General features: G+C 54.2%; 51 protein-coding genes, 1 tRNA gene, 1 other RNA gene and 1 riboswitch (2 of these 54 only partly in view). Of the genes, 29 read left to right on the top strand and 24 right to left on the bottom strand.

Features of this window, described 5'->3' with window-relative positions; all coding sequences use genetic code 11:
• Nucleotides 1-222 carry the 5' portion of a metal/formaldehyde-sensitive transcriptional repressor gene (locus tag U2949_RS02295; RefSeq protein ID WP_321285923.1) on the bottom strand. It extends 51 nt beyond the left edge of the window, so only the first 222 of its 273 coding nucleotides appear in the window; it begins with the start codon at nucleotides 220-222; its stop codon lies beyond the left edge, outside the window.
• A gap of 263 nt (nucleotides 223-485) precedes the next feature.
• Here U2949_RS02295 and U2949_RS18715 point away from each other — a divergent pair, with 263 nt between their 5' ends.
• Nucleotides 486-713, top strand: a complete 228-nt coding sequence (locus tag U2949_RS18715; protein WP_407654150.1) for a DUF2798 domain-containing protein — start codon at nucleotides 486-488, stop codon at nucleotides 711-713.
• Between the two features lie 44 nt (nucleotides 714-757).
• Here the strand turns inward: U2949_RS18715 and U2949_RS02290 are convergent, their stop codons facing one another.
• Nucleotides 758-1,870 carry a glycosyltransferase family 4 protein gene (locus U2949_RS02290; protein WP_321285921.1) on the bottom strand — a complete coding sequence of 371 codons (1,113 nt, stop codon included), beginning with the start codon at nucleotides 1,868-1,870 and terminating at the stop codon, nucleotides 758-760.
• Between the two features lie 816 nt (nucleotides 1,871-2,686).
• Between U2949_RS02290 and U2949_RS02285 the strand changes: the two genes are divergently transcribed.
• The 4 genes from U2949_RS02285 (at nucleotide 2,687) to U2949_RS02270 (ending at nucleotide 6,200) form a co-directional block, all read left to right on the top strand.
• Nucleotides 2,687-4,009, top strand: a complete 1,323-nt coding sequence (locus tag U2949_RS02285; RefSeq protein WP_321285919.1) for an MFS transporter — start codon at nucleotides 2,687-2,689, stop codon at nucleotides 4,007-4,009.
• 64 nt (nucleotides 4,010-4,073) lie between these two features.
• On the top strand, nucleotides 4,074-4,313 hold the full coding sequence (locus U2949_RS02280; RefSeq protein ID WP_321285917.1) for a metal-sensing transcriptional repressor: 240 nt from the start codon (nucleotides 4,074-4,076) through the stop codon (nucleotides 4,311-4,313).
• A gap of 429 nt (nucleotides 4,314-4,742) precedes the next feature.
• On the top strand, nucleotides 4,743-5,480 hold the full coding sequence (locus tag U2949_RS02275) for a HupE/UreJ family protein (RefSeq protein WP_321285915.1): 738 nt from the start codon (nucleotides 4,743-4,745) through the stop codon (nucleotides 5,478-5,480).
• 12 nt (nucleotides 5,481-5,492) lie between these two features.
• Nucleotides 5,493-6,200 (top strand): transmembrane anchor protein, encoded by a 708-nt coding sequence (locus tag U2949_RS02270; protein WP_321285913.1) that lies wholly within the window; start codon nucleotides 5,493-5,495, stop codon nucleotides 6,198-6,200.
• A gap of 46 nt (nucleotides 6,201-6,246) precedes the next feature.
• Here U2949_RS02270 and U2949_RS02265 read toward each other — a convergent pair whose 3' ends face one another.
• On the bottom strand, nucleotides 6,247-6,480 hold the full coding sequence (locus U2949_RS02265) for a transcriptional regulator (RefSeq protein WP_321285911.1): 234 nt from the start codon (nucleotides 6,478-6,480) through the stop codon (nucleotides 6,247-6,249).
• A gap of 471 nt (nucleotides 6,481-6,951) precedes the next feature.
• Here U2949_RS02265 and U2949_RS02260 point away from each other — a divergent pair, with 471 nt between their 5' ends.
• On the top strand, nucleotides 6,952-8,124 hold the full coding sequence (locus U2949_RS02260; protein ID WP_321285909.1) for an Arm DNA-binding domain-containing protein: 1,173 nt from the start codon (nucleotides 6,952-6,954) through the stop codon (nucleotides 8,122-8,124).
• Nucleotides 8,125-8,200: 76 nt separating this feature from the next.
• On the opposite strand, the gene ssrA is transcribed toward U2949_RS02260, so the two are convergent.
• Nucleotides 8,201-8,562: a transfer-messenger RNA gene (gene ssrA / locus U2949_RS02255) on the bottom strand.
• 144 nt (nucleotides 8,563-8,706) lie between these two features.
• On the opposite strand from ssrA, the gene sstT reads away from it, so the two are divergent.
• From sstT to U2949_RS02220, 7 genes are all read left to right on the top strand, one after another.
• Nucleotides 8,707-9,933 (top strand): serine/threonine transporter SstT, encoded by a 1,227-nt coding sequence (gene sstT, locus U2949_RS02250; protein ID WP_321285906.1) that lies wholly within the window; start codon nucleotides 8,707-8,709, stop codon nucleotides 9,931-9,933.
• Between the two features lie 156 nt (nucleotides 9,934-10,089).
• On the top strand, nucleotides 10,090-10,722 hold the full coding sequence (locus U2949_RS02245) for a LysE family translocator (RefSeq protein ID WP_026482998.1): 633 nt from the start codon (nucleotides 10,090-10,092) through the stop codon (nucleotides 10,720-10,722).
• 334 nt (nucleotides 10,723-11,056) lie between these two features.
• Nucleotides 11,057-11,560: a nucleoside 2-deoxyribosyltransferase gene (locus tag U2949_RS02240; RefSeq protein ID WP_026482999.1), complete on the top strand. Its 504-nt coding sequence runs from the start codon at nucleotides 11,057-11,059 to the stop codon at nucleotides 11,558-11,560.
• Between the two features lie 194 nt (nucleotides 11,561-11,754).
• The gene (locus U2949_RS02235) at nucleotides 11,755-12,603 is read left to right on the top strand and encodes a MurR/RpiR family transcriptional regulator (RefSeq protein ID WP_026483000.1); all 849 of its coding nucleotides are present in this window, start codon (nucleotides 11,755-11,757) and stop codon (nucleotides 12,601-12,603) included.
• A 286-nt stretch (nucleotides 12,604-12,889) separates the two neighbouring features.
• On the top strand, nucleotides 12,890-13,201 hold the full coding sequence (locus tag U2949_RS02230; protein WP_026483001.1) for a DUF485 domain-containing protein: 312 nt from the start codon (nucleotides 12,890-12,892) through the stop codon (nucleotides 13,199-13,201).
• Entirely contained in the window at nucleotides 13,198-14,862 is a 1,665-nt protein-coding gene (locus U2949_RS02225) for a cation acetate symporter (protein ID WP_321285901.1), read from the top strand. Before U2949_RS02230 ends, U2949_RS02225 begins: the two co-directional genes overlap by 4 nt.
• Before the next feature lie 131 nt (nucleotides 14,863-14,993).
• On the top strand, nucleotides 14,994-15,656 hold the full coding sequence (locus U2949_RS02220; protein WP_026483003.1) for a response regulator transcription factor: 663 nt from the start codon (nucleotides 14,994-14,996) through the stop codon (nucleotides 15,654-15,656).
• On the opposite strand, the gene U2949_RS02215 is transcribed toward U2949_RS02220, so the two are convergent.
• Nucleotides 15,643-19,086, bottom strand: coding sequence for a hybrid sensor histidine kinase/response regulator (locus tag U2949_RS02215; protein ID WP_026483004.1), 3,444 nt, complete (start codon nucleotides 19,084-19,086; stop codon nucleotides 15,643-15,645). The two genes, U2949_RS02220 and U2949_RS02215, sit on opposite strands and share 14 nt — an antisense overlap.
• Before the next feature lie 30 nt (nucleotides 19,087-19,116).
• On the opposite strand from U2949_RS02215, the gene U2949_RS02210 reads away from it, so the two are divergent.
• Both U2949_RS02210 and U2949_RS02205 read left to right on the top strand, forming a co-directional pair.
• On the top strand, nucleotides 19,117-19,551 hold the full coding sequence (locus U2949_RS02210) for a hypothetical protein (protein WP_257722758.1): 435 nt from the start codon (nucleotides 19,117-19,119) through the stop codon (nucleotides 19,549-19,551).
• A complete protein-coding gene (locus U2949_RS02205; RefSeq protein WP_321285897.1) occupies nucleotides 19,548-21,257 on the top strand; it encodes a sulfate adenylyltransferase in 1,710 nt (569 codons plus the stop codon). The genes U2949_RS02210 and U2949_RS02205 overlap by 4 nt, the downstream gene beginning before the upstream one ends.
• Before the next feature lie 111 nt (nucleotides 21,258-21,368).
• Here the strand turns inward: U2949_RS02205 and speE are convergent, their stop codons facing one another.
• Together speE and U2949_RS02195 are read right to left on the bottom strand one after the other, a co-directional pair.
• On the bottom strand, nucleotides 21,369-22,646 hold the full coding sequence (speE, locus tag U2949_RS02200; protein ID WP_321285895.1) for a polyamine aminopropyltransferase: 1,278 nt from the start codon (nucleotides 22,644-22,646) through the stop codon (nucleotides 21,369-21,371).
• A 174-nt stretch (nucleotides 22,647-22,820) separates the two neighbouring features.
• Complete coding sequence (locus U2949_RS02195; protein ID WP_230940667.1) at nucleotides 22,821-23,906, bottom strand: sensor histidine kinase; 1,086 nt, start codon at nucleotides 23,904-23,906, stop codon at nucleotides 22,821-22,823.
• A gap of 852 nt (nucleotides 23,907-24,758) precedes the next feature.
• Here U2949_RS02195 and U2949_RS02190 point away from each other — a divergent pair.
• Both U2949_RS02190 and U2949_RS02185 read left to right on the top strand, forming a co-directional pair.
• Nucleotides 24,759-25,382 (top strand): helix-turn-helix domain-containing protein, encoded by a 624-nt coding sequence (locus U2949_RS02190; RefSeq protein WP_026483008.1) that lies wholly within the window; start codon nucleotides 24,759-24,761, stop codon nucleotides 25,380-25,382.
• Nucleotides 25,383-25,584: 202 nt separating this feature from the next.
• Nucleotides 25,585-27,291 (top strand): methyl-accepting chemotaxis protein, encoded by a 1,707-nt coding sequence (locus U2949_RS02185; protein WP_321285891.1) that lies wholly within the window; start codon nucleotides 25,585-25,587, stop codon nucleotides 27,289-27,291.
• 5 nt (nucleotides 27,292-27,296) lie between these two features.
• Here the strand turns inward: U2949_RS02185 and U2949_RS02180 are convergent, their stop codons facing one another.
• Nucleotides 27,297-27,872, bottom strand: coding sequence for a TMEM165/GDT1 family protein (locus tag U2949_RS02180; RefSeq protein ID WP_009456260.1), 576 nt, complete (start codon nucleotides 27,870-27,872; stop codon nucleotides 27,297-27,299).
• A riboswitch (yybP-ykoY riboswitch) is annotated at nucleotides 27,873-28,050 on the bottom strand. It abuts the gene before it with no gap.
• A gap of 90 nt (nucleotides 28,051-28,140) precedes the next feature.
• Here U2949_RS02180 and U2949_RS02175 point away from each other — a divergent pair.
• Entirely contained in the window at nucleotides 28,141-29,703 is a 1,563-nt protein-coding gene (locus tag U2949_RS02175; RefSeq protein ID WP_321285889.1) for a glycosyltransferase family 39 protein, read from the top strand.
• A gap of 5 nt (nucleotides 29,704-29,708) precedes the next feature.
• On the opposite strand, the gene U2949_RS02170 is transcribed toward U2949_RS02175, so the two are convergent.
• Nucleotides 29,709-30,617 carry a LysR substrate-binding domain-containing protein gene (locus U2949_RS02170; RefSeq protein ID WP_009456252.1) on the bottom strand — a complete coding sequence of 303 codons (909 nt, stop codon included), beginning with the start codon at nucleotides 30,615-30,617 and terminating at the stop codon, nucleotides 29,709-29,711.
• A 125-nt stretch (nucleotides 30,618-30,742) separates the two neighbouring features.
• Between U2949_RS02170 and U2949_RS02165 the strand changes: the two genes are divergently transcribed.
• A complete protein-coding gene (locus U2949_RS02165; protein WP_026483011.1) occupies nucleotides 30,743-31,369 on the top strand; it encodes an FMN-dependent NADH-azoreductase in 627 nt (208 codons plus the stop codon).
• Between the two features lie 295 nt (nucleotides 31,370-31,664).
• Here the strand turns inward: U2949_RS02165 and ribA are convergent, their stop codons facing one another.
• Nucleotides 31,665-32,336: a GTP cyclohydrolase II gene (ribA, locus tag U2949_RS02160; RefSeq protein ID WP_035274490.1), complete on the bottom strand. Its 672-nt coding sequence runs from the start codon at nucleotides 32,334-32,336 to the stop codon at nucleotides 31,665-31,667.
• Nucleotides 32,337-32,646: 310 nt separating this feature from the next.
• Here ribA and U2949_RS02155 point away from each other — a divergent pair, with 310 nt between their 5' ends.
• Complete coding sequence (locus U2949_RS02155; protein ID WP_039941590.1) at nucleotides 32,647-33,159, top strand: hypothetical protein; 513 nt, start codon at nucleotides 32,647-32,649, stop codon at nucleotides 33,157-33,159.
• An 81-nt stretch (nucleotides 33,160-33,240) separates the two neighbouring features.
• Complete coding sequence (locus tag U2949_RS02150) at nucleotides 33,241-33,939, top strand: cytochrome b/b6 domain-containing protein (protein WP_026483014.1); 699 nt, start codon at nucleotides 33,241-33,243, stop codon at nucleotides 33,937-33,939.
• Nucleotides 33,940-34,092: 153 nt separating this feature from the next.
• Here U2949_RS02150 and U2949_RS02145 read toward each other — a convergent pair whose 3' ends face one another.
• Nucleotides 34,093-35,739, bottom strand: coding sequence for an ABC1 kinase family protein (locus tag U2949_RS02145; RefSeq protein WP_321285881.1), 1,647 nt, complete (start codon nucleotides 35,737-35,739; stop codon nucleotides 34,093-34,095).
• A gap of 257 nt (nucleotides 35,740-35,996) precedes the next feature.
• On the opposite strand from U2949_RS02145, the gene ypfJ reads away from it, so the two are divergent.
• Both ypfJ and U2949_RS02135 read left to right on the top strand, forming a co-directional pair.
• Complete coding sequence (gene ypfJ / locus U2949_RS02140) at nucleotides 35,997-36,848, top strand: KPN_02809 family neutral zinc metallopeptidase (RefSeq protein ID WP_321285879.1); 852 nt, start codon at nucleotides 35,997-35,999, stop codon at nucleotides 36,846-36,848.
• Between the two features lie 75 nt (nucleotides 36,849-36,923).
• Nucleotides 36,924-36,999 (top strand) — tRNA-Lys (locus U2949_RS02135).
• A gap of 153 nt (nucleotides 37,000-37,152) precedes the next feature.
• On the opposite strand, the gene U2949_RS02130 is transcribed toward U2949_RS02135, so the two are convergent.
• The 4 genes from U2949_RS02130 to U2949_RS02115 all read right to left on the bottom strand — a co-directional run bounded on the left by U2949_RS02130 (nucleotide 37,153) and on the right by U2949_RS02115 (nucleotide 40,668).
• Nucleotides 37,153-37,812, bottom strand: a complete 660-nt coding sequence (locus U2949_RS02130; RefSeq protein ID WP_407654148.1) for a CatA-like O-acetyltransferase — start codon at nucleotides 37,810-37,812, stop codon at nucleotides 37,153-37,155.
• Nucleotides 37,813-37,883: 71 nt separating this feature from the next.
• Complete coding sequence (locus U2949_RS02125; RefSeq protein ID WP_257722765.1) at nucleotides 37,884-39,188, bottom strand: MFS transporter; 1,305 nt, start codon at nucleotides 39,186-39,188, stop codon at nucleotides 37,884-37,886.
• A 36-nt stretch (nucleotides 39,189-39,224) separates the two neighbouring features.
• On the bottom strand, nucleotides 39,225-40,103 hold the full coding sequence (locus U2949_RS02120) for a TauD/TfdA dioxygenase family protein (RefSeq protein ID WP_026483019.1): 879 nt from the start codon (nucleotides 40,101-40,103) through the stop codon (nucleotides 39,225-39,227).
• Nucleotides 40,104-40,191: 88 nt separating this feature from the next.
• Nucleotides 40,192-40,668 (bottom strand): MarR family winged helix-turn-helix transcriptional regulator, encoded by a 477-nt coding sequence (locus U2949_RS02115; protein ID WP_052362886.1) that lies wholly within the window; start codon nucleotides 40,666-40,668, stop codon nucleotides 40,192-40,194.
• A gap of 1,464 nt (nucleotides 40,669-42,132) precedes the next feature.
• Between U2949_RS02115 and glnK the strand changes: the two genes are divergently transcribed.
• Both glnK and U2949_RS02105 read left to right on the top strand, forming a co-directional pair.
• Nucleotides 42,133-42,471: a P-II family nitrogen regulator gene (gene glnK / locus U2949_RS02110; protein WP_009456229.1), complete on the top strand. Its 339-nt coding sequence runs from the start codon at nucleotides 42,133-42,135 to the stop codon at nucleotides 42,469-42,471.
• Nucleotides 42,472-42,485: 14 nt separating this feature from the next.
• Nucleotides 42,486-43,727: an ammonium transporter gene (locus U2949_RS02105; protein WP_026483020.1), complete on the top strand. Its 1,242-nt coding sequence runs from the start codon at nucleotides 42,486-42,488 to the stop codon at nucleotides 43,725-43,727.
• Nucleotides 43,728-43,846: 119 nt separating this feature from the next.
• On the opposite strand, the gene U2949_RS02100 is transcribed toward U2949_RS02105, so the two are convergent.
• On the bottom strand, nucleotides 43,847-44,299 hold the full coding sequence (locus tag U2949_RS02100) for a c-type cytochrome (RefSeq protein WP_009456228.1): 453 nt from the start codon (nucleotides 44,297-44,299) through the stop codon (nucleotides 43,847-43,849).
• A 98-nt stretch (nucleotides 44,300-44,397) separates the two neighbouring features.
• Nucleotides 44,398-45,774, bottom strand: a complete 1,377-nt coding sequence (gene purB, locus U2949_RS02095; RefSeq protein WP_009456227.1) for an adenylosuccinate lyase — start codon at nucleotides 45,772-45,774, stop codon at nucleotides 44,398-44,400.
• Between the two features lie 235 nt (nucleotides 45,775-46,009).
• Between purB and U2949_RS02090 the strand changes: the two genes are divergently transcribed.
• Complete coding sequence (locus U2949_RS02090; protein WP_009456225.1) at nucleotides 46,010-46,621, top strand: glutathione S-transferase family protein; 612 nt, start codon at nucleotides 46,010-46,012, stop codon at nucleotides 46,619-46,621.
• Between the two features lie 59 nt (nucleotides 46,622-46,680).
• On the opposite strand, the gene U2949_RS02085 is transcribed toward U2949_RS02090, so the two are convergent.
• Nucleotides 46,681-47,526 (bottom strand): helix-turn-helix domain-containing protein, encoded by an 846-nt coding sequence (locus tag U2949_RS02085; RefSeq protein ID WP_321285873.1) that lies wholly within the window; start codon nucleotides 47,524-47,526, stop codon nucleotides 46,681-46,683.
• 209 nt (nucleotides 47,527-47,735) lie between these two features.
• On the opposite strand from U2949_RS02085, the gene U2949_RS02080 reads away from it, so the two are divergent.
• Complete coding sequence (locus U2949_RS02080) at nucleotides 47,736-48,704, top strand: alpha/beta hydrolase (RefSeq protein ID WP_321285868.1); 969 nt, start codon at nucleotides 47,736-47,738, stop codon at nucleotides 48,702-48,704.
• On the opposite strand, the gene U2949_RS02075 is transcribed toward U2949_RS02080, so the two are convergent.
• From U2949_RS02075 to U2949_RS02050, 6 genes are all read right to left on the bottom strand, one after another.
• Nucleotides 48,691-49,503 carry a sulfite exporter TauE/SafE family protein gene (locus U2949_RS02075; RefSeq protein WP_026483024.1) on the bottom strand — a complete coding sequence of 271 codons (813 nt, stop codon included), beginning with the start codon at nucleotides 49,501-49,503 and terminating at the stop codon, nucleotides 48,691-48,693. The two genes, U2949_RS02080 and U2949_RS02075, sit on opposite strands and share 14 nt — an antisense overlap.
• Nucleotides 49,504-49,512: 9 nt before the next feature.
• Nucleotides 49,513-50,628, bottom strand: a complete 1,116-nt coding sequence (gene mnmA / locus U2949_RS02070) for a tRNA 2-thiouridine(34) synthase MnmA (protein WP_009456210.1) — start codon at nucleotides 50,626-50,628, stop codon at nucleotides 49,513-49,515.
• 201 nt (nucleotides 50,629-50,829) lie between these two features.
• A complete protein-coding gene (locus U2949_RS02065) occupies nucleotides 50,830-52,251 on the bottom strand; it encodes an FAD-binding oxidoreductase (RefSeq protein ID WP_026483026.1) in 1,422 nt (473 codons plus the stop codon).
• A 26-nt stretch (nucleotides 52,252-52,277) separates the two neighbouring features.
• A complete protein-coding gene (aroG, locus tag U2949_RS02060; RefSeq protein WP_279630670.1) occupies nucleotides 52,278-53,372 on the bottom strand; it encodes a 3-deoxy-7-phosphoheptulonate synthase AroG in 1,095 nt (364 codons plus the stop codon).
• A 485-nt stretch (nucleotides 53,373-53,857) separates the two neighbouring features.
• A complete protein-coding gene (locus U2949_RS02055; protein ID WP_009456207.1) occupies nucleotides 53,858-54,088 on the bottom strand; it encodes a YbdD/YjiX family protein in 231 nt (76 codons plus the stop codon).
• 1 nt (nucleotide 54,089) lies between these two features.
• Nucleotides 54,090-56,177 (bottom strand): carbon starvation CstA family protein, encoded by a 2,088-nt coding sequence (locus tag U2949_RS02050; protein WP_321285864.1) that lies wholly within the window; start codon nucleotides 56,175-56,177, stop codon nucleotides 54,090-54,092.
• Between the two features lie 520 nt (nucleotides 56,178-56,697).
• Here U2949_RS02050 and ehuB point away from each other — a divergent pair.
• On the top strand, nucleotides 56,698-57,564 hold the full coding sequence (gene ehuB, locus U2949_RS02045; protein ID WP_026483030.1) for an ectoine/hydroxyectoine ABC transporter substrate-binding protein EhuB: 867 nt from the start codon (nucleotides 56,698-56,700) through the stop codon (nucleotides 57,562-57,564).
• A 102-nt stretch (nucleotides 57,565-57,666) separates the two neighbouring features.
• On the top strand, nucleotides 57,667-57,671 hold the 5' end (the start) of the coding sequence (ehuC, locus tag U2949_RS02040; protein ID WP_257722769.1) for an ectoine/hydroxyectoine ABC transporter permease subunit EhuC. Its footprint extends 667 nt past the window's final position; only the first 5 of its 672 coding nucleotides appear in the window; it begins with the start codon at nucleotides 57,667-57,669; the stop codon falls past the right edge of the window.

The following is a 57,671-nucleotide window of genomic DNA, read 5'->3' as shown; positions in this document are numbered from 1 at the left end:
CCTCTCCTCATCAGTCGGTGCCAACAAGACGTGCTCTCTGAGATGGTCTTCAATAACTTCTGCCATCAGCCCCCCAACAGCGCCGCGAACTGAAGCAATCTGACGCAAGACCTCAATGCATGCTGCGTCGGAATCCAATGCTCGCTCAATACCCTCAAGTTGCCCCTTGAGGCGTCGGACGCGCGCAATCAACTTACTTTTCTCACGAGACAAATGGGACATATGGCACTCCTAATATAGTATAGGGGACTATATTATCACTAAATTTAGAACTCCTGGACTGCGCTTCCATCATGGATGGAGCTACGAGCTCCTCACCAGGCTCAAGCAGATCGAGCACATTACCCGACGCTAAGGCCACCTACCTATTCAGTGATTACTGATACACTCTCACATCCCCCCAGGGGGGATGTGAGAATACAAAGACAGATACTTACTACCTCACCCCAAAATCACCTACAAGATGCATCATGGGCTCCCTCTAAATGGCTATTCCAAAAAAATATTCCAATACCATATTTTCAATATCCATGTCTTTTACAATGTCATTTTTCATGACTTTTTCCATAACACTAATAAACACCGGGATTCAAAATGGATTCATCCTTAGATGGGCTACAGCCTGGTTCGTAGCCTGGCCAATCGCTTTAATTTGTAATTTATTATTTTCAAAAATCATCAGAACCCAGATTTCAAAAATAATTGAAACATAAAAACAACGCTAGTCATATACATTGACTAGCGATTCATTAAAAAATCACCCCTTTAAAACCCGTTTATAAAAACCCTCAGTTTCAAGTACAAAATTTTCCATACCAAACCCCTTTACTGCCTTTTCCCTTGCTTTTCCACCCATCTCATTCACATCAACTTCATTATTAGCAATGGATAGCAAGATTTTACTTATAGCCTCTACATCTCCAACCGGTACTATCCAGCCATTTTCATTTTCATTCACATTATCAGGAAGCCCTGCATAGTTAGTCACAATGACAGGTTTTCCACAAGACATCATTTCCCTGCACGCAAACGAGATAGTTTCAACCTCATAAGACAAGACAAACCCAATGTCAATTGAGCGAACAAAATCCCGCACATCACTCAGCATCCCAGCATAAGTAAATTGGGATTCCAATCCCAAGACTTTAATCTCTTCCATCTCTTCCAAGCCTATCTCGCCGCCTGCTACTGCGACGTGAAATCTTGCTCGTTCCTCAACCCCCAACGCGGCAAGGGCCCTCAGCATATTGATCCAGCCTTTATACCTACTCGTTCCTGCATTGCTACCTATCACTATTTTCCCGACCAGCCCCTGCTTTTCCCTCCACCCCTCAACAGACCATTTTTCTCCACTAGGGCTAAAAAAATCTGTGTCTACTCCATTTTCAATTTTCAAAATCTTCAAACTTTTATAGACACTTTCTCGCACCATCCTCTCTGAGGATGAGCACACGGCTATCACCCCATCCATACCTATAATTCTTTTAATTAGCCCAGAAATATATCTTATTGGCTTGCTATTATGTTTCGTCAATACCACTTTTGGCTTGTTTTTTAAAAACATAATTGCTATCGCTACAATTCTATGATCCGATGACCCATTAACATGAACAATATCAATTCCATTCTTAACTACCAATTTTCTAATTTTAATTAAGCTGGGGATCATCTTATAAACCCTAGCACTGTAATCAACATTAAAAATATTGACCCCATCAACAGATTCCACAGCTCTATTTAACGCACTCCCTCCCGGGGACGCTACGAAAAACCCACATCTATCAGACAATCCCTCAACCAACAACCTGACATACGTAACATGTCCATTTATATTTTCACTTTTATGAAAATTAGTGTACAAAACTTTCATTCAACAGCCTCACCGCCAATAAAGAACAAAACTCTTTACTGGCATTAATTCTTAAAATCGATTTATTTATCGAAAATAAAAGGCTGGCGTATCAAAGACTGCTCAAAACCACAAAAAAGAAAAACCATCATCAATCCAGGCACAGACGGCCATACCCCGGTTTCAACACAGGGACTTAATCTAGAAATTTTGAATTGAGATGTGGTTACGAGACAGGGACCACACCAGCAGCCTCACCAGTTACTAAGCTGTGAGACTGCGAGGGGGCCGCAAACGCGGTGTGTGAGAGGTTGTTCGTGGAAAGACTGAAATGGGACACGAACGAGAAAAAGACAGTAGAGCCAAACAAAACGGCGATGCAGCAGGAAGTGCTCCCGCCGAGAGATCATGAATCTCATGCAGGAGCCTGTGCTGAGAGTCGCTCATGTACCCACCTGCGCCAACTCCGTTGCCTCCATCCACCGAAAAATGCGTGTAGGAGGACCTGGTATTCCGAGAGTGCTCTTGATCATGAGCCATCCAAGCGTTACCCCACGCACTGGCCACCGAGCTCATAAGCACAGCAAGCAGCAACCAGAAGGCAATGACTTTCTTTAGAGATATGCGCATGAGACCAGGAAACGCAACCAGGTAGATCTATTCCCAAGTATCCTATCCCACTCCATAGGATAAACCCAAGAAAAAAAATGCAACATAAAATAGCTTGTTATAAGCACTAGCGATGGAATAATACTAATGCTACGATGCAAGCCCTATCCCCCCCCATAGGATAGAAATTCACCATACACCCTAGTTGCATGACGCCGAGGCATACCAATGCTAGAAGTGCTTAAAAACCGGACCTATAGGCATCTCTTCCTGGCACAAGTCGTAGCGCTGCTCGGAACGGGAATGGCCACAGTGGCCTTAGGGCTGCTAGCCTTTGATCTAGCCGGAGCCAGTGCAGGGGAGGTGCTGGGCATTGCTTTGTCATTAAAGATGGTGGCCTACATCTTTATTGCCCCTATGGCTGCAGCTCTAGCAGAGCGTGCTCCTCGACGCCATCTACTGGTGGCGTTAGATCTCGTACGAGCTGGCGTCGCTGTATTGCTTCCATTCGTCAACGCCAGTTGGCAAATCTACACACTCATCTTCGTTCTTCAAGCAGCCTCAGCTGCTTTTACACCCATCTTTCAGGCGACCATACCGGACGTTCTCCCAAAAGAAGAGGATTACACACGGGCACTATCGCTGTCTCGCCTAGCGTATGATCTGGAAAGTGTTATCAGCCCAGTATTGGCCGCTGTGCTACTGAGCTACATCACTTTTCATGGCTTGTTCTGGGGAACCTCTCTTGGGTTCATTGCTTCTGCTGCTTTGGTAGTCTCTGTCGTCTTGCCGATATACCAATCGCAACCGACGCAAACCTTCTACCAGCGAACAACGAAAGGGTTGCGAATCTACCTCAAAACTCCCAGGCTTCGTGGCTTGCTGGCACTGAATTTAGCCGTCGCTGCAGCGAGCGCCATGGTGATCATCAATACCGTCGTCATTGTCCAGGCAAACTTTGGACTCACCCAAAATGACACGGCCCTTGCCCTGGCATCATTTGGGCTAGGCTCGATGATTGTCGCCTTGGCGCTACCCAGACTGCTCGATAAAACATCAGATCGATCAGTTATGCTGACAGGCGCCATTCTTTTGGCAAGTGGACTAGCAGCAGGAATATTTATCCATAGCTACTCACAGCTGTTAATCCTGTGGTTCATTCTCGGTTTAGGCTACTCGCTCGCGCAAACTCCTTCAGGTCGACTGCTCCGACGTTCAGCTCACGCCAACGACCGGCCTGCATTGTTTGCAGCCCAGTTTTCCTTATCCCATTCCTGTTGGCTGATTAGCTACCCCTTGGCGGGATGGCTCAGCGCGAATGCAGGTACTAGCTATGCATTCGCCACGCTAGCAATCTTGGCATCCACAGCAATCGTATTTAGCTTTCTGGTCTGGCCCAAGCAAGACAACGAAAAGCTGTCCCATACTCATCAGGATTTACCGGCTGACCACCCCCACTGGAGCGAACACTCTGCGTCTGAGGGGGCTCATAGCCACGCTATAATCATTGATGAACTCCACGACCACTGGCCTGATAGATCAGCACGCTAGTAAAAGCCGTTTACCTAAGCCAATGACCACCAAGCCCAATCCCCACCACCATCATGACGCTGTCATGAAACGCCTCAAACGAGCGGAAGGCCACTTGCGCAGCATCCTGCAGATGATGGAGGATCAAAGGTCGTGCCTGGATATTGCTCAACAGCTCTACGCAGTAGAGAAAGCGATATCTCAAGCCAAGAAAGTCCTCATTCAGGACCATATTGACCATTGCCTGGAGGATGCCTTGGACAACTCCTCCAGTGAGCGCAAGCACACTATTAACGAGTTCAAAGAAATTACAAAGTATCTGTAGACCCGCCTCTCCAAGACGCACCCATGTTATCCAGGCATCAGGCTCGACTCATAAAGAAAATCATTGCATTTATTGCAATGCTGGCCGTCCTGTTGCCTGCGACACCCAAACCCCAACCCACTGCCCTGCCCCATCTTTCTACAATAGGACTGATCAGCTCTCATCATGAGGGCACCATGTCTCTTGCAGCAGGCGAAAACACAGACCTCAGCAAGCAAAGCGCATTAAGCCATCATCATGCGGATCACTCTCATGATATTCAGGTCCTTCTGCCTTCACTTCCTTCATTAGCGCTGGGACCTGACATCAGCTGGCTGGCACACTACTTCGCCAGCCCATTAATAGGCACCCCCTATCCTCCTGAAAAACCGCCTAGATTTATATAGATTATTTATTTAAAAAAATATTAATCTTTATTGAAATCTAATCATGACCGATATCATTTCACGATACCGGCGCGCTTCCGTGCGTCCGATCAGAAAAAAATTATCCGCAATTTTCCTGCTTCTACTCCTCACGCTTCTGCTTCAAATCGAACCTGCTCTTGGGCATGCAGTTGCTGAAGGAGACAAGGGTTACATCCAGGAAATCACCGGCGTAAATTTCATTTCCTTCATGTATCTCGGTGCCAAGCACATGGTCACTGGGTACGACCATATCCTATTCCTGCTTGGCGTCATCTTCTTCTTATATCGACTCAAGCACATTGGTCTTTACGTCAGCCTTTTTGCAATTGGTCATTCAACGACCATGCTGGCTGGGGTCTATTTCAATGTAGGCATCAACAGCTACATCATCGACGCCATCATTGGATTTTCTGTCGTATATAAAGCATTAGATAACATAGGTGCTTTTCAGCGATGGTTTGGGTTCCAGCCCAATACCAAAATAGCAACACTTATCTTTGGGTTTTTCCACGGATTTGGCCTATCCACAAAAATTATTGAATACAACATCTCTCCCGATGGCCTGGTTCCAAACCTCCTGGCATTCAATATTGGAGTCGAGCTTGGCCAGCTCTTAGCATTGGGTGCCATCTTGATTGCCATGAGCTATTGGCGAAGATCTCCAAGCTTTGTAAAGCATGCCTACACTGCAAATATTGCGATGATGTCCGCCGGATTCATCCTTATTGGCTACCAGCTCACTGGACTATCTGTTTCCTAGGAAGAACCAAACATGTACAACGTTGCCCCACCCGAAACACACGAACTCCCGACAACTGCGCAGTTGAGAAAATCAACTCTGCTTGCCCTTGGATCCGCACTCGTAATCCTAATTACCATAGTGCTGCCTGCCGAGTACGCAATAGATCCAACCAGAATTGGCCGTGTTCTAGGCCTGACTGAGATGGGAGAGATCAAAACACAGTTGGCACAAGAAGCTGCTGCAGACTCTCTTCAGCAATCAGGAGCTGGGTCTGTCGCCACAGAGCAAACCATCCTTGATCGTCTAGAGCGAATCGAATCCCTCCTGAGCGCTACCTCGCCACAAAGCAACCTTACGGCAGCCAAGCCCCAGAGCCCCATACAACCAGCCACTCCTTCTCCCAAACCAGCAAACACGGATACTGCTCGTGTAGACAAGGTCAGCTTTCAGCTGGCCCCTGGCCAAGGAATAGAAATCAAGCTCGTGATGAACGAAGGAGCATCTACCAAATACTCCTGGGTATCTGAAGGCGGGCCCGCAAACTTTGATACTCATGGCGATGCCCAAGGGAAATCTGTTAGCTACGAAAAAGGAAGAGGCGTCGAGAAAGACGAAGGTACTCTTACCGCCGCTTTCAAGGGAAACCATGGTTGGTTTTGGAGAAATAGAAATAGCACCCCAATTACTATCACATTGACAACAAATGGGGAATACTCTGAAATAAAACGAGTAAGTTAAAAAATACGCCCGCTAATTACAAAATTAGCGGGCGTATTAATTACTGCTATTTATCGTTAAGTTCAGGCCAAATCTTCATCCAGTCTATTGGCCTCAATTGTTTACGAGTAACCAGACCTTTGGTCAGCACCTCAATTTCCACACATCGAATAATAGGAACCTCCTGCTGCCCAGAGGCCCAGCGGTGTACGACTTGGGGAGCCACATCCAAATGACGGGCAAGAGCCGAAATCCCCCCGGCATAATCACATGCAGTGCGAACAGGTTCAAAATTAGACATAAATCATCTTCTTATTAAAAATAAAACAATCTTGAAAGATTTCACTTTATAGGTGATACTAACAACGCCCATTTCAAGGGGCCGCTCCTTAACAAACCGAACCGATAAACACCGCGCCCTACCTAAATGGTAAGCGACTGCGCGGCTGCCCGACACGACACGGAGGCAGAAGATAATTCCGTGAAAAACCAGCGCCCCTCGGGCTTTCAGAGTAAGCAATAAGAGAGGTCAGCGTTGACGACCCAGACATTCTGGGCGCCACACTGTCGTGAGACAGCCTTACGAGGATGGCGGGTAATCCTCGACATAAACTGGTTCGATTCTCATGGGCACGCTTTCAGATCACTCCCAAGCGTGCCCACAATCATCTTTGCTTGTGTTAGGCCGAAGCCGTCTAACACGGCCTTAGCTTCACATGGAGTTCTGATATTGCTACTACCCATTTAGGGTAGTGATGGATCTCAGCACCTTATGAGTAAAACTAGTCGCGGTGTAACACCCGCCTCAAAAACCAGCATTCAAATTTCTTTTCAGTATGAAGGAGTACGTCATCGGGAAATAATCTCGCTAACGCCAACTCCAAAAAACCTTGAGATTGCTCAACAGAAACGGGCTGTGATTCTTAAAGCCATTCAAAATGGCACTTTCGACTACACACACCATTTCCCTAACAGCCCAAAAGTAAAAAAAACACTGACCTCAAGTGGTCAAACAGAGAAAATATCTCATTACTTTACCCATTGGCTTCGCTCGCAAAAATCGGTTTTAAAAGCATCCAGTTATGAAGGGTATCGAAAAATTGTCGATAATCTAATCGTCCCTCAATTTGGTGACCTTCTACTTCCTCAATGGAAGCGCAGGGCAATCAAAGAATGGCTAGAGTCAATACCATGTGGGAACAAGCGTTTGGTCAACATCCAAAGCGTGATACGAAAAGCGCTGTCTGATGCTGTCGATGATGAACTCCTCGATAGCAATTGCATGGCCAACTACTGCTATCAACGCAAGGCCAAAGTGAAAGACAGCGATGACATCGACCCTTTCACACCCGCTGAACAGGCATCGATCCTGGCCATTGCCGATCCTCAGTTGCGCCACCAGATACAATTTTCATTTTGGACTGGCGTACGTACTAGTGAACTGGTCGCCTTGAATTGGGCTGATATCGACTTTGATCTCAACCTGATCAACATCCGTCGCGCAATAACCCAAGCATCCAGAGGTGTTGCTGAGACAACCAAGACCCTGGCTGGACGCAGGCAAATCAAAATTCTGGCTCCCGCAATGGAAGTTCTACTTTTGCAGCAGCAATATACGGCTAGCAAAGGCGAGGCAGTTTTCCTGAATCCTCGTACAGATCAACGGTGGGCAGGCGACAAGCCGATTAGAGACATCTGGACTCAGCTACTCAAGGCAGCTTGCGTTCGCTACAGGTGGCCCTACCAAACCAGGCACACCTATGCATCGATGATGCTCAGCGCCGGCGAAAACCCCATGTGGGTCGCAAAACAAATGGGTCACAGAGACTGGACGATGATTGCCAAGGTCTACGGAAAGTGGATGCCAGATGCCAACACTCAAGCTGGAGAAAAGGCAGAAGCTGCTTTTGGCAATAAAACAGCCCGAAAACGACTCATTCTCTAACACGCAGCACATAAAAAAATCGTGTCAGAAATTCTGACACGATTTTTTTCTAACATACTGATTTTTCAAGAAATTTTGGTGGAGTCGGGGGGAATTGAACCCCCGTCCGCAAGCCGTCCACAGACAGTTCTACATGTGTAGTCAATTAATTTTAAGTTTTAACCTTGGACTGTGCCAATTGACAGGCCTTTCCTTGGCGATCCACTAAGTTTTAGAACCGGACTTCGTGGCGCAGGCCGATTCGATTCTTTGTAAATAACACTGCTGTAGGTTGCCCTACCTAACCCAAAGACAAATTAGTGCAGTGGCCCAGCCTTAAGCGGCTAGAGCGAAACGCTCGTCGTTGGCGTTTGTAGTTTTCCAGTGGATTTACGAGCGTACTGGTGCTCGACACGCCCTGATCTGCTTCTTGACCCACGTCGAAGCCATGTCGACCCCATGTGGATTAGCAACCATATCACATCGGCTACAAAATGTATAGCACCTGGTGCTAGAATAACCCTCTTCCGCGCTCTGGCTGAGTCCTCGCCAGAGCGTTTTTCACGTACTTCACGCCTACCCATTTGTTTGGAGTCGCTTTTCATGGCCCATCCCGCCAACCAAGCCAGAGGCCCATTAGGCTTTATCCTGCACGGCAGTCTTGTTACTCAAATTGTGATCGGTTTGATCGCCGGTATTTTGCTGGGACGCTTTGCTCCTGATGCCGCGCACTCGATCGCCCTGCTGGGCCAATTATTTGTCTCTGCCTTGAAGTCGGTTGCGCCGATTCTGGTGTTTGTTCTGGTGATGTCTTCCATTGCCAACCAAAAAGCCCAGTCCTCCACCCGCATGGGCCCTATTTTGCTCTTGTACGTGCTGGGCACCTTCCTGGCCGCACTGATTGCCGTGATCGCCAGCTTCGCCTTCCCCGTCAAGCTCAAGCTGGATCTGGCCGATGCCACCTTGAACCCGCCCGGCAATATCGTCGAGGTATTGCTGGATCTGCTGACCAGCATTGTGGTGAACCCGGTTGATGCCTTGCTCAATGCCAACTACATGGGCATTTTGGCCTGGGCTATTGCTCTGGGTCTGGCGCTGAAACACGGCTCGCAAGGTTCTCGCGACCTGCTGACCGATATGGCCAATGCCGTGTCGTCCTTGGTGCGCCTGGTCATTCGCTTTGCGCCGCTGGGTATTTTTGGTCTGGTAGCAGTCACTATTGCTGAATCGGGCTTTGATGCGCTGCGCCAATACGGACTGCTGCTGATTGTGCTGGTAGGCTGCATGCTGGTGGTGGCTCTGATCGTCAACCCCTTGATCGTGTTTGCCAAGCTTCGTCGCAACCCCTACCCGCTGGTATTCACCTGCCTGCGTGAAAGCGGTATCACAGCCTTTTTCACCCGCAGTTCTGCGGCCAACATCCCTGTGAACATGGCTTTGTGCGAGCGACTGGGCCTGCATAAAGACACCTACTCGGTTTCAATTCCACTGGGTGCCACCATCAATATGGCCGGTGCTGCCGTCACCATTACCGTCCTGACGCTGGCTGCGGTGCACACACTGGAAATCCCGGCTGACCTGCCTACCGCCCTGCTGCTGAGCCTGGTGGCTACCATTGCCGCTTGCGGTGCATCGGGCGTTGCTGGTGGCTCTTTGCTGCTGATTCCACTAGCATGCAATATGTTCGGTATTTCCAATGATGTCGCCATGCAAGTGGTTGGCGTAGGCTTTGTAATTGGAGTGGTACAAGACTCGGTAGAAACGGCCTTGAACTCCTCGACCGACGTGCTGTTTACCGCTGCGGCAACACTCGAACCAGGCCGTGCCTGATTTGATATCTTGACGCCAAGGGGCCAGCCATTCAGGCTGGCCTTTTTTGTAGATAGTTCAAGCCAGGACCGACTGCCGCAGCCCAAACACCTGCCACCATACTTGGGTGTCAGTCTCCAGACGCTTCCGCAGTCAACCTCTTCCCAAGGAATCTTCGTGGATTTAGCCAGCCTTTCTCTGTATATCGTTGCTGTGTCGGCCGTCACTGTGATACCGGGCCCCACCATGCTGCTTGCCTTGAACAATGGTGCACATGGCGGCAAACGGATTGCAGCATGCGGTATTGCGGGCGCAGCGCTCTCGGACCTGATTCTGATTGCTGCCGTCGGCTGTGGACTGGGCGCGCTGCTGCTTGCCTCCGAGCAGCTTTTCACAGTGGTGAAATGGATAGGTGCGGCGTATCTGCTCTATCTGGCCTATGGTCTCTGGCACGCTCCGGTCCGCTCTATCCAGACAGACACTCCCACGGAAAAAGTTCGGACGGGTCGCGCGGCTTTTCTGCGATCTTTGCTGGTTGCCCTGTCCAACCCTAAAGCGCTGCTGTTCTTCTCTGCATTTTTGCCGCAATTCATTCGTCCTGAAGAAGCGATTGCCGTTCAGTACATCACACTGGCCTTGGTCACAGCCCTGATTGATATGGCTTTAATGACTGTCTACGCCGTGGGTGGCCATCACGCCATGCGGCTGCTTTCCGGCAAGGCTATGCGTTGGTTGAACCGGGGTTGTGCTGGCATGCTGGCAGGTCTGGGTATTGCGCTAAGTCTGTATCGACGCGGTAATTCCAACTGAAGATCGCAACCGCCAAGGAAAACAAGGGACCTGAATCGGTCCCTTTTTCTTATGTGCTACAAGCCAGTCTTGCCTACGACAAGACTGCACCTCACCATCCGTGACGCTAGAGCAACAGGCCAAACGACAAACCGCAAAACCGGACCAGATACCTACCCCCAGCGTCATGTTCAGGCTGATGGGATCGTATATCATCATTCAGATGGCCACCACGAATAGCCTGCTACGGGCTCAGAGCGGCCATGTCCTTACAAATTCCGGTTTGCCCCAGCTGCCAGCAGCCCAGCCTGAACCGGCACGATTTCCCTTCACCCCGAATCAACAAGGAGCCAAGATGAAGCGTATCTATTTAGCGGGTCCTGATGTGTTTTTCAGCGATGCCACCGAGCGTGCCAAGCTGCACAAGCAATTGGTACGAGACTTCGGCTTCAAGCCCTTGCATCCCGTTGATCAGGAGGAGATCGAGGCCTCGGCTATCTACCACCACAATATTCGTCTGCTGGACCAAGCCGATGCGGTTCTGGCCAACATCACGCCCTTTCGAGGTGCAGAGATTGATACGGGCACCGCTTTCGAAATCGGTTATGCCGTGGCCCAGGGCCTGCCGGTTTTCACCTACCGCTCTACCGCCGATACCGTTCTGGACACCGTACGCGAGCACTACAGCCCAGTTGTGCTGGACCCGGCCAGTCAGATCTGGCGTGATCGCAATGGTGCGCTGATCGAAGACTTTGGCCTGCCCTCGAACTTGATGGTGGCGATCAGCACGGAGTTTGTACACGGTTCCTTTAAGGATGCCCTGATCGCCGCACAAGATTATTTCAAAGCTATTGGCTAATTCATTTTCGGAAAAAACAGTGCTGATTAATCAATCACAAGCAGTCAAACAGAGTCAAAATTAAACGGTTTTCAGGGAAATTAAACGCATCTTTTACTCAGGTATGATGTGGACTTGAAATTCCCTGCCCGAACACAGGAACCACAATTGGTTCCCGGCAGCACCCGCTTTTCCTGAATCAAAAACACAGGGCTATGCCCAGCACCATGCCAGACACCAGCAACATCTCTTTTCTTGATCGTGTACGCGCCATTCTTAGTGATCTCCCCGCTTCCGAGCGACGTCTGGCCCAATTCACACTGGATTTCTCGGGTGATTTATCCAGCTACAACGCCTCGGAACTCGCCAGTCTGGCCCAAGTTTCCAATGCCACTGTCACACGTCTGATCCGTCGTCTGGAATACGCCAACTACGAAGCGGCACGCAAGCAGATTCGCACGGAAAGAACAGATGATTCTTTCACCTCGCTCAGCCAGCCGTTATCGCCGGGCGAAACCGCCTTGCACTCACACTTGCAGGAAAGCTATAGCAAGCTGGGCAATACCTATCGGCATCTGTCCCATTCAGTTCTGCAGGAAGCCAGTCAGGCCATCAGCCGTGCGCGGCAGGTTTGGCTGGTGGGTTTGCAGGCAAACTACTTTCTGGCCGGGCATTTTTACTGGCATTTGTCCAAATTCATGGCAGGCGTACGGCTTATCCCCGGAGCGGGCCAAACAGTCTCCGACTATTTGGCTGACATCCAGCACCAGGATGTCGTGATTGTTTTTGATTTGCATCCACGCCCCAGCCAAATGCCGGAGCTGATCGGACGCCTGGAAACACGCTGTGCGGACATCGTGCTGATAACCGACCAGGATTACAAAGAGAGGCCCAAGACCCGCTGGTCCCTGCCCTGCCAGCCTGGGCCTGAAGCGCTGCCTGATAATTCGGTGGCCGTTGCCAGCCTGTCTCATCTGCTGCTGTCCGAAATACTGAAAGTACGTGGCGCAGATCGCCGCGATGAATCAGAACAAGAACTGGCCACCGCTGACGCGCTGTTTTGAACTAACAAAAAACACCCTTTTCAAGCTCTGCAAGCCACTCAGAGCAGAAGAGACCAGCTCTTGTACCTGTGCGTCTCCTGCATCATTTGCCCCGCCCAGCTAAACCAAGGCTCCAAAATCAGAGCCGTCTCCTCCCTCATCTACGACCAAAGTCGCCTGTTGGGAAAAGTTGATTCGTTCTATACATGCTGTACACAGAGCGCCCTCAAGCGCCAACTCTCTGTACACGCCGTGTTTAGAGAGCCTCGATGCCAAGAATCATCAAACCCCATAAGGAGACATAAGAATGAGCTCAGCCAATACTGTCGTGACGGCAGTAACCCAGCACCCCGCCTATCAAGAGCTGCTTAGAAGACGCAACCGCATGAGCCTGGTTTTTTTCGGCTTGACCGTGATTGTGTACGCCGGTTTTATCTTGACCCTGGCCTTTGACCCCGAACTTTTCAGCCGCTCTGTCGGTTCCATGACCATGACCATTGGCGTGCTTAGCGCCGCCATTGTGCTCATTAGTGCCGTCGTCCTGGTGTCCACCTTCGTCTACATTTCCAACAAGGTGTATGACCCCTTGCTGGCTCAAATCATGAAGGACGTGACATGAAGAAACTACTTCTGAGCCTGGGCCTGTTTGGCATGGCAAGTGGCAATGCCATGGCGGCCCCGTCCGGCCAGGCCAATACCTCCGCCATTGTCATGTTCCTGATCTTTATCGCCGGGACCATGGTCATTACCTGGTGGGCGGCCCGCCGTACACGCACCACGTCCGACTTTTACACCGCCGGTGGCGGTTTGACCGGCTTTCAAAACGGCCTGGCAATTGCCGGGGACTATCTGTCCGCCGCTTCTTTCCTGGGGATTGCGGGCATGGTGTACGTCAGCGGTTTTGACGGCATGATTTACGCCATCGGCTTCATGTTCGGCTGGCCGGTTGTGATGTTCCTGATCGCAGAGCGCCTGCGCAATCTGGGGCGCTACAACTTTGCCGACGTGACCTCGTTTCGCCTGTCGCAAAACCCCATGCGGATTCTGGCGGCCAGTGCCTCGCTTCTGATCATTGCCCTGTACCTGATCGCGCAAATGGTCGGTGCTGGCAAGCTGATCGTGCTGTTGTTTGGTCTGGACTACAACGTGGCCGTGGTGATTGTGGGTTCGCTGATGATGATTTACGTCACCTTTGGCGGCATGACGGCCACCACTTGGGTACAAATCATCAAAGCCGTGCTGATGCTGGTCGGTGCTACCTTGATGACTGTTCTGGTTTTGGCCGCGTTCTATTGGGATGTCGATGCCATGCTGGCCGCCGCCGTGGAAACACACCCCACCGGACACGCCATTCTTGAGCCCGGCGCTGCCGTCAGCAGCAACCCGCTGAACGTGCTGTCGCTAGGTATCGCGCTGGCCTTCGGTACCGCAGGTCTGCCCCATATCCTGATGCGTTTCTTCACTGTGGCGGACGCCAAGGAAGCCCGCAAATCCGTGATCTACGCCAGCAGCTTTATTGGCTACTTCTACCTGCTGACCTTCATCATCGGTTTCGGTGCGATTGCCTTGCTGGTCAAGCATCCCGAGTACTTCCAGACCGGTCCGGACGGCTCCTTCAACATGCTGACCAATCTGATTGGCGGCACCAATATGGTAGCGGTGCACCTGGCCAATGCGGTAGGCGGCAACCTGTTGCTGGGCTTCCTGGCGGCAGTCACCTTTGCAACGATTGTGGCCGTGGTTGCTGGCCTGGCCTTGGCCGGTGCCGCAGCTATTTCGCATGACCTGTACGCCAACGTCATTGCCAAAGGCCGCGCCACCGAAAAAGACCAGATGCGCATTTCGCGTATCTCCACAGTGGTGTTGGGCGTGCTGGCGATTTTGCTGGGCATTATCTTTGAAAACCAGAACGTCGCCTTCATGGTGGGCCTTGCCTTTGCCATTGCTGCCAGTGCCAACTTCCCGGTCCTGGTGCTGTCGATTGCCTGGCGTGGCTGCACCACGCGTGGTGCCACCATTGGCGGTTTTCTGGGCCTGGTCACCGCCACGGTGTGGGTGGTCTTGAGTAGCACGGTGTGGGTGGATGTCTTCGGTTTTGCCGAGCCCATCACCCCTTTCCCTAACCCTGGCATCCTGTCCATTCCGCTGGCTTTCTTCTCGATCTGGCTGTTCTCAACCCTGGACAACAGTGCCCGCGCTGCCAAGGAACGCGAAGCCTTCGAGGCGCTGACCGTACGCAGTCAAACCGGCATTGGTGCTGCAAGCGCCAGCGCTCACTAAGCACACTTTTCATGCTGATGTAATCAGCACGCAGGAACAAGAACAGGGCATTTCGGTGCCCTGTTTTTACTGATAGGCGGCTCATCCTGGCAGGCACCATTACAGATACTTGAACATGGCATAATCCCCACATGAATGAACTGCTCATTGCTGACGATCACCCCCTGTTTCGTGAGGCGTTACGAGGCGTCGTCGCCAGCCTGTTTCCCGGCACGGCCATCTACGAAGCGGATCGCATCTCCAATTTATATCCACTGGTCGACGACCATCCGGACGCCGATCTGCTCTTGCTGGATCTGGATATTCCGGGAGCAATTGGTTTCAGTGCTCTGGTCCATTTGCGAGCGACCTACCCCTGCCTGCCCATCATTCTGGTCACCGCCCATGAAGAGGCCCGCTTCATGCGCCGCGCCATGGATCACGGAGCCATGGGCTTCATCCCAAAATCCATTGATGCACAAACGCTGGGCGTAGCCTTGCAAGTGGTGCTGGATGGTGGCACCTGGTTGCCGGAAATCGGCTCTTCCTCTCCGGGCATCAGCCTGGACGAACGGGAGGTCGCGGCGAAATTGCGCGAGCTGACACCGCAACAATTTCGCGTTCTGCAAATGCTCAGCACCGGGCAACTGAACAAACAGATTGCCTACGAACTGAATGTCTCGGAGGCCACCATCAAGGCGCACATGACGGCCATTCTGCGCAAGCTCGGTGCTTCCAATCGCACCCAGGCGGTCCTGATGGCCAGTCATCTTGGCCTGAACCAGGACGAATCTCAGGACGCTAATACGTTTTAATTTGCGCGGTCAGAAAAGCTCGCAGCGAAGCGGGCTTTACCGGCTTGGTCAGCACCAGATAGCCATACTGTCGAGCCGCTGCTTTCAGCTCATCACTACCATCTGCTGTCAACAAGGCACCTTGCGCATGGGGCAGATGCAGGCGCAACAGTTGCAGTGCCTGCAAGCCGTCCAGCCTATCATGCAAGTGGTAATCCACCAGCAAGACATCGGGATTCAAGGCAATTTTCTCCAAAGCGCTATCTACCGTGTTGGCAGTGATAATTTGTGCTCCCCAACGCCCCAGCAGCACTTCCATACCCGCAATAATATCCAGATCGTTATCCAGACACAGCACACGCAAGCCTGTTAAAGGCAAGCCATCGGCAGGCTTGCTGGGCTCCTTATTTTGATGACTGCTGGCCTGCGTAGCGTGACTCAAAGGAACGCGAATGGAGAACATGCTGCCACGCCCCACTTCGGATCGCACATCCAGCGTGTGCCCCAACAAGACCGCAATACGCTGGCAAATGGACAGACCCAAGCCCAGGCCACGGCCATCCCAATCGAAGGCCTGTTCATAGCGATGAAACTCCGCATAAATCTGCTGAATATGATGCGGTGGAATACCTTGACCTGAATCCCAGACCTGAAACTCCAGCTCCTCACCACGGACCCGCACGCCAAACACCACTCGTCCTTCCTGAGTGTAGCGCAAGGCATTGGCCAGGAAATTCTGCAGCACGCGCCGCAGCAGACGATGGTCGCTATACACCTGCAAAGGTCGAGCATGAATCCGCAACTGGATACCACGTCGTGCAGCCATAGGAGCGTATTGATCTGCCAAATGTTGCAGCAGATGCTGCACATTGATCACGCCCAGATCCGGCTTCAAGGCTCCGGCATCCAGACGGGAAATATCCAGCAGGCCTTCCAGCAATTCCTCCGCCGTACGCAAGGAGGTATCGACGCGTTCGGCCAGATTGGGCATTTCCGCAAGGTCATGCGTATCGCGCAGGGCCGAGGCAAACAAGCGTGCCGCATTAATCGGTTGCAGCACATCATGGCTGACGGCCGTCAGGAATCGGGTACGAGACTCCTGGGCTTTTTCCGCCTCCTGCGTGCGCACCGCAACACGCTGCTCCAGGCTGTCGTTCATCTCCCGCAGCTCGCGCTCCACGCGCTTGTAATGCGTGATATCGCTATAGCTGGTGACGTAGCCGCCGCCCGGCAAAGGCCGCCCCCGCAGCTCGACCACCTGCTTGTCATTCAACATACGCTGAGTCACATAGGAGGAGCCTTCACGCATGAACTGGATACGACGCTCGATCGCCTGCTCCACCCCTATGCTTTCCACGCCATCGACCTTGCCCCGCTCGGCATTAAAGCGGATCAGGTCCGCCACGGATCTTCCCACGTACAACATGCTGGGCGGGTAATCGAATAACTGCTGATAACGCTGGTTCCAGGCGACCAGCCGCATGTCCGCATCCACCACACTGACGCCCTGATCAATATTTTCCAGCGTGGCCAGCAAAATATCCCGATTAAAGCGCAGCTCCTGCCCCGCCTCATCCAGCACGGACATGATGGCAGCCACCTCCATGCCCGAACCACGCAAGGCGCTGGTCAGCACCAGGCGCGCGGACGCGGCCCCCACTGCGGCCGCCAGTAATAGCTCCGTAAAATGCACCCAGGCACTATCTGCCCGTAAACCTGGCTCCAGGGATTGCTTGAGTTGTCTGGCCTGCGTCTCAAAAGCCCGCCGTGCCATTTTTTTGCCGACGATACGCTCTGCCAAGAGCAGCAAATCCTGTACCGACAAATCCCCATAAGAATGACGGGCCGCCAAGGTCTGCCGCTCCGCATAAGGATTAAGAAACGGCTCGGCCCGCAAGCGTTCTCCCAAACCCGGACGTCTGCGCCAGGACACCCACAAAAAGGCGCTGATATTGCACAGCAGGGACCAGAAAGTGCCATGTGTCAGCGGGTCCCAGCCCTCTACGCCAAAAAGTTGATAAGGGCGCAGCCAGGACAGGCCAAATGGCCCGTGATACAACCAATCATCCGCCAACCAGCCAACCTCGGTCAAAGTCGGCAAGAGCAAGGTATAGACCCAGATGGCAAAGCCCAATAGCAGTCCGGCCTCTACGCCCTGTCGACTGGCACCGCGCCAATACAAACCACCAATCAGGCCCGGCCCAAACTGCGCAACCGCCACAAAGGCCATCAGCCCATACGCGGCCAGGGTCGTATCGCTGCCGCTGAGCATGTAATAGCCGTAAGCCACACCCGCCAGCGCCATGATGGCGACACGGCGTATCCATAGCACTGTGGAAGCCACCGTACTTTGCTGATATTGCGCCCAGCCACGGCGCAGCAACAAAGGCATCACCAAGTCATTACTGACCATGGTTGAGAGCGCCACGCTGGTCACAATGACCATGCCGGTTGCCGCCGAAAAGCCGCCTATGTAAACCATCAAGGCCAAGCCAACCTGGTTTTGCGACAGGGGCAAGGCCAGCACAAAACTGTCCGGTGCCACGCCCTCGCCCCCGACGCCAAACAAGCTGACTCCTGCCGCGGCAATCGGCAAGACCATGACGCTGACCACCAGCAGATACGCCCCAAACAACCAGCGCGCCCGCCGTATATCCACCACGTCCCCACATTCCACAATGGCCACATGGAACTGACGGGGCAAACAAATAATCGCGGCAAAGGCCAGCAAGGTTTGACCGACAAAACCCACCGGCGGACTGTTCTCGAACAGTGTGCTGACGGCCCCCACCATATTCAGTTCAGTCTTGCCAAACCAGCGAAAGGCGAACAGGCCAACCGCCACCAGGGCCACCAGTTTCACCACGGACTCGAAGGCCACGGCCAGCATCAAACCTGGTCTGTGCTCAGTGGCATCTACCTGGCGCGTTCCAAACAGAATGGAAAACAAGGCCATCAAAATCGCGACATACAAGGCCGGATCACCAAACAGCCCGGCGTGAAACTCCGTCCCGGCCAGCACACTCAAACTCAAGGCCACCGCCTTGTATTGCAGGGCCAGATACGGCACAGCCGCCACAACAGCAATCCCCGCCACCATGGCTGCCAAACGCTGCGAGCGCCCATAACGACTGGCCATGAAGTCCGCAATGGAAACCGTGTTCTGGGATTGAGCCACCAGCGCCAGACGTTCGATAATCCGCCAGCCAAACAGCAGCATCAGCATGGGGCCAAGATAAATAGGCAGAAAGCCAATGCCATAGCGCACGGCCGACCCGACCGCGCCGTAAAACGTCCACGACGAACAGTACACAGCCAAGGCCAGGCTGTAGACCGTAGGTCGCAACCAGGGGCGCTGGGTATACAAAGGATTCCTGTCCCCGAACCAGGCAATGGCGAACAAAATTGCGGCGTAAATCAACGAGGCCAACACCACCCAAGCTGGCGTCATCTGCACTGTCTCCTACTTTGGTATAACGCGATGATTTTTCTCGCGATTGTGAGTAATACTAAGACAGTTCCAGCAGGATCTGAGCTCGGAAAACTAAGGCTTATCACCTATACCCAATTTGATTTTCAGGACAGATCTCCTGGGGCAGGCAGCACCCGCAGCATCATGAGCCACGGTGAGGATCACCTCACGCACCGACAAACACGGAACGATGCCTGCATTCCTGTCCTCATGTCGCATTTAACAAGCGCAGCAAAACGATGCGCAGGCGGTATTCAAGCCAGCGCTGCATCACCTGTTTGGACGAAGAGCTTTCGTCTGGCACCACAAGAAGAAATAGAGCGTTTGAAACCTGGGAGTCACTGCCCTGGTCCAGAACTCATCTATCACTTGCAAACGAAAAACGCCCCGACAAAAAAACTATCTTTCATCGTCACGCGGGGCAAATTAAAGGAGGCAATATGAACCACTCAACATTGAACTTTGATCGCTATCCACAGCAACCGCACGGTGGAACGCTGGTCAACCAGGTTGTCCCGGAGGATCGCGTCAAGGCCGAGATCGAACGTGCGCGCACCCTGCCCAGCATCCGCGTGGATCTGGAAGCCGTCATCACCATCGAGATGATTGCTACGGGCGTACTCTCCCCCAACAAAGGCTTCATGAACGAGGCCGACTACAACTCCGTGCTCAAAGAGGGTCGTTTGAGTAATGGTGTGGTGTGGCCTGTGCCGCTGAGCTTCGCCCCGATTGGCGATCGCAACCGCGACATTATTAAAGGACTTTCGGTCGGCTCTGAAGTGGCGCTGACCAATAGCGACAACGAGCCGGTAGCCATCCTGAGCATCGAGGACATCTTCTCCTACAACAAGGAGCAACGCGCTCAGCAACTGTTTGGCACTACGGACAGAAATCACCCCGGTGTGGACTCCATTTACCGCCGCATGGGCGATGTATCCCTAGGCGGCACCTTGCACCTGCTGCAGCGTGTGGACTGGGGCCCGTTCGAAAAGCTGCGCCGCGAACCCAAAGACACCTGGCGCCTGTTCTACGAAGAAAAGAAATTCAACTCCGTGGCAGGCTTTATCACCGGCGCAAACCCGCTGCACCGTGGCCACGAGTACATTCACCGCAATGCGCTGGAAGGGATTGATGGCCTGTTCCTGCAGCCATTGGTGGAAATGGCCAAGCGTGAATACGTGCGCCACGAGTTCCGCATGATGGCCTATCGAAATGTGCTGGATACCTACTACCCCAAGGACCGTGCCATCCTCTCGCCGCTGCGCGTCACCTATATTTTTGCGGGTCCGCGCGAAACGATTTTGCATGCCCTGATCATGAAGAACTATGGGTGCACCCACGCCTTGATTGGTCGGGATCACGCCGGTATTGGCAGCTACTACGACAAGTACGCCAGCCACAGTATTTTCGATCAGTTCAGCCCCAAGGAAATGGGCATTGATGTGCGTCTGTTCCACGAAGTGTTTTACTGCACGCGTTGTGCCTGCCATGCCACTTCCGAGACCTGCCCGCACGATGATCGCTTCAGGCTGACCATCTCCGGCACCGGCATTCGCGAGATGCTGCGTCACGGCATCATGCCACCCAAAGAAATCTGCCGCCCTGAATCCATTCTGCCGGCCATGCAAGGCGTACAGCCCAAAGGACTGTGCGAGGAAGGCGAAGCAATCCAGCCCGTCAGCAAAGTTATCCAGAGCATGTTCCCCTACTACACCCAGTACACCCGTCTGGGCGGGGCCAAGCGTAGTGAACCACTGGACCCATCTCAACTGACGGTGCGCGATCTGGAAATTGCCAGCCACGACGCGCGACACCATGCGGGGGACATCTACAACGGGGTGTACACCGAGTACAGCGCCGTGGTGGACCACAACCGCAATATGCAAGCCGCCTGGATTGAGGATGCACGTGCTGCCCTGCGCTTCCAGCAAGAGCGTCTGATCAGCGATCTGGAAGAAAAGCAACAGCAAGCACCGGAAGAAGCCTCGGACGAGTTCATGTATCAGGACAAGCAGGAAGTCGTGCGCGAGCTGCATTCGGCCCGCAGCCTGCTGGATGATATTCCGACCGTGATTTCTGCCAAGCAGCTGACCACAAGGACCTGGAACGTCCTGCCCTACCAGCGCTATCGTGGGGCGGATAAGGAATAAGGCTCTATCCAGTTTCCCCCTGAACAGAAAAAGCCCCTGATCTTAACAAGATCAGGGGCTTTTTCATCACGAAATCTGCCCGAAGGCAGACTCAAACTGTCCAGAACCTGCTTAACAGACCTCTTCCAGATTGACCTCATTCACAGGCATCAGGCGGCGGTAGAAAGTAGGCAGAGCAAACAAGGCACCATGAATATCAGCGTTGTAGAACTGCAGGGAATCCTGGTTCTCGTTGCTCATACGCTGCTCCATTCGTTCCTGGATTTGCTGGGCGGAGAAAGCACGCGGGTTCAGCTCATCGGAGGCAATTGCCAGCCCCCAGTAAGAGCCGTACAGCGGAATATGCAAACCGTAACCATGCACTTGTGCAAACACACTGGCCAGGGATTCGCTCAGGTTCTTGACCTGCTGGCTTTCGTGGAAAGGCGAACCCAGGTGCAATACCAAAGCACCACCGCTTGCCAGCGCACGTTTGCAGAACTCAAAGAAGGCCGCCGTGTACAAGGGACCGGCCGGAGTTTCGGGATCGGTCAGATCCAGATAGATCAAGTCAAAGCGTTCCTGTGTATTGGCCAGGAACTTCGCGCCGTCTTCGATCTGAATTTGTACACGCGGGTTATCAAAGGCCCCCTTGTGAATGGACTGCAAATGCTCGCGGGCCACCTCGATCACTTCCCCATCCAGCTCAACCAGACAGACTCGCTCCAGGCTGGGGTACTTCAACAACTCTTCCAGAGCTCCACCATCCCCACCGCCCACAATCAGGGCGCGGCGTGGATTGGGGTGAGACATAGCGGCCGGGTGAATCAGACCTTCGTGGTAGAAGAACTCTTCGGCCTCGGAAGTCATCATGCAACCGTCCAGGCGCAAGGTCTTGCCCAAGGTTTCGGAACGCAGCAATTCCAGACGTTGGAAAGCAGTCTGGCGCTCCAGCAAGCGCTCGGTGAAGCGAAAGCCGTACAGCGCATCCTGATTCAGGTTTTCCGTCAGCAGTTCACCAGCATGAGCCGGGCCATCAGCCTCGCCACGCCACAAGCGATTACGCTGGGCCTGACCGGGCTTGAAAGCCTGCTCAATACCGTCAATCAGGCGGGTCGCCTTGCCGGAATTGTCCTGCATGAAATTGCAGACATAGACGTCCAGCGTCACGCCACCACGCTCTGGCCAGGTATGGATGGCCAAGTGAGACTCGGCCAATAACAGTACCCCGGTAACACCACCAGGCTGCCCTTCAAATTCGGGAAATGCCTGCCACTCTTCACCAACAATCGTCAGCCCTGCATCAATAGTCTGCTGACGGCAAAAATCAGCCAGTTTCTGGGCATCGATCAGCAGCTCCGGGCTGCATGCACATTGGTAAAGGTCTGCGGTCAAGTGCAAGCCTTGCATAATCGTGTGCTCCTTTAACAGATTTTGCGCTCCCTACCAACGAGACGACCGCAACGTAAAAACTTCAAAGCGAGGTGCACCTGGAATGGCGATCACCTCGCTTCATCGAAAAGAGCGCAAATTGTACCTTATATCAAACTTAAATATATGAAAATAACCCTATTTTAGAGAAGATTAAGGTATATACGACGCGGAAGGCAGCAGAACCAATTCCATGACCAAATGCGCGCCTGGCCCCGGACGGTCCTTGAAATAGACCCTGCCTCCGTGGTGGTGCACAATCGAGCGCAAAATGGACAAGCCCAGACCGCTGCCTTGCACCTGTTGGCCGGGCAGGCGATAGAACTTGTCAAAGACCTTTTCTTTATAGAGCGGATCAATTCCCGGCCCTTGATCCAGGACCTCTATCCGAGCCCAACCGGTTTCGCCCGGCTGCAAGCGCAGGGTCACCATGGTGTCTGGCGCGGAGTACTTCAAGGCATTTTCCAGCGCATTGCGCAGAGCCACCAATAAAGGAACAATATCCACCTTGGCCCACAAGCCATACTCGGGCACATCCAGGTAAATGCGGTGGCGCTGCTCGTGAAAGGGGCGCAGACTCAGGCGCAGCACGGCACGCAAATCAGACTCGCGCCATTCCTGCATGCTCGTCCCCTCGTACTCCATGCGATTCAAGCGCGTCAAATCATCCAGCAGCACATCAACGCCACGAACCTTTTCATGTAATTGAGAGTAGATCTTGCTAGCCCAGGCTGACGGGGTTGTCTCCAGTTGCAACAATTGGATATAGCCGCTGATGGCGGCCAGCGGGGAGCGTATTTCATGGGCAGCCATGGCAAAACAGTCGGCACGATCGCGCTCCTGTTGCATTTTCGTGCTGACATCGCGAATCATCAACAAAGTTGCACTGTCTGAATCGGAGGCCGCATAGGCATGAAACTCCAGGGCCCGGGCCTGTTCCCCTTCCCCATCCCGGTGCATGTAGTAAAAAGGATTTTTTTCGCGGTTAATTACCTGACTAATCCCAGGGAGCAAATACGCTAAATCTGCCCGTATTCCTTTTTCCAGATTCTGGAAAAAATCGATTAAATCATCGTTGTCATTGGCCAATTCCGGCGTATCCAGCAAACGCCGCATGGCCCGATTACAACCCTCAATTCGCCCACAGGAATCGAACATGACAATGGCATCTGGCAAGGCATCCAGCATTTGCTCAAAGCGATGTGCTTTTTCATAAGCCTGTCCTGGCCATTTAGGCACGCTCGCTCGGTCAAACAAACGTTGCCCGATCAAAAAACTGGTAAATAGTGTGAGCAACAAGCCAATCCCCTATTTTCGTCCCAAAACAAGCACCAGGCCTGCCTCAGTGTGGTTTCAATCTCCATGCGACAAAAAGCCAGTCCAGCGGATAAACCAAGCATTTTTCTAGATGGGATTACTGATCTGCCAATGCCCTTGCATCAGCCTGGGTGAAAAAACGGTTAATCGCCTAATAAATAAATTTCATAACAATCAGGCGGAACAATAAAAAAGGGATTAGTACTTTTTAAAAGTTTTACTCCAAAACCACCGCCCATACTGCTTAACGGCAGAAACGGCCGTATCATAAGGCGCATAAATTTTCTTTGAGGAAACAAGGAGACTTGTACAAAATGGATTCCTATTTATTTCATAAAGACTGACCAGGATCAAGACTAACGATAAAAACAAGTGCTAGGGTGCTAACACCCTTTTTCTTGGCCCGACAAGCCGAGCACCGCCCGGACCCACCCGTAACATCAACACTTATAAGTGTGTTCAGCTCCCCACACTGGGCCCGTCCGGTAACACGACAGCGCAAGGGATACGCGTAAAATCAGCAAGGCGAGTCCAGGTTCACAGGCCCGCCCGATTGAAGTGAGTCCCTGATGAAGCATGAACATCTGAAAATCGGAGATATTAGAAGCATGTGTGTCGAATACTCTGCCTATCACTTGGCGTGAACAGGCCACTTCCCATTGCCATTAGTAGTATTTCTGTACTTACTAATACCGTCTCTACACTCTGCACTGCTACATCGGGGCGCATAGCCTTTCTTTCCCCGGTCTGGCCTGCTTTCATTTTGTTGACTCCATGAACGACGCCGTTTACTCCACTCGGCAGGCTGCTGATTTACTAGGTGTGTCTGTACGCACCGTACAACTTTGGGTAGAAGCCGGGACCCTGAAAGCCTGGAAAACCCAAGGCGGGCACCGACGCATCGACCGCGATTCCGTACAAGCCATCTTGCAAGAGCGACGTGGGCAAACCAGCCCCCCGACGCCTGATGCTCCGATCACTCCCAGCCTACCTGTTTGCAGCGGTGAACCCTGCTTGCGCGTACTGGTCGTTGAAGACGACCTGGATTTGCTGGCGATTTACCGCATGGCCATGGAACATCTGCCCTTCCCGGTCGAACTGCGCTGCGAACAAGATGGCCTGAAAGGTCTGATTGCTGCCGGCAATTTCTACCCCGATGTGCTGATCGTGGACCTGAACTTGCCCAAACTGGATGGTTTTGCCATGCTCAAGGCGCTGGCCGATGCCCCTGAAACCGAACATACCCAGATTTATGTGATTTCTGCATTGAGCGCCGCCGATATTCACGCGCGTGGCGGTCTGCCCGGCAAAGCAACAGCCCTGGCCAAGCCCATTCCCATTGCCCTGCTCCTGCAGCTGCTCAGCGAAGCCTTCCACGCCCAATACCTGCCCTCCTGAGCACGTCCTCTTCCCTTTATCAGCCCGGATCAATTTTTTCAATTTCGATCTTTTTGTGACAAAAATTTTCATTTGATTATCATTTTTTTATTTTTAGACATAAAAAACGAATCAAATGATACTATTCACGAAAATTCACAACAAGAAATTGATCCGTTTATCTCGAGTCTTTTGCTGATACAAAAATACAAAGGGAAAGGCTATGCGCAAGAACCTACCAATTACCGGCATCGAAACCGAGCTGCTGGACGAGCAATATCTCATTTCCAAAACTGACCTGGCCGGCCGCATCATTTATGCGAACCCGGCCTTTGTCGAGGTGAGCGGGTTTAGTCGGGAAGAATTGATTGGCGAGCCGCACAATATCGTGCGCCACCCCGATATGCCATCCGAAGTTTTTGCAGATTTATGGCATACCTTAAAACAGGGACGTTCATGGGTGGGAGTGGTAAAGAATCGTCGTAAGGACGGCGGTTTTTATTGGGTCCTGGCCCATGCCAGTCCCATTATTGAACAAGGTGACTTAACCGGCTTTGCGTCGGTTCGTGTGCGCGCAAAACCTCAGGATATTCAAGCAGCTGAACAGTTTTATCAGGAATTGCGCGAAGGCCGAAATCGTTCCCGAACGATACGCGCTGGCCAAATTACGGCTCGCAGCTGGCGTCGCCCTTTTGCCGGCCTTCGTTTCCTGGCTGGTCCCAGTTTGCTCGCCGCCTTTTTACGAAAAGGCCTGTTGAATCTGGGTATTACCGGCGGGATTATTGCCATGATCCTGAATACGGAAATGCCACAGCAAAGCATGATCCTCCTGGCCAGTTCTCTGGGGGTGGGGACCTTGATGATTTTGGGCTATCAGGCCGTGCTGATGCGGCGTGTTTTGGGATCGTTTAAAACGGCCACGCACATCGCCCAACAAATTGCCGCGGGCAACCTGACGGTCAACACACGCGGACCCGCTGTGAAGAAGCTGGAAACGCTGGGCCAGAATCTGGATCTGATGCGTAAGAGCCTGATGAGCATTAGTACCGACGTGGGCCATAGCTGCAGCAACAATCAAGTGGTGTCACGCAAGCTCTCGGAAAACAGCGCCCTGCTGGAAGCACGCACTCAAGAGCAAGCGGCCTCCATGCAGCAGACCACTGCCAGTATGAGCTCCTTTGGGCAAGCCGTTCTACAGACCGCGGAAAATGCCAAGGCCAGCCACGAACTGGCAAGCCGCAGCGCGGATATCGCAGGTCGCGGGAATGAGGCGGTTCAGAAAGTCAGCTCATCCATGCAGCAGATTCTGGAAAGCTCGCAGCATATTGGCAATATCGTGTCGATGATCAATAACATCGCCTTTCAGACCAATATCCTGTCCATCAACGCCTCAATTGAATCGGCCCGCGCCGGAGAGGCCGGTAAAGGCTTTGCGGTGGTTGCCTCTGCCGTGCGTTCGCTGGCTCAGCAAGCGGCCCAAGCGGCCGATGAAATCAAGCAACTGGTCACCGAAACCCAAACCCTCAGTGCTGAAGGCGCCACCCACGCAGACCATGCGGGGCAGACCATGCAGGAAATCCTGACATCCGTGTCTGAGGTTGCGGGTTTGATGGGTGAGATTTCTGCTGCTACCGGCGAGCAAAGCATCGGTTTGGGCCAGTTGACCCAGGCCTTGAAACAGGTGGACCAAATCACCAGCGACAATGCCGCTCTGGTCCATGACTTGAGTGAAACAGCGCAGGAACTGAACCAGAATGGGGCCGAACTGCAAGAGGCTATCAGTGTCCTGAATCACGGAGAAAGTGCGCATACTCACCAACCCACTCGCTCTGCTGCCCCCTTGATCCTGGCCCCGGTTGTGAAAATGGACGCCGCTCGTCGCAAAGCGGCCCACCCAGGCCGACTACGACAATTGGCATCCAGCACCTGAGTTCGCTAAAAGCCCAGGCTTTCAGCCCCGCCCAACAAGGCCAGCACGCCCAGGACGGCAAAGATACAGGCAGCAATCCGGTGTACCAACTGAGTCGGCAAACGGCGAGCAATGCGCTCACCAAACAGCACAGCGGGTGCATTGGCCAACATCATGCCCAAAGTCGTGCCCAGCACCACCAAACCGAACTCTTGATATTTAGCGGCCAAAGCAACCGTCGCAATCTGTGTCTTGTCGCCCATCTCGGCCAGGAAAAATGTCACCAGCGTGGTGCCAAAAACACCAAAACGGGTACGGGTGGCTTCGGCATCATCGATCTTGTCAGGAATCAGAATCCAGATGGCCATGGCCAGAAAGGAAATACCCAGCACCCAACGCAGCACTTCAGGATCCAGCAAAGCGGGAACCCAAGCACCAATGGCGCCAGCCAGACCGTGATTAACTAAGGTTGCTATGAAAATAGCGAGAATGATGGGCCAAGGGCGTTTGTAGCGGGCTGCAAGAATAAAGGCCAACAACTGGGTTTTGTCCCCAATTTCTGCCAAGGCAACCACACCCGTGGAGATAAACAACGCTTCCATAACAACTCCTGGCCGGATAAGAGACAGATGACCACAAACCCTCCCGGCCAAACGCGAAGGTCCATGGTCAAAAGTCTTGCCAGGCTAAGTTGCTATCAGCGCCATGACCCTGTGTAGGCCAAGTATGTTGACGCTGATCTTCGGTAAACCGAAGCGGCTACTCCCTAATGACGAAGCGCATCGTAGCCCAGATTAAGACGCCTGTCCAATCAGGGCTTTTCAACGCACAAGAAGTACACTTGCTTATTTTCACGCTTTCACCAGACGCATGACTGCCCAAAACCCAGCATCGGCTCAGCCCAACACCTACCAGCGCTATGTGCTGCTGTATCTGTTATTCATGATTTTGCTGTGGACCGTTTTGATGGCAATTAGCCACAAGGCACCTGACCTGGACGGCATGGAAGAGTTGGTCTGGTCGGCCAGTTTCGAGCTAGGCTATTTGAAGCATCCGCCCTTTCCAGCGTGGGTGATGGCTGCCTTGACCAGCATAGTCGGACGCCCGGCATGGCTGACCTTTGCCGCGGGCATGACAGCTTCGGTGCTGGGGCTATGGTTTATCTGGAAACTGGCTTGCGAATTTCTGAATCCCGAACGCGCCTTCATGGTCTTGCTGATCAGTTCTGTCAGTATTTACTTTTCCTTGCGCGGCACCATTTTCAATCACAATACGGCACAACTGTGGTCCGTAACCGCCGCGACCTGGTTTTTCTATCGCGCCAGCCGGGATCAAAAACCGGCCGACTGGTTATGGCTGGGCGCCGTCGCTGCGCTGTCTACGGTCACCAAATACAGTGCCGTGATTCTGTTCACCGCTTTCTTTTTGTATTTCCTGCGCAGCGGTATGTGGCGTCAGCGGCAGACCTGGATAGGGCTGGGCTTGGCCCTGCTTGCCTATGTGCTGGTCTTGTCACCCCATCTGTACTGGCTGGTAAAGCACGACTTCGCCCCCTTCCGCTATATGGACGGTTCGCTGGAAACGCATACCCGTTGGGAAGCCTACAAGGAGCTGCTGGCGTTTAGCCTGGACCAGCTGGGACGACTAAGCCCCATGGTTGTGGCCATGATTGCGCTAGGCATCTGGAATCGTCGCGACAGGAAAAAGCAGGTCCCATCCGATGCAGCCCTGCAAAACAAGCAGCGCTATGCCGATGATATTTCCCGCAGCGACAAGCAATTCCTGCTGTGGGTGGGCCTGACTCCCATCATCAGCACGGTCTTGATTTCAGCCATTATGGGCACCCGTCTGGTCGCTTCCTGGGCCACCACTTTTTTTGTTTTGTATGGCTTTTTTGCTCTTTGGGTCATGCACGGCAAGGACAAGATCCAGCTGCGGCGCGTGGCTATTATTGTGATCGTGTTGCAGATATTGCTGGCATCGGGCTACGCCTTGGCCCGTGGCCCATTAGCCTGGTATAAAGGTCGGGACTCTCGCTCCACCTTTCCCGGCCCGGAAGTGTCTGCTCAAATGCAAACCATCTGGAACGAACACATGCCCGGCATCCCACTTAAAGTCGTAGTAGCCGATACCTGGCTAGGCGGCAATATTGCCGTTCATGCCGGCCAGGATGTGATGGTCTTTATTGATGCTGACCCGGCTGCTTCCCCTTGGCTGACACTACCGCAGGATATGGAGTGCGGCGCTCTGATTGTGTACAGCATCCAGACCCGTGGGAAACCTCCTGCATCCTTGCTCCAGCTGTACGAGCAAGCCCCTATCAAGGGGCAGGCCGAGCAGCGCTGGTCTTCCGAGCGCAGTCCCATGATTGATCTGAACTGGGCCATTCTGCCCGCACAAAGCAGTTGCCCCTTTACAGCCACCGCCCGCTGAATCACTTAAATTTTGGGGTGATGCACTGGCAGTTGCTCACCCAGATAATCCAGAAAATGTCGTACCGCCGGGGCCATGCCTCGGCGGGAAGCAAACACAGCGTGAATAATCCCCGGCAAGGGCGCCCACTGTGGCAATACCTGCACCAGGCGTCCGGCTTTCAAGGCCTCGCAACACATATAGTCGGGCAAGATACCCACGCCTATGCCCTGCTCCACCCCTTCACGCAACGTCAGCAAATCCGAGGCCATATAGCGCGGCCTGTGAGTTACCGTCAGGCTGGCGCCCTCGGGACCATACAGCTCCCATTCGTTTTGACCTTGTCGGGCCGACATGGCCACCGTAGGTAATTTCACCAAATCAGCCGGGCCGCGCACCGGATCAAAACGCGCCAGCAGTTCAGGCTGAGCAACCAGAATCGCCCCTGTCTCACCCAGACGCTTGACGATATAGCTCGCGCTATCACTTAGGGTGCTGCGCACTCGCAAAGCCACATCAATCCCGTCCGCCACCGGATCAACCACCCGGTTGCTGACTTCCACCTCCAGCTCAACCTGAGGGTAGCGAATCAGAAACTGTGCAAACACGGTCGACAAGACCGTATGGGCCAAGGTGACCGGACAACTGATACGCAAGAGACCACGTGGTTCTTGCTGCACTTGAGCCACCGCAGAATACGCAGCTTCGGCCTCGTCACGCATGGCCTGGCAATGGCGCAGGAACACCTCTCCAGCAGGGGTCAGAGACAGGCTGCGCGTGGTACGTTGCAGCAGGCGCACACCGACTTCAGCCTCAAGACGGCTAAGACGCCGCGACACTCGCGATGGCGGCATGCCCAAGTGTCGGGCAGCAGCACTAAAGCCGCCACGCTGTACCACTTCGGTAAACAGCACCATGTCATTTAAGTCATACATACAGGGAAGTTTTCCAGGATTACAGACAAAAGTAGAATAATCTTTCTCAGAAAAACCGGCTTATCAAAGGTATGGGCATCAAACATAATGACACCATTCCTTCATCGCTTTGGACACCAAACATCATGAAACTGCTACACGTAGACTCCAGTATCACCGGCGCCAACTCCGTTTCCCGCGAACTTTCGCAATTTGTGGTTGATCAGCTGCGCCAGCAAAATGAGCAAGTCCAGGTGGAGCATGTAGATCTGGCCCTGAACCCGCCACCTCACTTTTCGGCTGACTCCCTGGGCATGCGCCTGGGTCTGGACCCAGCCACCCTGAGCGAGCGCCAGCGTGCCGAGAACGCCATCACCGAACAATACCTGAGCCAGTTCCTGGCCTCCGATGTGGTGGTGATTGGCGCCCCCTTCTACAACTTCACCATTCCTAGCCAACTGAAAGCCTGGATGGATCGCCTGGCTCAAGCTGGCCGTACATTCCGCTACACCAGCAATGGCCCGGAAGGTCTGGCTGGCGACAAAACGGTTTACCTGGTTCTGAGCCGTGGCGGCATCTACTCCGAATCGGAGCAAGGTCAGGCCATGGAACATCAGGAAAGCTACCTGCGTGTAATGTTTGGCTTCATGGGCGTGACGGACTTGCGTATTGTGTATGCCGAAGGTCTGGGCAAAACTCCAGAGCTGCGTGACCAGATTGTAGAGAACGCCAAGGCCAGTGTCAGCGCCTTGCTGGAAAAGAGCCCAGCCTAAGACCGGGGAGGCCTGGCTCGACCAGGCCTTGGCTGCTTAGTTCTGCACAAGCAGGCACCCGCCCCTTCAGCGCTCAAGCCTGACCAAGCAAAGATAAAGCCGGATCCCAATCCCTGTGTGGACATCGGATCCGGCTTTATCTTTTGCATTGCCTGCCAGCAGGCGGCACATCCTGATCGCGCTGAATCTCCACCGGAGAAAAACACAAAGGGCCAATTGATGGCCCTTTGTGTTGATACCGCGATAAGCAGGAGCGGAACCGGAACAGAGTCAATTTCTGCCCGCGCGCCCCTTTTTATTCGTCTGTTTCCAGCCAGTGGCCCAAGCGCAGACGCTTGGTATTCAGGTAAGCCTCGTTAAAGGGATTACCTTCAATTTGATGCGGCACACGCTCCACCACATCAATGCCAATTTCCTGCAGGGTTTTTACCTTGCGCGGATTATTGGTCATCAGACGCAATTTCTGGATACCGACGTGCTCGAGCATATCCTTGCAAATATCATAGCGACGCATATCCGCAGGAAATCCCAGCTTCTCGTTGGCTTCCACCGTATCCGCACCCTGATCTTGCAGGTTGTAGGCACGGATCTTGTTCACCAGACCAATACCCCGCCCTTCCTGGCGCAAATACATCAAAGCACCACGGCCTGCCGTAGCAATACGTTCCAGCGCCAATTGCAACTGAGGGCCGCAATCGCAGCGCAGGCTGAACAAGGCATCGCCCGTCAGACACTCGGAGTGGACACGGGCCAGCACAGGCTCGCCGTCGGCCACATCCCCCAGAGTCAACAAGACGTGTTCTTTTTGATTGCTGCTCTCTACAAATACATGGATTTGGAATACGGCCCAGGGGGTAGGCAAACGGCTGGAGCTGACGTAGTCCAATAAAGCGCCGGGTTTGGCCTGCTGGGCAGCCAGCGTGGAGTCCGATTCTGATGCCAGTGCGGCATCCGGGATGGATTGCATAATGAGTCTCTGCTGCAACGAAGAAATGCGGCTTGGCCCCATCCGGGGCAACCTAGCAATGATAGCCCAATTCACTCCATTTCTTTAAGCCTGAGGCAAGATGCTTTTCAGGACTAATTTCGCCTGTTCCCCTATGACACAGACATGAAACATTCACCTTATGTGCCTATCCTTATAGCGAAAAGTTCTGCGATCCGGTATTCTACGCAACAAGAAAATACATAAAATGTTATGAAACTTACAAATACAGATGATCTATGGCGCTTTGTGTTTTTCACTGAGCCTTGATCATCCTCTTACTTGATTGATCATGCCCGCCACTAAGGTCTTTATTCGTTATGTTGTGATTGGGCTCGGCTTGGCCCTGCAACCGTTTGTCGCCCATAGTGCGGCAAGCCAGACCTGGCCCCAGCCTCCTTCTCAATTAAGTCTGGACAGCCCCTACGGCACCTTGCAAGTGAGCCAGAGCGATTATGTCTATGAAGCACAGCTGCAACTGGACTCGCAAATCATCGCGCCCGAACTCAAGGGCTTGATCAATATTCCCTACGCCTTCAGACAATCCAACAACCAGACAGCGTTGATCTCGGTGGACAACGGCCTGGGAGGTTGCTCGATTTATTATCACTGGGTCACAGTGTCCTCCAAGGGCTATACCGTCTCGCCAGCGTTTGGGTCTTGCAGCGCACAAATTCGAGTACGCCACCAGGGTCAAACCCTGATCATGGAAACCCCCAGCCTGGATAATCCCACCCTGATCGACGAGTACCGTTACGACGGTCGCAAGATCAGTTTGCGCAAGCGCAAACCCCGCGCTCAATAAGAGAAGGAACCCACGGAGGAAAACGGACTCCAAGACAACACTGACTATAATCAGATGTCTTAGTCTCTCCGGATTTTCCCTATGCAAGCCTCCTCGACTCGCCCTTTACTCATCTGGGATCTACCCACCCGCCTGTTCCACTGGCTGCTCGTGATCAGCATCGTGGGCTGTTTTGTGACGATCAAGGCTGGCGGTTTGTGGATGGACTGGCACGTACGCTTTGGCTTGCTGGCCCTGGGGCTGCTGGCATTTCGCCTGGTCTGGGGCCTGATTGGTGGTTACTACTCCCGCTTTAGCCACTTCCTGCCCAATCCTGTACGCAGCCTGCGCTACTTGCGTGACAAACCCGCGGTTTACCCCGGCCACAACCCCATCGGTGCCTGGTCCGTCTGGATCATGTTGATTGTGTTCGGTTTTCAAGCCGTCTCGGGCCTGTTTGCCAATGACGACATTTTCACGACCGGCCCTCTGGCCTATCTGAACAGCGACTGGTCCAAAACCCTGACCGGCCTGCACAAAGCCAATGAATGGATCATGCTGGCCATTATTGCCTTGCATATCCTGGCTATTTTCCTGTATCGCGTGTTGCGTGGTCAGAAATTAACCAGCGTCATGGTCAAGGGCAGCATGCCGGTTCCCGCCGATGCCAGCCTGCCTGCCAGCAAAGACAGCTGGAAAACCCGTTTTCTCGCTCTGATCATTGTGGCGCTGATTGCCTGGGGCGTGTACTGGATGACAGGTCTGGCACCCGTAGGCGGTGGCATGGACGACTTTATGTAAGCCCGACTTATCCCCAGAAGCTGTGAATAAACCTGGGGATAATGCGGGGACTGTTTGGGCTGAGCCGCATTTTTACTAGCCGTCTTTTAAACTGGACGGTGACTAGCCGCTTGAGCACTCTCTGCACAAAAAGCGACGGCCTCAAGAAACTTCTTAGCGCCGTCGCCAAAATCCCCACAAAACCAGAACCAGGCCCAGCACGGCGGCTAATAAACCCGCCCAGCTGAAAATAGTCAGGCCCAGCCATGCGGGACCGCGCGTAACCAGCACCGGACCCAAAATCAATACAAAAGCCGCCGTCACAATCGCAATGGCCAGACGGGTGGCCGCCTTTTCCAGCGATGAGGCCAGACGCGGCATCCCCTCGATTTGAATGCGCGCCGAGATCTTTCCTTGCCGCACCCTATGCATCAACAGACGCAGCAATTGGGGCACATCCATCGCCAACTGCCGCGACTCCAGCAAACTGCGTTGCAGGTCCGCATAAACACGACGTGGCGAGTACTGCGTGCGCATCAAGCCCATAATCACAGGCTGCGCGACTTCGACCACATCAAACTGCGGGTCCAGACGTTTCAGTACACCATCTGCCGTAATAAAAGCCTTGAACAGCAAGGCCAGATCCGGCGGCAGGATCAAATGGTTCTCGCGTGCCAGAGCCATGAAGTCCAGCAAGGCGGCCGAGATGGACAACAGCCCACTGCTTTGTCGGGCTACATAACGCTGGGCACTTTCTTCCAAACGGCTCCAATCAAAATCTTCCGCGCCAGACCAGTCCAGCAAGGTCGTTGCCACCCCATCTGCCTGTCCGTCCACAATCGCCCGTAATAAAACCAGCAATTGCTGACGGCGACGTTCCGTCAAATGGCCCACCAAGCCGAAATCGATAAAGGCAACCTTATTGCCCGGCAAAGCCATCATATTGCCGGGATGTGGGTCAGCATGAAACAGCCCGTCCTCCAGAACCATATGCAGGAAAGCCAAGGCGCCTCGACGGGCCAGCAAAGGACGATCCGCCTCAATGGCTTGCAACTGCGCCTCTTGAATGGGCGAGACCCCAGGCACAAACTCCTGCACCATGACCGTTGCGCTGGTCCACTCCATATAGACACGCGGAACCACAATGTCCTTGAAGGGCTGCATATTCTCGCGTACCGCCAAGGTATTGGCCGCTTCACGCGTAAAGTCCAGCTCATCGGCAATGGCTTCAGCCAAGGCGCGCACAATATCGTAAGGACGATACTCGGGCAGCAAGCCTTGTTGCTGGACCAGGCGGGCAATCTGTTTCAACAAGCGCAAGTCAGCCTGAATCAGTGGCTCCAGACCAGGGCGCTGCACCTTCACCACGACTTCGGTCCCATCCCGCAAACAGGCGCGATACACCTGCGCCATGGAGGCCGAGGCCAGCACCTGGGTGTCAAAGCGCGCAAAGGCTTGCTCAACCGTCTGACCCAAAGCCTGCTCCAGCTCGGGTCGGATCGTTTCCCAAGGCACCGGTGCAGCATGGCCTTGCAGCTTCTCCAGCTCCTGGGTCCATTCCAGCGGCAGCAAGTCGTTACGCGTGGCCAGAATCTGGCCCAGCTTGATAAAGGTGGGGCCTAGCTCTTCCAGAGCACGTCGCAAACGTTCAGGCGCAGAGCGCTCGGGCATTTCTGTCGCTACCGGGGTCTTATTGCCGGGCAGCAGTTCCGACAAGCCCAGGCGATGCATCACATCCCCAATCCCGTATCGAGCAATGACCGCTCCAATGGCACGGACTCGTGCATGGTCGCGCAAGGCCAACAAGGTTCCTCCCAACATACTCGCTCTCCAGTAGGGTACGCCCTGAGAAAAGTAGCATACCGCAGTGTCCGAGTGACTTACTTATCCACATTTTCAGTGGGCAAGCTCGGGGATAGCCCTTGGAAAAGTCACATTAACCCAAACAATTCAATGACTTGTCATGACGGAGTAATTAACGCCCCCTACCAGTTTTCCGATGACAAGAATCGAAAATGCCCCTGCTCTATCCACGGAAATCAGAGTACATTGACGTTTTCCAATTCAAGGAGAGCGTGATGCGTCTGGATAAGTCTCGCTCCAGCCGTAATGTCGAGGACCGCCGTGCCAATGGGCCACGATTGAGCGGCGGCAAGATCGGCTTGGGGACAATTGTGCTGGCCCTGGTGGCCATGTACTTTGGGGTGGATCCCAGTGTGGTGCTGAACCTGGCCGACGGCCCTACCAGCGCCCCACAGTCTCAACCCGTTCCGGCCTCGGATGCACAGGGCCAAACCATTGCCAAGATCCTGGGCGAAACCGAGGATGTCTGGCGTGATGTTTTTGCCAAGCAAACCAATGGCAGCTACCGTGACCCCGTGCTGGTGCTGTACCGGGGTGCCACCCCGACCGCCTGCGGGGCAGGTCAATCTGCCATGGGTCCGTTTTACTGCCCTGCCGATCAAAAGCTTTATATAGACTTGGGCTTTTTCACCGAGATGGAGCAAAAGATGGGCGTCAAGGGCGACTTTGCCCCTGCCTATGTGATTGCGCATGAAGTGGGCCACCATGTTCAGAACCAGTTAGGCATGATGCGTCGTGTCGATGAGGCCCGTCGCAGCGGCTCCGCCTCCCAGGCTCGTCAAGCCTCCGTACGCCTGGAGCTTCAGGCTGATTGCTATGCCGGTATCTGGGCAAATCACGCTGACGCGCAACGCCAGATTCTGGAACCAGGCGATATTCGCTCGGCCCTGGATGCCGCTCAAGCCGTAGGCGATGACACCTTGCAAAAGCAATCGCAAGGCTATGTGGTCCCCGATTCCTTTACCCATGGCAGCTCGCAACAACGCATGGCCTGGTTCATGGAAGGCTATAAAACCGGACAGCTGAAAATGTGCGACACCTTCACACGTCCTGACCCGGCTTCCTGATAAACGTAAAATTATGTAACTGCGTCTTGCGCTAGATAATTTCCGTTCTATAATCTTTTTCTTCGCAGGAAACGGGGGTCGTTAGCTCAGTTGGTAGAGCACTGGACTCTTAATCCATTGGTCGACAGTTCGAGTCTGTCACGACCCACCAAATATCCTGCTGCTTACGGTACACCATGCCGTAACACTGTAAATCAGCCCGCTACTGCAGCGGGCTTTTTTGCGTCTGAACACTATCCCTGAGAAGCTCAAGGGCCCTGCCAATTTTTTAATGGCAGGGCTTGGGGGACAATACTGCACACGGTCAATAGTCGTGGCACCCTTTCTGTAATTCGGTCATGAAGCGGCCCGCATGAAACCCGTCACACACGGCATGATGCAACTGAATGGCCACGGGAATATAAACCTTGCCACCCCTTTCAAAGTATTTTCCTAACGTGACAATAGGGGTGAACAACTTATGCAGGCTCGCAAACTGCATACTGAAGCTGGTGAAGGAAACCCACGGCAAGGCGGAAATATAGAATACGTTTTTTGGCGTGTCAGAGCGGGGAAAGTAACGAGTGTCCTGGCCATACTTTTCCAGATCCCGCTCATACTCGGCAAGAAAGTCCTCTTTCTTCTCGTGGTACGCACTCCAAATGGATGAAAAACTTTCTTGCTGCACGTGCGGGATGGTGTAGCTGGGGTTGAGTCGATCGTAGACAATCAACTCATCGTCCTTCATGGCCATACGAAACTCGGGATGGCGATTAAGGACGGCAGCTACCTCATGGATCATTGCCGGGTAAAACTTGCAGCGCTTGGCCTTCACCCAGTTCAGAAACCCGGTAATTTCAATTTCAACCGTAATGCTGAACGCATTTTGAGCATACGTTTTAAAGACTTCAAAATGCTCACGCCGCCCCCAACTCTCAAGATCGAACTTCTGGTAGCTTGCCATCATCTTTTCCTGAATCTCCATACTGTCTATCCAGGCAAGTGTATAGAAAAATGCGGTAAGCAGTGCCACTCTGCGTTCTTCAAAACCCCGCCTTAAACAGAAGCCGAACCACTCACAGGACTTCCTGCCTTTGCCTGAATCTGCGACAGCGTGCGGGAGGGATCCACCAAGACAAAACCCAGCACGGCTCCCAGCAGCAAAAGTACGGCCGTCAAGGCAAAACCCTGGTGAAAACCGGCAAGACCTGGCTCGGCCTGAATCAGTCTTCCCATCACAATCGGTGCAACCAGACCCGCTGTTGTGGACAAGGAATTGGTGATGGCCAATGTAGAACCTCGCTTTTCAATCGGGCTGATTTGCGCTGAGATTGCCGAACAGAGCACAAAACCGACCTGGGGAAAACTCAAGCCCAAGGCGATCAGCACAATCCCCGCAGTCGGACCCGGCTTCAAGTAAGCGGCCGCCAGCAGGCACAAGGCCCCTGCCAACAAGAAACCTACCGTGACCAGACTGCGTGCCACTCGGGACGAATACCCTTGGCGCAAGAAGCGGTTGGACAGGTAAGAGCCGCCCGACACAATCGGGATTGCCACAAAAATACACAGGGAAAACAGCCATCCAGCCGTGTCCGACGAGAAGTTCAGACCGCGTTGCAAATAAGCGGGCAACCAGGTAAAGACCAACGCAGCACACCAGTACGCTACCCAGTACATCACCAGGTTGCCGATGAAACTACGATTCAAAAGCACAGCACGGTAAGAGCAACGAGACTGCGGCATGTGCTTGTCTGCAGCGGGCGCCGCAGCTGCACTGAGGGGGCCGTCCTTACCCAACAAGGCCCATACCACCAGCCACATCAGCCCTGCTGCCGCTGTCACCCAAAACACCGAGCGCCAGCCATGACTGATGGTCAAATACCCCACCAAGGGACCGGCCAGCAGCATACCTACCTGCCCACCTTGCATCACGATGGCCGTAGGCCAGGTACGTTCCTGATCAGGGAACCACTTGTAGCAAGCATGCAAGGCCAGGGGATAGGCAGGCCCTTCCCCTACTCCCAGCAAAATGCGACAAGCCATCAAGGCAATAATGGTGCTGGCTCCCATAGCTATCGGAACCTGGGCTACAGACCAGATAACGACCAGCCCCACCAGCAGCAAACGCGAGGACACCGTATTGGACACAAAACCCACCACAATGCCCGAGATCGCAAACAGGAAGAAGAAGCTGCCTGCAATGGTGCCAAACTGCTGTGGCCCGATGGCCAGCTCCTCCATCAACGGCACGGCGACCAGACCAAATATCGCCTTATCGGCAAAGTTGATCACCATGAACAAAAACAACAAGAACACCACGACGTAGCGCTGTCCTGGGAAATACTTTTTCTGGTTTTCCATGTCTCCCCCCAACTTGTCAAAAGTACAGCGATACGATCAATAAGGACGGTCACCAATAATGGTGGCTCGGGCCATTTTGCGGGGCAAAGGAAAGTAGTCCTGAACGGCGTAATGCTGGGTGGCCCGGTTGTCCCAAAACGCAATGGTGTGAGGCTGCCATTTCAAGCGCACTTGATACTCCGGGTGACGGGCCTGATCCACCAAATACTGCAGCAGGAAATGAGCACCGCTTTGCAGCTCGGGCATGCCACGGAAAAAGCCGGTTTCAATGTAGTTGGCCAGATGGGTAGTCCAGCTACTGACATACAGAATCCGCTGACCGGTTTCTGGATGAGTACGCACCACAGGGTGTGTCTGCGCTGGAAAACGATCTCGCATTGCCGCCCTGTCCTCCTCAGGAATACGGTCTATGAAACCAGGCAATAAATCGTGCACGGCTTCCAGCTCATGCAAAATATCTTTGATGTGAGGCGGCAAGTTCTCATAGGCCAGTGCCATATTGCACCAGATCGTATCGCCCCCGGCGGGTGGGCATTCAATGCAACGCAGAATGGAACCCATGGAAGGTTCGGCCCGCCAGCTGACATCGCTATGGTAGATATTCTCACGCCCCGGCTGCGTGTTATTGCCCCCCAGCAGCACCAGCTCGGGATAGTCCGGATCGTGTGGAAAAACCGGATGCACTTCCAGCTCACCAAAGCAACGGGCAAATGCAACATGCTGTGCCGCATTCAAAGGCTGGTCGCGAAACACCAGCAATTGATGCTTCAACAACAAGGCGCGCAGCTCCTGTACCTGCGTATCTTCCAGGGGCTGAGTCAAATCGACACCCGCTACCTCGACACCGATAGCGGGCGACATGATTCTGGTTTCCAAGCGGCTGGCTGCGATTGGACTGTCTACGACCTGCGTCATGATTCTCTCCTGAATATTGTTTCGTTTCAAACAAAACAATATTAGCGTGAGAAATATCCAGCACAACTCGGTGATTACCCTTGAGACTTCAAATATGTGCGTCGCCGCTGAAATCGCTGCCAAAGCGCTGGACCATACGGTTCTCCAGGCGCGTCATCATTTCTTTAAAGGAGCTGAGCTCTTCCTGGCTAAGCACGGACGTCAGCTCCTGCTCCAGATCCAGAGCGATGGGCACAATGCGATCGTGCACTTGCTGGCCCTGCTCGGTCAGACACAGCAGATTGCTGCGCATGTCGTTTTCATTATCGCGACGAGCAATTAACTGCGCGGCTGTCAGGCGAGAAACAGCACGACTGACCTTGGCCTTGTCCATGCTGGTGCGCTCGGTCAAACTGCCCGAGGTCAGGGTGCCATAGCGTCCCAGGGTCGCAATGATGCGCCACTCTGGAATAGACAAACCAAATTGCTGCGCATGCTGACGCGCAAAGGTCACCGCAATATGCGAGGCCAGTATTGTGACTTGATAAGGGAGAAAATTCTCCAGGTCCAGGGTGGTTTTTTCCAACTCGCTTCCCAAGGCGCTAGTCCGCTTTCTGTAAGGAGTTTGATCATAGCATCGCCAGGCAATGGCTCCGCCGATTGGCTGCCCAGCTTCTTTTCGATGCAACAAGAAAAAACAGGAGCGGCCTGCCCTGCAGTCATAGTTGTTTACTTTAGCTGCGCCCTAAATCCGATACGCTGGAAGATCACTTTAGTCAGGAGATGTTCATGCTAATTGCTATTGATCCCACCAAAGCGCCCGACACCACTCCTCCCGGCAAAACGCCCAACCCCGAGCCGGATCCTAAAAAGATTCCTGGCAATGAGCCGCCATCCAAAAAATAGTCAAAGGCCAGAGCTTTTGACGCTGGTATTCGCAGGAATTTGAACACTTGCTCGCCATGCGCAGGTCGCATGTCATTACATTGAGATGCGGCCTGAAACGGCTGTCACATTTTCTGCAGTACAGTGAATCGTGGTGATATTTATTACAAACCATCACCCTACGCCGATTGGCAAGCCAGTTTGCAAACGCTATTACATCAACCACAAAATTATTTGAGGAGCATTGTATGGCCCAGCTAGATCGAGGCACCATGTGCATCATGTGCCAAACCCTTCCACTATCGCAACCCAACGCTCAACGACATCCTTACCTCAAACCCATCAGACGAGTCGATGACACTGACGAACAAAGCACCGAGAGTCTGTATCACTGCACTGTTTGTCACACCCATTGGCTATACCAACGCGACAAATGGGACGCCTGCCTGGGATTCAAATTATGGCAAGGCGGTCTGCAGGCATTTAACCGGCGGCATGTACCGCTTACCTTCCCCACTCAGAGTACAGACAGCAAAAAAACCAGAAAGCACAAAGGTCCTGAGCTGCTCTCTTGATCCTCGCTAGTCACAGAACTAGCTATATCGATACACGGGCAGCGCTGACAGGCGGGCTGCCCTGTGGATCCTCCTGGCGCCCTGCCATTCAAACACAGCAATTCCAGCATGAACTGGTCTGTTCTGCCTACTCTGCAGCCGGACATTTTTCTGAACTGAATGTTGCAAAGTTAAGACTATTAAAAAAAAATGCGCACTTGTTGCGCCGCAACATATATTATTTTTCCATAGTCGTTGTTCCTGCGGTGGTGAGATGAGCGGAGACAGGCGTCACAGAGCGCTGCTGTTATCTCGCTGCCCACCGACTAGGCAAGACCGGGGTCACGTGCCTAGCTAGCTTACTCGCCTTGCCGGAATTGTGTTGCTCTTCAACCTACAACACAGGTCCGCTTGCCTACCACTTGCGTTCGCGCTGTCGCACACCCTGCTGACAGCCGGAGAGTCGCTCAAACCGGCGTTGCCCGGTTGCACTCAAGCCATCCACCAGGATTACCCATCCCGGTCGGCCCCCTCTCAACCGTCTCCTACCCCTCTCGGTGTTCCATTGCATCCGCAAGGCCAGCTTGCCTGTGTTTACTTCAGGAACACCTATGAAATTGATTACCGCCATCGTCAAACCCTTCAAGGTTGACGAGATACGCGAAGCCCTTTCCGATCTGGGCATACAGGGGATGACGCTTACCGAGGTCAAGGGATTTGGTCGCCAGAAAGGCCACACCGAGCTTTACCGCGGTGCGGAATATGCAGTCGACTTCCTGCCCAAGATCCGCATTGAACTGGCTATTCCCGACGAGCAGTTGCAAAGCGTTCTGGAGGCCATTCAAAGCAGTGCCCGCACCGGACGTATTGGTGACGGCAAGATCTTTGTCCAGCCGCTGGACCATGTCATCCGCATCCGCACCGGCGAATGCGATGAGCAAGCCCTGTAATCGGAGACTCCATCATGAACAACGCTGATCTATCGTGGATGCTGGTCTCCACGCTTCTGGTACTGATGATGGCCGCGCCGGGCCTGGCCCTGTTTTACTCGGGGATGGTGCGTCAAAAAAATGCCTTGTCCATGTTGTCCCAGACCTTGCTGGTGTTCAGTCTGGGGGTGGTGCTGTGGTTTATCTATGGCTACTCACTGGCCTTTACCGCTGGCAATCCCTTGATTGGCGGTTTCGACAAGGTCTTGTTCAACGGCATGTTCACCGCTGCTGACCAACAGTTCTCCATGTCGGGCACCTTGCCTGAACTGCTGTTTGCGTCTTTTCAGGCCACCTTTGCCGGCCTGACTTGCGCTCTGGTTGTCGGTAGTCTGGCAGAACGTACCCGCCTGTCCGCCATCCTGGTCTTTACCGTGATCTGGTTCACTTTGGCCTATCTGCCCATTTGCCATATGGTCTGGTTTGCCGATGAACAGCACGGCGGCTTGCTCAACTCCCGTGGCGCGCTGGACTTTGCCGGTGGCACTGTGGTGCATATCAACGCCGGTATTGCCGGTCTGGTCGGTGCCTGGATGATTGGCCCCAGACTGAACTACCGTCGTGAAGCCATGCCACCTCATAACCTGCCCTTGACCTTTATTGGTGCTGCTCTGCTGTGGGTAGGCTGGTTCGGTTTCAACGCAGGCTCGGCTTTGTCGGCCAATGAAAATGCCACGCTGGCCTTCTTCAACACCATGCTGGCAGCCGCCATCGGCGTTGTGGCCTGGACTTTGGGTGAATGGATCAGCAAAGGTCATCCTTCCTTGCTGGGTGCCTGCTCGGGTGCGATCGCGGGTTTGGTCGGCATTACTCCGGCAGCCGGTTTTGTGGCTCCTTCCGGCGCACTGGCCATTGGCCTGATTACCTCCCTGGCTTGCTTGTGGGGTGTGAATGTTCTGAAACGCTGGTTACGCGCCGACGATACGCTGGACGTTTTTGGCATTCACGGTTTGGGCGGGATTGTGGGCGCTTTGCTCACAGGTCTGTTCAACGCACCTGTTCTGGGGGGGCCTGGTACTGCCGCTGGCAACAGTATCTGGATGCAGTTGTGGATTCAGCTCGAAGGCGTGCTGGTTACTCTGGTCTGGTCCGGTGTGGCTGCCTGGATTGCCTTCACCATTGCCAAGCTAGTCTGCGGCGGTTTACGTGTCGATGCTGACCACGAGCGCGAAGGTCTGGATATCCGTACCCACGGTGAAACGGGTTATCAACACTGAGATCCCATCATGATTCTTGCCAATCTTGCCTGCAGGCAAACTGCTCCCTTTAAACACAGGCACAGGCCTAAAAGAAAAAGCCCTCTTTCGAGGGCTTTTTTTATAAGCAAACTAGTTGCTTATTTTTCTTTACGGTAAGCGTCGTGACAAGTCTTACAGGACTTGCCCACATTACCGAAAGCCACGCGGAAGGCATCAAAGTCGCCCGAATCGGAAGCCACTTTCAGCTTATCGATTGCAGCGGTGAAATCATCGGTAGCTTGCTTGAAACCCTGAGCATCGCTCCAGGCCTCAGCTTTGGTCTCGCCGCCTTCGGTACCAGCGCCAAATGCGCCCCAAGGCAAAGCCGCCAAAACCGTCAGCACTTCTACGTTTTTAGCGATTGCAGCCGCATCATACGGTGCTTCTTTTTTGGCCACGGGAGCCATACGACCAAAGTGCGAACCAATCAGTGACATGCTGGCTTGACGGTAGTCCACGGCCTGTTCTGGCTTGGCAAACTGGGCGGTAGCAGGCGTGACAAACGCAGCACACAAGGCGGCAGCGGCAGTCAGAAACGCGAATTTTTTCATGTGAACTCCTGTGTGATGAAACATAAAACACTTCATAAAGCACTGGCTCAAGAAACCCGACCGGCTGTGCCCTTGTGCAAGAACACAGCCGTTTGGATTTAGATCGCCTGGGCCAACTTTACTGCCACACCCAGATAGCTGCGTGGAGTTAGCTCAAGCAAATAGGTTTTAGCGTCTGCGGGCAGTTCCAGACCGCCAATAAACTCGCGCAACGCTTCCTGAGTAATACCACGACCACGTGTCAGGGCTTTGAGTTGCTCGTAAGGCTGGGGCAAACCGTAGCGGCGCATCACCGTTTGAACCGGCTCGGCCAGGATTTCCCAGCATGCGTCGATGTCCGCATCGACAGCAGCGGCGTTCAGTTCCAGTTTGCCCAGACCACGCAGGCAGGCGTCGTAAGCCACCACGCTGTAACCCAGAGCCACGCCCAGGTTACGCAGCACGGTCGAGTCGGTCAGGTCACGCTGCCAACGGGAGATAGGCAGCTTTTCGGACAGGTGGCGCAGCATGGCGTTGGCCAGGCCCAGGTTGCCTTCCGAGTTTTCAAAGTCAATCGGGTTGACCTTGTGCGGCATGGTGGACGAACCGATCTCGCCTTCTTTGAGGCGCTGCTTGAAGTAACCCAGGGAGATATAGCCCCAGACGTCACGGTTGAAATCCAGCAAGATGGTGTTGGCGCGGGCGATGGCGTCAAACAGAGCGGCCATCCAGTCGTGGGGTTCGATCTGAATGGTGTAGACGTTTTGCGTCAGACCCAGACCAGCCAGCACTTTCTGGCTGAATGCAGGCCAGTCAATTTCGGGGTAAGCCGAGAAGTGAGCGTTGTAGTTGCCGGTGGCACCATTCATTTTGGCCAGGGGCTGGACCGCAGCAATGGCCGCAATGGCGTTTTGCAGGCGAGCGGCTACGTTGGCAAATTCCTTGCCCATGGTGCTGGGGCTGGCAGGCTGACCGTGGGTGCGCGACAGCAAAGGCTGCTCGGCGTGCAAGCGGGCCTGAGCCTTGATGGCATCACACACTTCCTGCAGTTGAGGCAGGATCACCTGCTCACGAGCACGCGTCAGCATCAGCGCATGCGAGGTGTTGTTGATGTCTTCAGAGGTGCAGGAAAAATGGATGAATTCAGCCGCAGCGGACAGCTCGGCGTGGTCGGCCACTTTTTCTTTCAACCAGTATTCCACGGCTTTCACGTCGTGGTTCGTAGTGCGCTCGATGGCTTTGATGCGGGCGGCATCGTCTTCCGAGAAGTTCTGCACCAGGCTCTTGAGTACCTCGCGGGCTTCGGCAGAGAAAGTGGGCAATTCGGGCAGACCCGCGTCGGACAGGCCGATCAACCAGGCCACTTCGACCTCTACGCGATGCCACATAAATGCGGCTTCGGACAACAGGCCACGCAAGGGGGCGGTACGGCTGCCATAACGCCCGTCCAATGGCGACAAGGCATTCAGAGTGCTCAGGGTATCGGCTATGTGCATCGTTCTACAGAAAAGAAGGGGGAATAAAGTCAGCCCGCATTCTAACATTGCGGGCTGGCACCCGTATGCCACGCGTTCAGCATGGGGTCAGAATACGACGGCTGTTCGAGGCTTTGACGAATAAACCACAGTTTTCCAACATTGTTTCCAGCGACAGGTTCAGGCCCGGCCTGCGGGACGTTCGCCCATAGGTTCCTGCTATACTTTTTGAGCCTGCAACTTTTGATAGCTTTTTATGAAACTTCTAGCTTCCCTCACCAGCCCATACGCGCGCAAAGTGCGTGTTGTCATGGCGGAAAAAAAGCTCGACTACGAGCTGATTCTGGAGGATGTGTGGGCCGATGACAGCGATATTCTGAAGCACAATCCACTGGGCAAAGTCCCCTGTCTGATTATGGATGATCAGGCAAATCTGTTTGACTCCCGCGTGATCGTCGAGTATCTGGATACCCTCTCGCCCGTCGGCCGCCTGATTCCCCAAGCCGGACGTGATCGCGCTGCAGTCAAATGCTGGGAAGCCATTGCCGATGGCTTGCTCGATGCCTGCGTTGCCATCGTGGTGGAAAAACGCCGTCCCCAAGAGCTGCGTCTACCTGCCTGGATTGACCGTCAAAACAGCAAGATTACCGCCGCCCTGCAATCCATGAACAACACCTTGGGTGACCAGTCCTTTTGCATGGGCACCAGCTTTAGCCTGGCCGACATTGCCGTAGGCTGCGCACTGGGTTATCTGGATCTGCGCTTTCCTGAACTGGACTGGCGCTCGCAGTACGGCAATCTGCAACGCCTGGATGAAAAACTCCAAGCGCGCCCCTCGTTTGCCAGCACCTTACCGCCTACGCAGTGAGCGTTGCGCCAGCAAGCCAGGGCCCATTCTTTTGAATGGGTTTTTTTATGTCTGCTGGTTCAGGCCTCCCCCAACAATCGGTACATCCAGAAGGCCTCATCAGACTTCATGCGCTGGGCGAACTGAGCGGGTGAAAAGCCGGAAATGCGTTTGACCTCTCTGCCAAAATGGGACTGGTCGCTGTACCCGGCCTGCAACGCCACATCAGACCACACCGGGTTTTCCTGCTGCTGCACCAAGGCAAAAGCCCGTTCGGCACGCACATACAGCTGCAGCTCACGCTGGCTCTGCCCGGCCCAACGCTTGAATTGCCTTTGCATCTGACGCAAGCCCGTTCCCGTGCGTGTTGCTGCCATCCTCATCCCCAATGCCGTCAGCCAATGATGCAAGGTGGCAGCATCGTCTGTTGCCAGACAGCCATGAGCACAACGATGAATTGCCGCCTCCAGCTGCTCGAATAAAGGGCCTTCTTCTGCGCCAGCTTGTCCAAGTGTCTGACAGCTGGCAGCGGGCAAGACCTGATCCATGGGCAGTACCTGATCCAGAAAGTCGCTGGCCTCGATACCGAACACACGTTTCAAGGCATCCGGGTACAGCCCAATCGAAATCGCATGGACAGGCCCCGGAGACCAGCTAATAGAAGGTGTGCGCGAAGGCCCGGCAAACAGCATTCCGGGCAGGGGCTCTGACAGTACCGGACTGCCTCCACCCACTGGCGTCTGCACCATGTACAACTGGCCATGGAAAACCCAGGACAACACCACCAGGGGCGAAGCCGGATAACAGTTCAGACGTTGCTGCGGCAGCAGATCCAGAGCACGGGTATCACGCTCCACGCCCAGATGGATAATGGACGCCGTTTTTCGGCTGGGGTGATGCAAACGGGCACAAGGCAAAGCAGACATGGGAGGTCGTTTCCGTTCTATCCGGCCCAGGCAAGCCGGGCCACACTGAAAGTCCTTTTATCCTACTTCAGCCCCGCCCTTTTATGCCCAAAACTATCTTGCAAGGATCCTAGTCTCATCGTTGCCGAAGCGCCCTCACCCTCTGGGCCACCACCATAGACGTACTGGCCCGACGTATCGTCGCCAAGCCGCTGGTGCCCGGCTGGTCTGTGCCTTTTGAAATCGCCACCCTGTTCTATCGCAAGCAGTTCAACCACGCCTTCCGCTTGCCAACCATAGCTGAAGGCCGCGCCTATTTCGACAGCTTGTACACGATTGCCGAACCGGACTTGCCCGTCCAGATGCAGGCCAGCACGTCCCCAGAACCACGGGGAGACTGGTTCATTCCAGACCGCCCGAACAGCAGCAAAACCATCTTGTACTTTCATGGCGGTGGCTATGCTTTTTACCCTGCCGTGTCGCGCCACTTCATTGGCCTGCTGGCCCACAAGCTGCAAACCTCCATCTTCGCCGTAGACTACCGCCTGACCCCGGAACATCCTCACCCAGCCCAACAGGACGATGCACTAGACGCCTACCGCTATCTGCTCAAACGTGGCATCCCCGCCCAGGATATTGTCCTGGCAGGCGACTCGGCAGGCGGGCATCTGGTGCTGATGACCCTGGTCGGCCTGCGTCAGGCCGGATTGCCCCAACCTGCCCTGGCCCTGGCACTCAGTCCCTGGACAGATATAGGCCGACGCGGCGCCAGCCAGTTCGGCCATGATCGCTACGATATGGTGCAGGGTTATCAAACACTGCAATACGGCCAATGGCTGAAGGGCAACGGCCCCTGGAGTGACGACCAGCTCTCTCCCATTGCCCAGAATCTGCGCCATCTGGCCCCCATCTATATTCAGGCAGGCGGCAAGGAAATTCTGGTCGACATGATTCGTGACTTTGCCGCCGAGGCTCACAAGCAGGGAGCCAATATACGGTTGGATGTATGGCCGGACATGACGCACGAGTTTCATGCCTACGGCAGCACCCTGCCCCAAAGCGAGCAGGCGATTGCCGCGCTACGGACAGCGATTCAATGGACTAAAGGGGGAGTGTTTGAGCCGGCAGAAGAAACCGAGCTGAATGGGCTGGACTCTGCATATGGCAAAGCCCAGCCTGAAGACATCAAGCCTGTGTGATGGCCTGCGTAATCATGTAGATCGCCAGCACAGTCAGCATGCCAGCGAAGATGCGCTTGAGTGTCACCTGGTCAATTTTGTGGGCCAGGCTGGCGCCCAAGGGAGCCGTACAAATACTGGTGGCCGAAACAATCAACAAGGCAGGCCAGTAGATAAAGCCAATCATGCCGGGATGGCTGCCAAAGGTGGCCTGTCCGGACCAGATATAACCCACGCTATTGGCCAGGGCGATGAAAAAGCCCAAGGCAGCCGAAGTAGCGACGGCCTGCCGCACAGGCACATTGCCGCGCAGCATGAAGGGCACGGACAAGAAGGCCCCGCCTGCGCCTAACAGACCTGAGACAAAGCCGATCAAGGCTCCCATGGCAGCAATCCAGAATGGAGCAGGCAGGGAGCGGCCTTGCACCGGGGCCGACTTGCGCGCCATTTTAGAGGCCGAATACAGGACGAACACACCGAACACAATCGCCAGCGCCGTGCTGTTGATCATGGCAAAAATCGCGCCGCCCGACAGCAGCCCGCCCACGATCAGGCCGGGTACCATGACCTTGACCACATCCCAGCGAATGGCGCCATGTTTATGGTGTGCACGCACGCTGGACAAGGAGGTGAACAGAATCGTGGCCATGGCCGTGGCAATGGAAGCATGCACGGCCAGCTCTTGCGGCACACCAAACAGCGGTAGCAGGAAGGTCAGGAACGGCACCAGAATCATGCCTCCGCCAATCCCCAGCAGCCCGGCGGCCAAACCAATACCGGCACCCAGCACCAGCAAACTGATGACAAGAATGGGATCCATGCCCGCCTCTTACTGAATAATGCCGCCGCCCAGGCAGCGGTCACCGTCGTACAGGACCACGGATTGGCCCGGCGTTACGGCCCATTGGGGCTGATCAAAATGAAGAGACAGGCTGTCGCCTTCGGCAGCCAGGATCGTGCAGGCCGCATCGGCCTGGCGATAACGGGTCTTGGCATGAATCGGGCCCAGGGCTGGCGGATGACCCGCAACCCAACTGGTCTGCTCGGCCTTCAATTCAGATTGCAGCAGCCAGGGGTGATCATGCCCTTGCACCACATACAAGGTGTTGGTGGCCAGGTCTTTACGGGCGGCATACCAGGCGTCGGCGGTACCGTCTTCGCGCTGCTTGCCCTTGACACCACCAATGCCCAAACCCTTGCGCTGACCATAGGTGTGGAAAGCCAGGCCCACGTGCTGACCCAGCACCTGCCCTTCTGGTGTCTTGATCGGACCGGGTTGAGTAGGCAGATAGCGATTCAGGAACTCGCGGAAAGGACGCTCGCCAATAAAGCAAATGCCGGTCGAGTCTTTTTTAGCCGCATTGGGCAGCTTCAGTTCCTCGGCAATACGGCGCACTTCCTGCTTATTGATCTCGCCCAAGGGGAACAAGGTGCGCGACAGTTGCGCCTGGTTCAGGCGATGCAAAAAATAGCTTTGGTCTTTGGACGCATCCAGACCTTTCAGCAACTGGTAGTCGGTGCCGCCCCCGGCCATGGGCACGCCACGCACACGGGCATAATGGCCGGTGGCTATCCAGTCGGCGCCCAAGGTCATGGCGTGATCCAGAAAGGCCTTGAACTTGATTTCCGCATTACACAGAACATCGGGATTCGGGGTGCGACCTGCCGAATATTCCCGCAAGAACTCCGCAAACACGCGGTCCTTATATTCCGCAGCGAAGTTGACCGCCTCGATCTCGACCCCGACCAGATCGGCCACGCTGGCCGCGTCCAGCCAATCCTGGCGCGAGGAGCAGAATTCGGAGTCATCGTCGTCTTCCCAGTTCTTCATGAACAGACCCACGACTTCATAGCCTTGCTCTTTAAGCAGCCAGGCCGAGACAGAGGAGTCCACGCCGCCGGACATTCCGATAACGACGCGACCTTTTTTGGTGGAAATAGTCATTGCAGTGATGATGAGAGGTGCCGCAATGGCCGGGCCTTCCGCCCGGTGCGCACCTGACTAACTAAAAAAGGCATTGTACGCCTGACCTGACACATGTACAGGCAGACACTGCCCGTGCCTGGGGTTTCTGGAAAACTGTGCTGCCCAAGACACAAAAGCCCAGACGACAAGGTCTGGGCTTTCAAGGCGACTACCGCAGAATCAGTCCAGAGGACGCGGGGGCAACATCTTGCCAGGATTCATGATGTTGTGAGGATCCAGCGCCTGCTTGATGCTGCTCATCACATCCAGTGCATCCTGACCGTGTTCGGCCAGCATGAACTCCATCTTGTGCAGGCCCACACCGTGTTCGCCGGTGCAGGTACCCTGCATGGCAATGGCACGCTCTACCAGACGATGGTTCAAGCGCTCGGACTCGTCCCACTCTTCCTGACTATCGGCGTCCAGCAGCATCAGGACGTGGAAGTTACCATCGCCCACGTGACCCACAATGGTATAGGGGAACGGAGCCTGATCCATATCGGCCGCAGTTTCCGCCACACACTCTGCCAAGGCAGAGATAGGAACACAAACGTCCGTGGTGCTGGAGCGGCAGCCAGGGCGCAGTTGCAAACCGGCAAAGTAGGCATTGTGTCGCGCCGTCCACAAGCGGGAACGATCCTCGGCCTTGTCGGCCCACTCAAAGTCCATGCCGCCGTTATCACGGGTAATTTCCTGGACAACCTGAGCTTGTTCCTGCACACCGCTGGGGCTGCCGTGGAATTCAAACAGCAGCAAGGGCGATTCTTTCAGTGTCAGCTTGCTGTAGGCATTGGTGGCCCGTACGGCGGCCGTATCCATGAACTCGACACGCGCAATCGGAATACCCATTTGAATGACCTCGATCACGCTTTGCACGGCAGAGCGCAGATCGGGGAAATTACAGATAGCAGCCGAAATGGCTTCGGGCTGCGGGTACAAACGCACCGTCACTTCGGTAATAATGCCCAGCGTGCCTTCGCTACCGATGAACAAGCGGGTCAGGTCGTAACCGGCGGAGGATTTCTTGGCACGGTTGGCCGTATCAATAATGCGGCCATCTGCCGTCACAACCTTCAAAGTCAGGACGTTTTCGCGCATGGTGCCGTAACGCACGGCATTGGTACCCGACGCACGCGTTGCAGCCATCCCGCCCAGGCTGGCATCCGCACCGGGGTCGATGGGAAAGAACAAGCCCGTATCACGGATATGCTCGTTCAAGGCCATGCGCGTGACGCCCGCTTGCACGGTGGCGGTGAAGTCCTCGGCGTTGATTGCGACAATTTCGTCCATACCGGACAAGTCCAGGCTGACGCCACCTTGAATCGCCAGAAAATGCCCTTCCAGCGAGGAACCAGCCCCGTAAGGAATCAGGGGCACATGGTGCTCATGACAATGACGTGCCACCCAGGCCACTTCTTCTGTGCTGCGAGCAAAAACAACCACATCAGGCAGCATGGGTGGATACGGCGATTCATCCCGTCCATGGTGTTCACGCACGGCGTGCGAAAGCGAGCAACGCTCTTGGAACTGAGCCTGCAAGGCTTCTACAAAACCTTCAGGTAAAGGGCGCCGCGCTAGGTCGGCATGACCGGGAGCATTCATGAGCATTCCAAAAAGGCAAAACCCTATTATGAGTGGCTAAGTGCCCCCTCTTCAAGAGCGACTCGTGCCTGGCGACGCTGACGCACCGCTTCAGCCAGTTTTTCCAGAACCGCCACCGTGTCATCCCAATCGATGCAACCATCGGTAATGCTTTGGCCGTAGGTCAGAGGCTTGCCTTCCACCACATCCTGACGACCACCTACCAGATGGCTTTCGATCATCACGCCGCAAATGCGCATGTCACCACCGGAGATCTGACCAGCCACATCGGCCAGCACTTCTGGCTGACGGCGGTAGTCTTTATTACTGTTGGCGTGGCTGGCATCGACCATCACACGCGGCACCATGCCGGCCTTGATCATGGCCTGGCTGGTTGCCTCGACGTTTTCAGCGTCGTAATTGGGTGTCTTGCCACCGCGCAAAATCACATGGCAATCGTTATTGCCCACGGTGGACACAATGGCGGAGTGACCACCCTTGGTGACCGACAGGAAATGGTGCGGTTGGGAAGCGGCCTTGATCGCATCCAGAGCAATACGGATATTGCCGTCCGTGCCGTTCTTGAAGCCCACCGGGCAAGACAGTCCGGAGGACAGCTCACGGTGTACCTGGCTCTCTGTCGTGCGAGCACCAATGGCACCCCAGGAAACCAGATCAGCAATGTACTGGGGAGTAATCATGTCCAGGAACTCGCAGCCAGCGGGCAAATCCAGCTGGTTGACGGCCAGCAGCAATTCACGCGCCGTACGCAAACCCTGATTGATGTTGAAGCTGCCATCCATGAAGGGGTCGTTGATCAGCCCTTTCCAGCCCACGGTGGTACGTGGCTTTTCGAAGTACACGCGCATCACGATTTCCAGCTCGGGTGCAAAGCGCTTGCGCTCGACAGTCAGGCGACGCGCGTAGTCCATGGCGGCTTCGGTATCGTGGATGGAGCAAGGACCCACCACGACCACCAGACGATCATCGCGTTCGTGAAGGATCTTGTGAATGCTGCGGCGGGCCTTGTGAACCGTCGTCGATACAGCAGAGGTACACGGGAACTCGCGCATCACATGGGACGGGGGAGACAGCTCCTTAATTTCACGAATCCGTAAATCATCAGTATTGTGCGACACGATTGAACTCCAGTTGGTTTGCCAGGTCCGGGGGCAAACGAAAAAAAAGCCGCCCGGTCTATGCTGGCGGCTTATTTCAGGATTTAGGTCTTACTTGTGTTTGGTGCAACCCGTCCTTTCCTCCACCAGCGGCATCGGAAAAGCATAAAAATAAAAGAAGAAAACGGGGGTTGCGAAAGTCATGGGAAAAATCCTAACACAGTTCCTGACGCGCCGCCAACAAAACCAGCAAGATTCATCCACAAAAACACAGAATAACAAAATATTTATACCAACAAGGCACTAAAAAACACCACCAAACGAAATAATTATTTCGTTTTGAGTTTTTTATTGGCCCTTTTGTTTCGTGTTATCGCGAAAAACCACGATAAATCGTTTAGATGCCTTGTTTGTCTTATTTTTACATCTGCATACAAACCTGATGGCACACTGCCAGGCAAAAATGCAAAAGGGCCAGAACACTGGGTTCTGGCCCTTAGCCGCCTAATTTAGCAGCAGGCTATACGCCCTTTGCCGCCATACCGGGCTTGCTGTCGCTCCCGGAAAAACTCGGCGTACTCCATCGGTTTCTGATCCGGGTGATTCACCCGCATATGATTCAGATAGGTTTCGTAATCAGGCACACCCACCATCAAACGCAAGGTTGTGGCCAGATAACGCCCGGTGCCCCGCCCTGCCTGGGCACTGCGCGAAATGGCTCCTGTCAATAATCCTTTCATATCAAGCTCCCGCTGCCGCTTGAGCCGGTAATGGCTCGTACGGAGTCTCGGCAGAATGCGGCTCCGTGCTGCGACGTGCTTTCAGCACGCAACGGATGCCAAAGAACACCATGCTCAAGACCACAAAGATGAACAGACCGCACAAGGTGGAGTTCACGTAATCGTTGAAAATCACCTGTTGCATCTGCTCCAGAGATTTGGCCGGCGCCATGACAGTTTGTTCCGCCAGACCTTTTTGATAAACCTTGGCGTGGGCCAAAAAGCCGATCTTGGGGTCGGGGTGGAACATTTTCTGAAAGCCTGCCACCAGCGTGCAAATCAGCAGCCAGATGGTGGGAACCACCGTCACCCATGCGTAGCGGTCTTTCTTCATCTTGAAGAGCACCACCGTACCCAGTACCAATGCCACTGCTGCCAACATCTGGTTGGCAATACCGAACAAAGGCCACAAGGTGTTGATACCACCCAGTGGATCGACCACACCCTGATACAGGAAGTAGCCCCACGCCGCCACGCACAAGGATGTGGCAATCAAGTTGGCGACCAGCGACTCCGTACGCCGCAAGCCCGGCACAAAAGTGCCCATCAAGTCTTGCAGCATGAAGCGGCCTGCACGCGTACCGGCATCTACCGCCGTCAGAATGAACAGGGCCTCAAACAGAATGGCGAAGTGGTACCAGAAACTCATCATCGCCGGCCCGCCGATGACGTTATGCAAGATGAAAGCCATGCCCACTGCCAGGGTAGGAGCACCACCGGCACGGGAAATAATGCTGTTTTCACCCACGTCGCTGGCCATTTGGGTCAGATCAGCGGGAGTAATCAGAAAGCCCCAGCTGGACACCACTTGCGCGGCCTGCTCAGGCGTGGTGCCAATCAAGGCGGCCGGGCTGTTCATGGCGTAGTAAATGCCGGGCTCGATCACGCAAGCCGCAACCAGGGCCATGATGGCTACAAAAGACTCCATCAACATGCCGCCGTAACCGATATAGCGCGCCTGGGTTTCGTTTTCGATCATCTTGGGCGTGGTGCCCGAGGAAATCAAAGCGTGGAAACCGGACACGGCACCGCAAGCAATAGTGATGAACAGGAAGGGGAACAAACTGCCCGACCAGACCGGGCCTGTGCCATCAATAAACTTGGTGGTCGCTGGCATTTTCAGCTCGGGTGCCACAATCACAATCCCGATGGCCAGACCCACAATCGTGCCAATTTTCAGGAAGGTGGACAGATAGTCACGCGGAGCCAGCAGCAGCCACACGGGCAGCACAGCAGCAATAAAGCCGTAAATAATCAGCGCCCAGGTCAGCTCTTCGCCAGTCAGGGTGAAGAACGGGCCCCAGGTCGGGTTCGCCGCCACATCCTGTCCATAGACAATCGCGGCCAGCAGGAAGATCAGCCCGATCACCGAGACCTCGCCAATACGACCTGGCCTCAGGAAGCGCAGATAAATCCCCATGAAGATAGCCAGCGGAATCGTCGCTGCCACCGTGAAGGTGCCCCATGGCGAATTGATCAGGGCCTTGACCACAATCAGCGCCAGCACAGCCAGAATGATGACCATGATCATGAAAGCGCCAAACAAGGCAATCACGCCGGGCACCGTGCCCAGTTCGGACTTGATCAGATCCCCCAGCGAGCGCCCGTCGCGGCGCATGGAGATGAACAGAACCGTGAAGTCCTGCACCGCCCCCGCAAATACCACACCGGCCAGAATCCAGAGCATGCCGGGCAGGTAGCCCATTTGCGCCGCCAACACTGGCCCGACCAAGGGGCCAGCCCCTGCAATGGCCGCAAAATGGTGCCCAAAAAGCACGTGTTTATTAGTTGGTACGTAGTCCAGACCATCGTTATGACGCCACGCTGGCGTCATGCGGGTCGCATCCAGCTCAAAAACCTTGCGAGCAATGAAACGGCTGTAATAACGATAGGCAATTAAATAGACGCAGACTGCGGCGACTACGATCCAGAGAGCATTGATGCTCTCCCCCCGGCTTAGTGCCACCGTTCCCAGGGCAAATGCCCCCAGCACTGCAACCAGCACCCAAATCAGATGCTGTTTTATAAAACCGCCCTCTTCTCTGCTCATAGAGCCTCCACGATTTTGCATTAAGTAAGTCTGTCACCAACTTTTTCTTCTGGCCGCACTTCTGATCTGAAGAAGTCGCCAGCTGCCAGTACAAGAGACGCAATACCGAGTGTGGCAGGCGTTCTTGCGGGGTCTGCACAGTCGCTTGGTACTGTGCATTTCCCAAACCAGCAGGGTTTGAAAGAGCGCCAAAGCGCACTTTCCAAAAGGGTGTCGGCGCGCCCGAAGGCGCGCCGAACTCATTCATGAATCAATCTGGGGTAGGCATAAGCCAGGCGCTTTTGAGAGGACAAGCGCTCTTTAATCCTTGGGAGCATAGTGAAAACACGTACTCAAGACACCACGCATTTTCCCTAAGACCAAACTTTTCACTTATATATAAATTCTAATCAGTTCTTTTAAGTGATAGTTTCTATCCATTTAATTTGAGTGCGAATGATTTTATGCGCTATGATTTCCCTGCAAATCTTTCGTAAAACAAATCATTCATAACGAAATGGTATAGGCGAGAAAAGGACTCATGATGAAACTACAATCCAAGCCCCTCTGCGCGTTGGCCTTTGCCCTGCTGGGCACCCTGGCTGCCGCCTCCAGCGCCCAGGCAGTCACGCTGGAGCAAGTCAAAGAGCGCGGCGTGATTCGCGTCGCCGTTGCTAATGAAATTCCGTACGGATACATGGACATGTCCGGCAAAGCCCAAGGCGCTGGCCCCGAAGTGGCCCAGGCCATCATGGAGCGCCTGGGTGTCAAAGAAATCAAATGGGAAACCGCCAACTTCGGTTCCCTGATCCCCGGCCTGCAAGCCAAACGCTTTGATATGGTGGCCGCTGAAATGGCCATCCTTCCGCAACGTTGCAATACCGTGCTGTTCTCCGAGCCCAACAGCTCCTACGGTGAAGGCCTGCTGGTCGCCAAGGGCAACCCAAAGAACATTCACTCGTACGAAGACTTCGCCAAGACTGATCACAAGATCGCCATCATGGCCGGTGCCGATCAGCTGGAAATGATGCAGGCCCTGGGCGTGCCCGATGATCGCATGATCACCATTTCCAACAATGCCGATGCCATCTCCACCGTGGCAACCGGCCGTGCCGATGCCTATGCCGCAACCGGCCAGACAGCCAGTGACCTGGCCTCCAAAGGCGGCGGCAAGGTGGAACTGGCCGCCGAATTCAAGGACCCCATCATTGACGGCAACCCGGTTCGTAGCTGGGGCGGTTTTGCCTTTGCCAAGGAATCCGAAGACCTGCGCGACGCGGTCAACAAGGAACTGGCCGAATTCAAGAAAACCGATGAATGGAAAGCCATCCTGAGCAAACATGGCTTTACCGAAGAAGACGCCAAGCACTCGTTTGAGAAATCCACGGAACAGCTGTGTAAAGCCTGATCCTTCACCTGCGGGTAAGGCGGCCGCACGGGCCTGCGCGGCCCCTTGCAAGGGCCGACAGCGCACTGAAGGTGCACCGCCTGCCCTTGTCTGGAACCTGATATGGA

The sequence above is a fragment of the Alcaligenes phenolicus genome (genome assembly GCF_032063905.1).
Classification (GTDB): domain Bacteria; phylum Pseudomonadota; class Gammaproteobacteria; order Burkholderiales; family Burkholderiaceae_B; genus Alcaligenes; species Alcaligenes phenolicus.
This window is presented reverse-complemented; position numbering and strand designations above follow the sequence as displayed.

Coding starts and splice junctions, on each gene's coding strand:
- U2949_RS02240 (WP_026482999.1), top strand. CDS start 11,057: ATGAAGCGTATCTATTTAGCGGGTCCTGATGTGTTTTTCAGCGATGCC.
- U2949_RS02290 (WP_321285921.1), bottom strand. CDS start 1,870: ATGAAAGTTTTGTACACTAATTTTCATAAAAGTGAAAATATAAATGGA.
- U2949_RS02050 (WP_321285864.1), bottom strand. CDS start 56,177: ATGAGCAGAGAAGAGGGCGGTTTTATAAAACAGCATCTGATTTGGGTG.
- U2949_RS02090 (WP_009456225.1), top strand. CDS start 46,010: ATGAAACTTCTAGCTTCCCTCACCAGCCCATACGCGCGCAAAGTGCGT.
- U2949_RS02130 (WP_407654148.1), bottom strand. CDS start 37,812: ATGGAGATTCAGGAAAAGATGATGGCAAGCTACCAGAAGTTCGATCTT.
- U2949_RS02100 (WP_009456228.1), bottom strand. CDS start 44,299: ATGAAAAAATTCGCGTTTCTGACTGCCGCTGCCGCCTTGTGTGCTGCG.
- U2949_RS02275 (WP_321285915.1), top strand. CDS start 4,743: ATGACCGATATCATTTCACGATACCGGCGCGCTTCCGTGCGTCCGATC.
- sstT (WP_321285906.1), top strand. CDS start 8,707: ATGGCCCATCCCGCCAACCAAGCCAGAGGCCCATTAGGCTTTATCCTG.
- U2949_RS02055 (WP_009456207.1), bottom strand. CDS start 54,088: ATGAAAGGATTATTGACAGGAGCCATTTCGCGCAGTGCCCAGGCAGGG.
- U2949_RS02280 (WP_321285917.1), top strand. CDS start 4,074: ATGAAACGCCTCAAACGAGCGGAAGGCCACTTGCGCAGCATCCTGCAG.
- U2949_RS02205 (WP_321285897.1), top strand. CDS start 19,548: ATGAACCACTCAACATTGAACTTTGATCGCTATCCACAGCAACCGCAC.
- speE (WP_321285895.1), bottom strand. CDS start 22,646: ATGCAAGGCTTGCACTTGACCGCAGACCTTTACCAATGTGCATGCAGC.
- purB (WP_009456227.1), bottom strand. CDS start 45,774: ATGCACATAGCCGATACCCTGAGCACTCTGAATGCCTTGTCGCCATTG.
- U2949_RS02120 (WP_026483019.1), bottom strand. CDS start 40,103: ATGACGCAGGTCGTAGACAGTCCAATCGCAGCCAGCCGCTTGGAAACC.
- U2949_RS02085 (WP_321285873.1), bottom strand. CDS start 47,526: ATGTCTGCTTTGCCTTGTGCCCGTTTGCATCACCCCAGCCGAAAAACG.
- U2949_RS02190 (WP_026483008.1), top strand. CDS start 24,759: ATGAACGACGCCGTTTACTCCACTCGGCAGGCTGCTGATTTACTAGGT.
- ypfJ (WP_321285879.1), top strand. CDS start 35,997: ATGCGTCTGGATAAGTCTCGCTCCAGCCGTAATGTCGAGGACCGCCGT.
- glnK (WP_009456229.1), top strand. CDS start 42,133: ATGAAATTGATTACCGCCATCGTCAAACCCTTCAAGGTTGACGAGATA.
- U2949_RS02210 (WP_257722758.1), top strand. CDS start 19,117: ATGATTTTTCTCGCGATTGTGAGTAATACTAAGACAGTTCCAGCAGGA.
- U2949_RS02260 (WP_321285909.1), top strand. CDS start 6,952: ATGAGTAAAACTAGTCGCGGTGTAACACCCGCCTCAAAAACCAGCATT.
- U2949_RS02170 (WP_009456252.1), bottom strand. CDS start 30,617: ATGTATGACTTAAATGACATGGTGCTGTTTACCGAAGTGGTACAGCGT.
- U2949_RS18715 (WP_407654150.1), top strand. CDS start 486: ATGGCTATTCCAAAAAAATATTCCAATACCATATTTTCAATATCCATG.
- U2949_RS02125 (WP_257722765.1), bottom strand. CDS start 39,188: ATGGAAAACCAGAAAAAGTATTTCCCAGGACAGCGCTACGTCGTGGTG.
- U2949_RS02180 (WP_009456260.1), bottom strand. CDS start 27,872: ATGGAAGCGTTGTTTATCTCCACGGGTGTGGTTGCCTTGGCAGAAATT.
- U2949_RS02215 (WP_026483004.1), bottom strand. CDS start 19,086: ATGACGCCAGCTTGGGTGGTGTTGGCCTCGTTGATTTACGCCGCAATT.
- U2949_RS02265 (WP_321285911.1), bottom strand. CDS start 6,480: ATGTCTAATTTTGAACCTGTTCGCACTGCATGTGATTATGCCGGGGGG.
- U2949_RS02270 (WP_321285913.1), top strand. CDS start 5,493: ATGTACAACGTTGCCCCACCCGAAACACACGAACTCCCGACAACTGCG.
- ribA (WP_035274490.1), bottom strand. CDS start 32,336: ATGCAATCCATCCCGGATGCCGCACTGGCATCAGAATCGGACTCCACG.
- U2949_RS02175 (WP_321285889.1), top strand. CDS start 28,141: ATGACTGCCCAAAACCCAGCATCGGCTCAGCCCAACACCTACCAGCGC.
- U2949_RS02075 (WP_026483024.1), bottom strand. CDS start 49,503: ATGGATCCCATTCTTGTCATCAGTTTGCTGGTGCTGGGTGCCGGTATT.
- U2949_RS02185 (WP_321285891.1), top strand. CDS start 25,585: ATGCGCAAGAACCTACCAATTACCGGCATCGAAACCGAGCTGCTGGAC.
- U2949_RS02145 (WP_321285881.1), bottom strand. CDS start 35,739: ATGTTGGGAGGAACCTTGTTGGCCTTGCGCGACCATGCACGAGTCCGT.
- U2949_RS02165 (WP_026483011.1), top strand. CDS start 30,743: ATGAAACTGCTACACGTAGACTCCAGTATCACCGGCGCCAACTCCGTT.
- U2949_RS02225 (WP_321285901.1), top strand. CDS start 13,198: ATGAAGAAACTACTTCTGAGCCTGGGCCTGTTTGGCATGGCAAGTGGC.
- U2949_RS02155 (WP_039941590.1), top strand. CDS start 32,647: ATGCCCGCCACTAAGGTCTTTATTCGTTATGTTGTGATTGGGCTCGGC.
- U2949_RS02065 (WP_026483026.1), bottom strand. CDS start 52,251: ATGAATGCTCCCGGTCATGCCGACCTAGCGCGGCGCCCTTTACCTGAA.
- U2949_RS02220 (WP_026483003.1), top strand. CDS start 14,994: ATGAATGAACTGCTCATTGCTGACGATCACCCCCTGTTTCGTGAGGCG.
- ehuB (WP_026483030.1), top strand. CDS start 56,698: ATGATGAAACTACAATCCAAGCCCCTCTGCGCGTTGGCCTTTGCCCTG.
- U2949_RS02105 (WP_026483020.1), top strand. CDS start 42,486: ATGAACAACGCTGATCTATCGTGGATGCTGGTCTCCACGCTTCTGGTA.
- U2949_RS02235 (WP_026483000.1), top strand. CDS start 11,755: ATGCCCAGCACCATGCCAGACACCAGCAACATCTCTTTTCTTGATCGT.
- U2949_RS02285 (WP_321285919.1), top strand. CDS start 2,687: ATGCTAGAAGTGCTTAAAAACCGGACCTATAGGCATCTCTTCCTGGCA.
- U2949_RS02230 (WP_026483001.1), top strand. CDS start 12,890: ATGAGCTCAGCCAATACTGTCGTGACGGCAGTAACCCAGCACCCCGCC.
- mnmA (WP_009456210.1), bottom strand. CDS start 50,628: ATGACTATTTCCACCAAAAAAGGTCGCGTCGTTATCGGAATGTCCGGC.
- U2949_RS02150 (WP_026483014.1), top strand. CDS start 33,241: ATGCAAGCCTCCTCGACTCGCCCTTTACTCATCTGGGATCTACCCACC.